44 protein-coding genes (1 of these 44 only partly in view) are annotated in these 57,671 nt (G+C 53.1%); 17 read left to right on the plus strand and 27 right to left on the minus strand.

The window, feature by feature from the left end; translation table 11 throughout:
• The 4 genes from ABD931_RS17715 to ABD931_RS17730 form a co-directional block, all read left to right on the plus strand.
• Positions 1-380 carry the end of a dioxygenase family protein gene (locus ABD931_RS17715; protein ID WP_345269184.1) on the plus strand. It extends 514 nt beyond the left edge of the window, so 380 of the gene's 894 nt are visible here — the last part of the coding sequence; its start codon lies off the left edge, out of view; its stop codon occupies positions 378-380.
• A 968-nt stretch (positions 381-1,348) separates the two neighbouring features.
• The gene (merTP, locus tag ABD931_RS17720) at positions 1,349-1,966 is read left to right on the plus strand and encodes a mercuric transport protein MerTP (RefSeq protein ID WP_345269185.1); all 618 of its coding nucleotides are present in this window, start codon (positions 1,349-1,351) and stop codon (positions 1,964-1,966) included.
• Positions 1,966-2,184: a GDCCVxC domain-containing (seleno)protein gene (locus ABD931_RS17725; protein WP_345269186.1), complete on the plus strand. Its 219-nt coding sequence runs from the start codon at positions 1,966-1,968 to the stop codon at positions 2,182-2,184. Before merTP ends, ABD931_RS17725 begins: the two co-directional genes overlap by 1 nt.
• Positions 2,185-2,421: 237 nt before the next feature.
• Positions 2,422-3,015 carry a hypothetical protein gene (locus ABD931_RS17730; RefSeq protein WP_345269187.1) on the plus strand — a complete coding sequence of 198 codons (594 nt, stop codon included), beginning with the start codon at positions 2,422-2,424 and terminating at the stop codon, positions 3,013-3,015.
• 197 nt (positions 3,016-3,212) lie between these two features.
• Here ABD931_RS17730 and ABD931_RS17735 read toward each other — a convergent pair whose 3' ends face one another.
• The 5 genes from ABD931_RS17735 to ABD931_RS17755 all read right to left on the minus strand — a co-directional run bounded on the left by ABD931_RS17735 (position 3,213) and on the right by ABD931_RS17755 (position 11,341).
• Entirely contained in the window at positions 3,213-3,437 is a 225-nt protein-coding gene (locus ABD931_RS17735) for a hypothetical protein (protein WP_345269189.1), read from the minus strand.
• A 131-nt stretch (positions 3,438-3,568) separates the two neighbouring features.
• Entirely contained in the window at positions 3,569-3,862 is a 294-nt protein-coding gene (locus ABD931_RS17740) for a hypothetical protein (protein WP_345239846.1), read from the minus strand.
• A 108-nt stretch (positions 3,863-3,970) separates the two neighbouring features.
• On the minus strand, positions 3,971-6,337 hold the full coding sequence (locus ABD931_RS17745) for an ABC transporter permease (RefSeq protein ID WP_345269190.1): 2,367 nt from the start codon (positions 6,335-6,337) through the stop codon (positions 3,971-3,973).
• 107 nt (positions 6,338-6,444) lie between these two features.
• A complete protein-coding gene (locus tag ABD931_RS17750) occupies positions 6,445-8,814 on the minus strand; it encodes an ABC transporter permease (protein ID WP_345269191.1) in 2,370 nt (789 codons plus the stop codon).
• A gap of 88 nt (positions 8,815-8,902) precedes the next feature.
• Positions 8,903-11,341: an ABC transporter permease gene (locus ABD931_RS17755; protein ID WP_345269192.1), complete on the minus strand. Its 2,439-nt coding sequence runs from the start codon at positions 11,339-11,341 to the stop codon at positions 8,903-8,905.
• 117 nt (positions 11,342-11,458) lie between these two features.
• On the opposite strand from ABD931_RS17755, the gene ABD931_RS17760 reads away from it, so the two are divergent.
• Both ABD931_RS17760 and ABD931_RS17765 read left to right on the plus strand, forming a co-directional pair.
• Positions 11,459-11,779, plus strand: a complete 321-nt coding sequence (locus tag ABD931_RS17760; protein ID WP_345269193.1) for a hypothetical protein — start codon at positions 11,459-11,461, stop codon at positions 11,777-11,779.
• A gap of 15 nt (positions 11,780-11,794) precedes the next feature.
• On the plus strand, positions 11,795-12,274 hold the full coding sequence (locus ABD931_RS17765; RefSeq protein ID WP_345269194.1) for a Uma2 family endonuclease: 480 nt from the start codon (positions 11,795-11,797) through the stop codon (positions 12,272-12,274).
• Here ABD931_RS17765 and ABD931_RS17770 read toward each other — a convergent pair whose 3' ends face one another.
• Positions 12,275-14,638 carry an ABC transporter permease gene (locus ABD931_RS17770; protein ID WP_345269195.1) on the minus strand — a complete coding sequence of 788 codons (2,364 nt, stop codon included), beginning with the start codon at positions 14,636-14,638 and terminating at the stop codon, positions 12,275-12,277.
• A 280-nt stretch (positions 14,639-14,918) separates the two neighbouring features.
• On the opposite strand from ABD931_RS17770, the gene ABD931_RS17775 reads away from it, so the two are divergent.
• Genes ABD931_RS17775 through ABD931_RS17785 form a run of 3 tightly spaced genes read left to right on the plus strand, consistent with a single transcriptional unit; the run spans position 14,919 to position 18,797 of the window.
• Positions 14,919-16,214, plus strand: coding sequence for a serine hydrolase (locus ABD931_RS17775; protein WP_345269197.1), 1,296 nt, complete (start codon positions 14,919-14,921; stop codon positions 16,212-16,214).
• A 13-nt stretch (positions 16,215-16,227) separates the two neighbouring features.
• Complete coding sequence (locus ABD931_RS17780; protein WP_345269198.1) at positions 16,228-16,668, plus strand: nuclear transport factor 2 family protein; 441 nt, start codon at positions 16,228-16,230, stop codon at positions 16,666-16,668.
• Positions 16,669-16,673: 5 nt separating this feature from the next.
• A complete protein-coding gene (locus tag ABD931_RS17785; RefSeq protein WP_345269199.1) occupies positions 16,674-18,797 on the plus strand; it encodes a S9 family peptidase in 2,124 nt (707 codons plus the stop codon).
• A gap of 338 nt (positions 18,798-19,135) precedes the next feature.
• On the opposite strand, the gene ABD931_RS17790 is transcribed toward ABD931_RS17785, so the two are convergent.
• The 9 genes from ABD931_RS17790 to ABD931_RS17830 all read right to left on the minus strand — a co-directional run bounded on the left by ABD931_RS17790 (position 19,136) and on the right by ABD931_RS17830 (position 36,929).
• Positions 19,136-21,562 carry an ABC transporter permease gene (locus tag ABD931_RS17790; RefSeq protein ID WP_345269200.1) on the minus strand — a complete coding sequence of 809 codons (2,427 nt, stop codon included), beginning with the start codon at positions 21,560-21,562 and terminating at the stop codon, positions 19,136-19,138.
• 188 nt (positions 21,563-21,750) lie between these two features.
• A complete protein-coding gene (locus tag ABD931_RS17795) occupies positions 21,751-24,408 on the minus strand; it encodes an ABC transporter permease (RefSeq protein WP_345269201.1) in 2,658 nt (885 codons plus the stop codon).
• 12 nt (positions 24,409-24,420) lie between these two features.
• Positions 24,421-24,759, minus strand: a complete 339-nt coding sequence (locus ABD931_RS17800; protein WP_345269202.1) for a PadR family transcriptional regulator — start codon at positions 24,757-24,759, stop codon at positions 24,421-24,423.
• Positions 24,760-25,003: 244 nt separating this feature from the next.
• Entirely contained in the window at positions 25,004-27,433 is a 2,430-nt protein-coding gene (locus ABD931_RS17805; protein WP_345269203.1) for an ABC transporter permease, read from the minus strand.
• 83 nt (positions 27,434-27,516) lie between these two features.
• Entirely contained in the window at positions 27,517-29,907 is a 2,391-nt protein-coding gene (locus ABD931_RS17810; protein WP_345269205.1) for an ABC transporter permease, read from the minus strand.
• Positions 29,908-29,987: 80 nt separating this feature from the next.
• On the minus strand, positions 29,988-32,399 hold the full coding sequence (locus tag ABD931_RS17815; RefSeq protein ID WP_345269206.1) for an ABC transporter permease: 2,412 nt from the start codon (positions 32,397-32,399) through the stop codon (positions 29,988-29,990).
• 106 nt (positions 32,400-32,505) lie between these two features.
• Positions 32,506-34,941, minus strand: a complete 2,436-nt coding sequence (locus tag ABD931_RS17820) for an ABC transporter permease (RefSeq protein WP_345269207.1) — start codon at positions 34,939-34,941, stop codon at positions 32,506-32,508.
• A gap of 48 nt (positions 34,942-34,989) precedes the next feature.
• Positions 34,990-35,667: an ABC transporter ATP-binding protein gene (locus tag ABD931_RS17825; RefSeq protein ID WP_345269208.1), complete on the minus strand. Its 678-nt coding sequence runs from the start codon at positions 35,665-35,667 to the stop codon at positions 34,990-34,992.
• A gap of 14 nt (positions 35,668-35,681) precedes the next feature.
• Positions 35,682-36,929, minus strand: a complete 1,248-nt coding sequence (locus tag ABD931_RS17830; RefSeq protein ID WP_345269209.1) for an efflux RND transporter periplasmic adaptor subunit — start codon at positions 36,927-36,929, stop codon at positions 35,682-35,684.
• 374 nt (positions 36,930-37,303) lie between these two features.
• Between ABD931_RS17830 and ABD931_RS17835 the strand changes: the two genes are divergently transcribed.
• Both ABD931_RS17835 and ABD931_RS17840 read left to right on the plus strand, forming a co-directional pair.
• Positions 37,304-38,647: a sigma-54-dependent transcriptional regulator gene (locus ABD931_RS17835; protein WP_345269210.1), complete on the plus strand. Its 1,344-nt coding sequence runs from the start codon at positions 37,304-37,306 to the stop codon at positions 38,645-38,647.
• Positions 38,648-38,800: 153 nt separating this feature from the next.
• Positions 38,801-40,132 carry a sensor histidine kinase gene (locus ABD931_RS17840; protein ID WP_345269211.1) on the plus strand — a complete coding sequence of 444 codons (1,332 nt, stop codon included), beginning with the start codon at positions 38,801-38,803 and terminating at the stop codon, positions 40,130-40,132.
• Between the two features lie 360 nt (positions 40,133-40,492).
• On the opposite strand, the gene ABD931_RS17845 is transcribed toward ABD931_RS17840, so the two are convergent.
• The 7 genes from ABD931_RS17845 to ABD931_RS17875 all read right to left on the minus strand — a co-directional run bounded on the left by ABD931_RS17845 (position 40,493) and on the right by ABD931_RS17875 (position 48,737).
• Positions 40,493-41,098 (minus strand): Uma2 family endonuclease, encoded by a 606-nt coding sequence (locus ABD931_RS17845; RefSeq protein ID WP_345269212.1) that lies wholly within the window; start codon positions 41,096-41,098, stop codon positions 40,493-40,495.
• Between the two features lie 47 nt (positions 41,099-41,145).
• Positions 41,146-41,610: a DinB family protein gene (locus ABD931_RS17850; protein ID WP_345269213.1), complete on the minus strand. Its 465-nt coding sequence runs from the start codon at positions 41,608-41,610 to the stop codon at positions 41,146-41,148.
• 65 nt (positions 41,611-41,675) lie between these two features.
• Positions 41,676-44,636 (minus strand): serine hydrolase domain-containing protein, encoded by a 2,961-nt coding sequence (locus ABD931_RS17855; protein ID WP_345269214.1) that lies wholly within the window; start codon positions 44,634-44,636, stop codon positions 41,676-41,678.
• A 105-nt stretch (positions 44,637-44,741) separates the two neighbouring features.
• On the minus strand, positions 44,742-45,905 hold the full coding sequence (locus ABD931_RS17860; RefSeq protein WP_345269216.1) for a trans-sulfuration enzyme family protein: 1,164 nt from the start codon (positions 45,903-45,905) through the stop codon (positions 44,742-44,744).
• A complete protein-coding gene (locus ABD931_RS17865) occupies positions 45,906-47,222 on the minus strand; it encodes an APC family permease (RefSeq protein ID WP_345269217.1) in 1,317 nt (438 codons plus the stop codon).
• A gap of 84 nt (positions 47,223-47,306) precedes the next feature.
• Positions 47,307-47,489 carry a hypothetical protein gene (locus ABD931_RS17870; RefSeq protein WP_345269218.1) on the minus strand — a complete coding sequence of 61 codons (183 nt, stop codon included), beginning with the start codon at positions 47,487-47,489 and terminating at the stop codon, positions 47,307-47,309.
• A gap of 12 nt (positions 47,490-47,501) precedes the next feature.
• On the minus strand, positions 47,502-48,737 hold the full coding sequence (locus tag ABD931_RS17875) for a nucleoside recognition domain-containing protein (protein WP_345269220.1): 1,236 nt from the start codon (positions 48,735-48,737) through the stop codon (positions 47,502-47,504).
• 112 nt (positions 48,738-48,849) lie between these two features.
• Between ABD931_RS17875 and ABD931_RS17880 the strand changes: the two genes are divergently transcribed.
• Complete coding sequence (locus ABD931_RS17880; RefSeq protein ID WP_345269221.1) at positions 48,850-49,563, plus strand: M15 family metallopeptidase; 714 nt, start codon at positions 48,850-48,852, stop codon at positions 49,561-49,563.
• 7 nt (positions 49,564-49,570) lie between these two features.
• Here ABD931_RS17880 and ABD931_RS17885 read toward each other — a convergent pair whose 3' ends face one another.
• From ABD931_RS17885 to ABD931_RS17905, 5 genes are all read right to left on the minus strand, one after another.
• Positions 49,571-50,788 carry a DUF748 domain-containing protein gene (locus ABD931_RS17885; protein WP_345269222.1) on the minus strand — a complete coding sequence of 406 codons (1,218 nt, stop codon included), beginning with the start codon at positions 50,786-50,788 and terminating at the stop codon, positions 49,571-49,573.
• 118 nt (positions 50,789-50,906) lie between these two features.
• Positions 50,907-51,680, minus strand: a complete 774-nt coding sequence (locus tag ABD931_RS17890; RefSeq protein ID WP_345269223.1) for a pentapeptide repeat-containing protein — start codon at positions 51,678-51,680, stop codon at positions 50,907-50,909.
• A gap of 113 nt (positions 51,681-51,793) precedes the next feature.
• Positions 51,794-52,141: a hypothetical protein gene (locus tag ABD931_RS17895; protein ID WP_345269224.1), complete on the minus strand. Its 348-nt coding sequence runs from the start codon at positions 52,139-52,141 to the stop codon at positions 51,794-51,796.
• Positions 52,142-52,156: 15 nt separating this feature from the next.
• Entirely contained in the window at positions 52,157-52,948 is a 792-nt protein-coding gene (locus ABD931_RS17900; RefSeq protein WP_345269225.1) for a PD-(D/E)XK nuclease-like domain-containing protein, read from the minus strand.
• Positions 52,949-53,039: 91 nt separating this feature from the next.
• On the minus strand, positions 53,040-53,681 hold the full coding sequence (locus ABD931_RS17905) for a hypothetical protein (RefSeq protein ID WP_345269227.1): 642 nt from the start codon (positions 53,679-53,681) through the stop codon (positions 53,040-53,042).
• Positions 53,682-53,856: 175 nt separating this feature from the next.
• Between ABD931_RS17905 and ABD931_RS17910 the strand changes: the two genes are divergently transcribed.
• The 5 genes from ABD931_RS17910 (at position 53,857) to ABD931_RS17930 (ending at position 57,664) form a co-directional block, all read left to right on the plus strand.
• A complete protein-coding gene (locus ABD931_RS17910; RefSeq protein WP_345269228.1) occupies positions 53,857-54,243 on the plus strand; it encodes a helix-turn-helix domain-containing protein in 387 nt (128 codons plus the stop codon).
• A gap of 83 nt (positions 54,244-54,326) precedes the next feature.
• Complete coding sequence (locus tag ABD931_RS17915) at positions 54,327-54,803, plus strand: hypothetical protein (protein ID WP_345269229.1); 477 nt, start codon at positions 54,327-54,329, stop codon at positions 54,801-54,803.
• A 130-nt stretch (positions 54,804-54,933) separates the two neighbouring features.
• Complete coding sequence (locus ABD931_RS17920; protein WP_345269230.1) at positions 54,934-55,929, plus strand: mevalonate kinase family protein; 996 nt, start codon at positions 54,934-54,936, stop codon at positions 55,927-55,929.
• A gap of 83 nt (positions 55,930-56,012) precedes the next feature.
• Complete coding sequence (gene galU, locus ABD931_RS17925; RefSeq protein ID WP_345269321.1) at positions 56,013-56,882, plus strand: UTP--glucose-1-phosphate uridylyltransferase GalU; 870 nt, start codon at positions 56,013-56,015, stop codon at positions 56,880-56,882.
• A gap of 59 nt (positions 56,883-56,941) precedes the next feature.
• Positions 56,942-57,664 carry a 3-keto-disaccharide hydrolase gene (locus ABD931_RS17930; RefSeq protein WP_345269232.1) on the plus strand — a complete coding sequence of 241 codons (723 nt, stop codon included), beginning with the start codon at positions 56,942-56,944 and terminating at the stop codon, positions 57,662-57,664.
• Positions 57,665-57,671: the final 7 nt, after the last annotated feature.

The following is a 57,671-nucleotide window of genomic DNA, read 5'->3' on the forward strand; positions in this document are numbered from 1 at the left end:
CTTCTGTGCCACAAGCTGTAAACAGGACACTCACGTTGCGTAAAAATATTGCTGGCGAAAGTGAGATTATCTTTAACGTCGTGATGAGTAAGGAAATTCCGCTTGACAAAAAAGTTTACGACAAGATCACGGGACTTTATGATGTTGGTGATAACAATTTTATTGAATTTACGAAAAGCGATGACCTGCTGTTTATGAAACAAAATGGACAGCTCTGGGCAAGTTTGAAATACATCGGCAATAACACATTTGAAGGTGGCATTGGCTATCCCAAAGCGACTTTTGTGTTACAAAAAGATGATACGGTAAAGGTGTCAGTTGTTACAGAAATACCGACATTAAGAACGTACAATGGAATTAAATATCTGAAGTACAATTAACAAAGCAATTACTATCATCAACAGATAGCCAGCACATAACAGATGCATTGGCAATATGACGGGGCGAAGAATATATTCTCAACTTTTTTCTCTGCTCAGCTTCAGTCCTAGCCGACGAATAACGCCAAGCAACAGAATAAGCAATGAGCTTTTGTATCCTTATTCAGCATCGGCACCCGGCAGACGGAACACAAAATACCGCCACTTCGCCAAGCCCTGTTCGTTGGCAGTAATGATAAAATCCTAATGGACAATTTCACAATAGATATAGAGAGGCTGAAAAATCTGATTACCATTGCTTCAACGGATTTGAAGACGAACATGAGATTGAATATTCAAAACTTCGCAAATCCTTATTGGGACTTGAAAAATTTAAGCGCTTCGCACGGCTTTGTTGCATGGCTATGTTGGAGGCTTTTTGACCACCACCGGCAGCCCTAATCGAGAAAATCGATTCAGGCAATCTGCTTTTAGACGTACCTCTACCTGTTGACGGCTCAAGGTTCGGCTCCGTAAGCGTTCCTCAAAAATCACTTTCAACCGATACATAGCCGTCTCGGCCTTACTCCGGCGGTGGTAGCCTACCTGTCGTTTCCATTCCGCTAAGCCTAAGGCTTTTATACGCAACACCATCACCGGATGAGCCATGCAACAAAGCCTATTGGAAGTAAAAAACAGACGAGAAGCGATTGAAAAGTTAAACGGAAAATGAAAAGACCGAACCGCTAACAGCGGTTTGGCGTAATGGCGGGGTGAACCAACATAGCATTAACTGTAGTAACATGGCTGGCATCAATTCCAGCGCGACGTAACGCAGATGAGCAGCATGAATAAACTTTATACCTTTATCTGGCTTTGGTTCGGGGCGTGACGGAACACAGAATGCCGTCACGCTGTTAACCGTTAGCGGCAACCCTATTGACAACCCTCTAACAATGTAGGTTTTATTTTTGTGCAACATTTTTCACATGACAACAAGAACAAAAGACAATAAAAGCTTTATGGCAGGGCTTTTAACTGCCGCAGCCGCTTCACTTTGTTGCCTCACACCTGTTTTAGCGTTCTTAGGTGGGGCAAGTGGACTTGCTTCATCTTTTGCATGGGTTGAGCCTTTTAGGCCGTACCTGATTGCACTGACCCTTTTGTTTTTTGCCTTTGCCTGGTACCAAAATCTAAAGCCTCAAAAGCAAGTTGACTGCAATTGCGACACAGACACCAAACCTACAGTTTTACAATCCAAAACCTTTTTGAGCATTGTTACTGTTGTAGCGGGACTGTTGGTTACTTTCCCTTATTACGCAAAAGCATTTTACCCGATTTATGATCAGCCTAAGGTTGTCATTAACAACCAAGCCGGCATTAAACAAGCGGAGTTTACAATAAAAGGCATGACTTGCGAAGGCTGTACCGAACACGTAAATAGTGAAATTGCGAAAGTCAAAGGTGTTGTTCAATATCAAACGTCATATGAAAAAGCATACACCATTGTAAAGTTTGACAACACCAAAACATCTATTGACAGCATTGCAAAAGCCATCAACAACACAGGCTATAAAGTGACTTCTCAAACTCTAATCAATCACTAATGGAAAAAAAAGTTCCAATACTGCAATCGGTGATTAACTGCCCTGAATGTGGACACCAGCAGGAGGAAACAATGGCCACAGACGCATGCCAATATTTCTATGAATGCAAAATTTGTGGGACACGCCTAAAGCCAAAAAAAGGTGACTGTTGCGTTTTTTGCAGTTATGGTTCTGTGAAATGTCCACCTATTCAAATGGGAACATCTTGCTGTTCGTAAAGACGTATGGCATGCAGCGAACCGTGCATTGGCGCATATGGAGAGTGACGAATAAATTTTCAGTTTTTTGTTTACTATTCGGCCTCATTTCAGCAGATGAATAATGTTGGCCAGTAGAAAAAGCAATGAGCTTTTTTACTTTAATAAGCTGCGGCACCGGGCAGACGGAACACAGAATACCGCCACAACGACAATGCTTTAACGTAAGCTGCAACTGTAAACAACGACCGCTAAACAATGAAATTTATCAAATCAATATTTATAATAATCTTAATTATAACGATAGTCGGACTCTTGTTTCGTGGGTGGTTTTACAGACATTTAGTGACATATAAGCCGGTTGGATTTCGAACTAATTATTCAGCAACAGACAAAAAACTTACTGACTACATTGATACAAATACTAACGAGCAAACTGCCCCTGACATTAAGCAACTTGTTGAACTTAGTCTTTCAATAACATCAAGACAACTTAACTTTACTGCCAACAAAAACGACATAGATCCAAATAAACTTATAACTTCCAAGACAGCCCATTGTGTTGGTTATGCTTCGTTCTTTGCGACAACTTGCAACTATCTTTTAAAAAGATACAATATGGCTGATAGATGGATTGCGAAACCACAAATTGGACAACTTTATTTCCTTAAAATAAACATTCACAAATATTTCAATTCTGCATTCTTTAAAGACCACGACTTTGTTACAATTGAAAATAAAAAAACGGGAGAAATTTTTGCAGTTGACCCAACGGTAAACGACTATTTACGCATTGACTTTATAACCTATACAAATGACAAACAAAGCAGACGAAAGAACAGCAGCAGGTAACAAGCATTTGGCAAAAAAGCGGGTTCATTGGTTAAATAAAGCTTAGGGCTTCAAAATCCGCTTCTTCGCCAAGCGCCAAACCGCGATTCGTCAGATAAGTAGGCGGGGTGTTCCTCAACATCTAGCTAATTTATAAAAGGCTCACTACGTTACGTTGGTATACTCAGCATCGGTTACCGGCTTCAGTTTCATCCAGGTTACGCGCCCGGTTGCGGTATTGGGGGTGATGGCCACCGCTCCAGGCCGGCGTTCAGGGCCGCCGGCAGTTTTTGCAGGTCTCCTTTGGTGGTAAGGGCTGACATGACGACTATGCTTTGCTGCCTGGGCATCAGGGTTGTTGATTGATGCAGCTGGTTTTGGGCATAAAGCTGGTGAACACCTAAAAACCAGCCGAGAATCAGACTGACGAAACAGATACGCATGGGTGTCGTGGTAAACATTAAGGTGTGACTACCTTTCTTTTTTCCTGTAAAGGTCTACCCAATTAGTTACCTGTATTCAGATTAGAGAATGGCAGGTAGACGTTAGAACAAGCTGGGCTTGATTTATAACATTAACTCATGGTCAGCAAGGCCCGCTGTTTTGCCATATCCTCTTTTCGCACGAACGTAATCGGCACAAAATTATCAGTGGGCGTGCCGATGTAATACAAAGTCCAGTCCTGGTCGTAGCTCGCCAGCAGTTGCCGGATACACTCCACCCGGTCGAAGGTAGGGATGGTGCAGTCGCCCCAGTAGAAAAGTTCAACGCGGTAGTGCAGGGCCTGTTTCTGGCCGTTGATGGTTACTTCGATTTCGACATCCTGCTTGCCTGGCAAGTTCGGAATCGGGATTGCGATATGTGCCATATGTTTGGGTGTTTAATTCGTGGTTGTAGAAGTAAAGGAGATAGGAGTAAAGAATAGGACGGCTTTCTGCTTCCCTCTCCTCCCTTCCTCCTTTATTTCTTTCCTCCCTCATTCCGTCCGTAAACTCTTCACCGGATTTGCCGATGCGGCCCGGTACGTTTGCCAGCCAATTGTCAGTGCGCCGATGCTTAGGAGTAGTACCGAGCAGCCGAGCAATAAACTCACACCGACGGTGATGTGATAGGCATATTGCTGCAAAAACGCCTGTCCGGCCAGAAATCCTACCGGTACGCCAACCAGGGTGGCAATCAGCAGTAACCAGACGAATTCCCCGGAAAGAGCCGCCACAATCTGCCCAAAGGTGGCACCCATTACTTTACGGATACCGACTTCTTTGATCCGCGTTTCGGTGGTGTACGTCACCATCCCAAACAGTCCCAGGCAGGCAATGGAAAGCGCCATTCCGGTTAACAGCCCGATAAACGTCTGGTCGTCGCGGTGGAGGTGCTGCTCGTAGAGTTTTTCGTCGTACCAATAGGCCTCCAGGGACTGATGCGGATTATGCCGTTTCCAGGTACGCTCCAGGGTAGCCATTACCGTCTCTTCGGCACCCGCAGCGACTTTGAGCGAAAGAATGCGGAACTCGCTGGGCCGGCTATACAGCACTACCGGCTGAATACGCCGTAGCAGCGTGGAATGGTGGAAATTCTGAACGACTCCGGCTATCTGCCTTTCGGTACTTTCATTTAACCATATCGTTTGTCCCACAGCCTCAGCCGGACTGCCCAGCCGCAATGCCTGAACCGCTTCTTCATTGATAAGGACAAAATGCGCCGTTGAGTCGCTACTCATAGCCGGTAGATTCTGTCCGGCAGCCAATGTCAACCCAAGACTGTTTACCAGAGAAGGCGTAATAGAGAAGGCTGAGGTCTGGACGGAGTCACCATTCGGACGTTTGCTTACAAACAGGACCTCTCCGCCTGAGAAGCCAAATTCGGCAGAGGTAGCAGCCACCTGCTCTACACCGGCAAAGCGGGCAGTTTCTGTGGCCAGTGCCTCGTAGGGCTGCTTGTTGAGTTGAACGTTCAAGATACGCTCCCGGGCAAAGCCGTAATCGGCCGAAGCCATAAACAACGATTGGGTATAGAATACAGCCAGGAAGATGATGGCAATCAGCGTGGCGGCAAACTGGGAGACAATAAGGGCTTTTCGTAAACCTATCCCGCTGAAGAGTTGGGTGTTCAATCGCCCCCGCAACACCTGGGCCGGTTGGTACCGGGACAATGTTCGGGCCGGAACCCAACCGGCTATCAATCCGGTCACGATAACAAAGGCCAGAAAGTACAGCCATTGCATGCCGTCCTGACTAACCTCCGCAATGAGCCGCTGCACCGTTGGCAACCCACTGATAAGTTTTAGCTGCCCATACGCCAGGACAAATGCCAGCAATGCGACCAGCGTTGATTCTGCCAGAAACTGCCCGACCAACTGGCCCCGCATTGCCCCCACAGCCTTACGAACACCCACCTCGCGGGCACGCCCTAACGACTGGGTGAGGGTTAGATTGATGTAATTGAACCCGGCAAGCAGCAGGACTACCAACGCCAGTAAACTAATCGATTGCAGGTTTGGCAGTATAGGCTCAGCCGTAATATTGTGCAGCGGTTCCCGGCCCGGAGAGATGTTCGCCAGCGATTGATACCGAAAGCCATAATGCTTTGTCGCCGACGCTACATATACGTTATTAACCCGCTTTGCCGTGGCATTTAAAGCCGTCTGCAAAGCCTCAGCGGAGCTACCCGGCTTAAGCTGTACGTAGGTATAGCAGGCGGTCTCGTCACTCCAATTGGTCAGTTGCTGCTTTTGCCGTAACAGTGGCATAGTCGCCATTGAGGCCAGCAGGTCAAACTTCAGATGCGATGGATAGGGGGGCTTTTGCAACACACCCGTAACCGTAAATTGCCCCGCCTGACCCAGGGTTAAGGTCTGCCCGATGGGATTCTGTTTGCCAAAGAAACGTTCGGCGGCTGCCTCGGTCAGTACTACTGTATTTAAAGCGTTTGCCGGGTAACCTGTTGCCAGTCGGAAACCAAAGATGTCGAAGAAACCCGAATCCACGAAAGCGCCATGGATGGACAGTGTTTTCGCTCCGGCTGTTGCTTCATCGGGTAGACCGTAATGTACCCGCGTAATCCGTTCAATAGCTTTGTAATCATGCTGGAGTAAATCGGCCAGCGGCAATGGCGAACTGGCGAAGGCCGCAGTTTCTCCATCCTGCCGGGTCACATCGGTTAGAACGCGGTAGGTACGCTCCGCATTTGGATGGAATGTATCGTAGTCGAAGGCCCCTTTAACCTGGATTAAAGCCAGCAGACATACCGTCATGCCCGAGGCTAAGCCAAAGATGTTGATAAAGGAGAACAGCCTGTGCCTCCACAGATTACGTAGCGCGATTTTCAGGTAGCTTCGGAGCATTTTTAATAGGCAGTAAGCAATAACTAAGTAAGCAGTGGGCAGTAGACAGAAAATGTAACTCGCAGTTTGCTGACTTCATATTTTGCCTACTGCAAACTGCCCACTATCTACTCCGTTCGTAAACTCTGCACCGGGTTCGCCGAAGCCGCCCGGTAGGTGCGCCAGCCAATGGTTAACCCGCCGAGCAGGAGCATGACCAGGAAGCAGAGACCCAGCGTTTCGATACCGATGCTGACGTGATAGGCAAAATTGATCAGGAACGCCATACCGGCCAGCGCACCAAGCGGCAATGCAATAGCACTGGCGATCAGGAGCAGCTTGACAAAATCCCACGACAGCAAGGCTATAATTTGAGCTACATTGGCCCCCATCACCTTCCGGATACCCACCTCTTTGGTGCGGGTTTCGGTTGTGTAGGTAACCATCCCCAGCAGCCCCAGGCAGGCAATGGATAAGGCCAAACCCGTTAGCAGTGACAGGAAATCCAGGTCTTCGCGGTGATTGTGGCGCTGGTACAGGAAGTCATCGTACCACTGCCCGGTAAACGGCTCGTAGGGGGTCAGCTTCTTCATCACCGTCATCGCATCAGCCAGTACCGCATCCTCGACCCCTTTAGCCACGCCGATGTTCAGGTAACGGAACTGCGACGGCTGATACCGCAGCACCAGCGGCTTAATGGACCAGGCAAACGACGTAAACCGAAAATCTTTCAGCACGCCGGCAATTTGCAGTTCCGTGCTGTCGTTCAGCCACAACGACTTTCCAACAGCTTCCCCGACCGAACCCAGCCGGAACGCCTTTACAGCTTCTTCGTTAATCAGAATAAATCGCCCGGCCGTATCCGACGCTGACGCAGGGAGGTTTTGCCCTGCCAGCACACTGAGATTTATGTTGGGCACAAATTGATGGTCGACGGCAAACGTAAAGGCCATCATTGAGTCGGAGGCTGTCTGCTTCATGCGAAAGACCTGCGTATCGCCAAAAGAACCAAACAACCCGGAGGTTGCCGACACCCGTTCGACACCCGACAACTGGTTGAACTCATGAGCCAGCCGCTGGTACGGAATTCCATTGATTGGCATCGTTAAGATGCCTTCCCGCCGGAAACCGTAGTCGGCGGTAGCCATATAGTGCTGCTGCCGTCCCATAGTGAGCAAAAAGATCAGCGCAATCATCGATATGGTGAACTGAGCAACAATCAACGATTTTCGCAGGGAGATGCCCCGCAGTACCCGCAATCCCATTGTACTACGCAGTACCTGCGCCGGCTGAAAGCCCGAGAGTACCCGCGCCGGTACAAGGCCGGCCAGCAACCCGGTTACTATGCTGAACAGGATAAATACCACCCACAGCGTCTCATCCCACTGCACCCCGCCAATGAGCCACTGCTGCACAAACGGCATAGGCTTAACGAACTGTAACATGACATACGCCAGGCCCAGGGCCAGCAGAGACAACACTACCGACTCGGCCATAAACTGCCCCATCAGTTGCCAGCGCAGGGCACCCGCTACTTTACGGATACCTACCTCCCGGGCCCGGCTCAGCGACCGGGCCAGCGTCAGGTTAATGTAGTTGAAAGCCGCCAGCAGCAGCGTCAGCAGCCCTACCCCAATTTCGACCAGTAAGCCACCAATCTCACGCTCGTAGGTCGACATCGCCAGCTCCTCCAGGCCGGGAGAGACTTTTGTAAGTGCCTGTGGCCGGAAGCTATACCCGGTCTCTCTCGTGAACACCAATCCCTGAAGTGCTCGTTTATTGATAGCATTCAGCGCATCCGACAGCGTTTTTTCCGTTGTGCCCGGCTTTAGCAGGACGTATGTATACCCCACAGCATACTGCCGCCAGTCTTCGAAGAGGTTCCGGTATTTAGGATTACCCGGCGTTTTTAGCGACAGCAGCAAATCGAATTTCAGGTGAGAATGCGTCGGGTTATCCGCCAATACACCCGTAACGGTTAGCGGACCTAACTCATCATGTTGCAGCACCCGGCCAATCGGGTTAGCCGTTCCGAAAAACTTTTCCGCCGTTTCGCGGGTCAATACGACCGTATGCGGTTCGGTAGCTGCCTTGCCTTGCGCCAATCGGTATCCGCTGAAGATAGTGAAGAAACGTGGGTCCACCGCCCATGACAGAAGATTAAACCGCTTATGATTTTCTGAAAAATCTCCATATACGCGTACCACGCGGGCAGCCTCCTCCACAAAGCCATAATCCTGTTGCAGTACACCCGCCAGTGGCATGGGCGATGTAGCGTGCGCGACTACCCCATGCTCATTGGTGGCTACATCCGTCAGCACCCGGTAGATACGCTGGCGGTTCGGGTGAAAGTTGTCGTAGTCGAAGGCCCCTTTGATGTGGACAATCGCCAGCAGGCACACCATCATCCCGGATGCCAGGCCAAAAATATTGATTGCCGAAAACAGCTTGTGCTTCCAGAGGTTGCGCAGGGCGATGGTGAGGTAGTTGCGTAGCATAAATAGTTATGAGTTATGAGTGAAGAGTTATGAGTTAGCTGACGCACATTTTTAATTCTTAACCGCCGGGCGGCCCCGTCTTAATTCTTCACTCCGAGCGTAGCGAGGTAACCGGGTTCATCAAAGCTGCCTTAATACTTTGGTAACTTACCGTGAGCAGGGCGATGCCGACGGCCAGAAGGCCAGCCAGGACGAAGGCCCACCAGGGTACATCGATGCGGTAGGCGAAATCTTCCAGCCAGCTATTCATGGCATACCAGGCAATCGGCGAGGCAATGATAAGGGCAATGAAAACCAGTTTCAGGAAGTCGCGGGAGAGCAACGCCACGATACTGGTAACACTGGCTCCGAGTACTTTGCGAATGCCAATCTCTTTGGTCCGCTGCTGAATGATGTAAATGGCCAGACCCAGCAGACCCATACAGGCAATGAATATAGCCAGCAGGGAAAACACGCCGAAGATGCGCTGCGATACCTGTTCAGCCTGGTACAGAGCCTCCCAGTCTGAATCCAGGAATGAGTAGTGAAATGACTGGTCGGGCAGGTATCGCTTCCAGATACGTTCGATGCGGGCGACAACGGGTTGCAGATTATCGGTCTGTACCCGGACCACGATCTGATTATCGGTCCGACCAAACCAGCGGTTATGCAGGATAAACAAAGGGGCTATCCGCTGGTGGAGTGACTGGTAGTGAAAGTCTTTCACCACCCCTACTACGGTCAACGGTACGTCGGCACCGTTGGCGCGGCCGAAGAGATCCGGGCTGAACACCTTCTTTCCTATCGGATCAGTAAGACCGAGTTGCCGGACAGCCTCCTCGTTCAATATGACCGATAGCGAATCATTAAAGGCTTTGGAGAACGTACGGCCCGCCGTCATAGCCATCTTCATCGTCGGCAGGTAGGCGTCATCTACCACCGTACCCCGGCCGGTTACCGTTTCGCTTTCAGCTTCTCTATGGAAAATAATGCCGAAAAAGCCATTCTGATTGCCCGGTGCCGAATTGGTACCTCCCACCCCGGCCACCCCGGCTATGCGGGAAATCTCCTGCTTGAACGCTTCAGTGTTAGAACCCAGAAATCCGGCTCCCTGTAAGTTAATCACGGCCTCTTTGGCAAAACCAAGTTCTTTGTTTTCAATAAACCGGAGTTGCGTAAACACCACCAGCGTACTGATGATGAGGATAATGGAAATGGCAAACTGAAACACCACCAGACCATTGCGCAGGAGATGTCCCTGCCGGGTGGAGAAGAACTTGCCCTTCAGCACCTTAATGGGCTCAAACGACGACAGCACCCCAGCCGGATAACTGCCCGCCAGCAGGCCGATACACAGCGCTACCAGCAACATCAGGGGAAGCGTATCAGGCTGTAACAGCAACCAGGCTGACAGTTGTTTTCTGGCCAGGTCGTTAAACGACGGCAGCAGTACGATTACCACTATCAACGCCAGCACAAAGCTGAATACACTCAATAACACAGATTCCGTCAGAAACTGAGCCGCCAGTTGCCCTTTGGTAGACCCAAGACTTTTGCGGATACCGACCTCCTTCGCCCGCTCCGACGACCGGGCCGTAGCCAGGTTCATGAAGTTGACGCAGGCAATCAGCAGCACAAATACGGCTATTACGGAGAAAATATAGACCAGCGTACGGCTGCCGTTCGGTTTTAGCTCAGCTTCCAGATGGGAGTCCAGATGGATGTTCCTGAGGGGTTGGAGGAAATAGAAATAGCCATTGCCGGCTTTCAGATACTCCTTGAACGACACCCCGAAATTGCGCTGCACTTCGCCGGCTGCATACTTTTCAACAATAGCCGGAAATTTGTCCTGCACAGCCGCTGGGTTGGTGTTCGGGCGCAGCAGCAGATACGTATGCGCCGAGAAGCTGACGTGGTTAGGCTGTTCCGCAAACGGGGCACCCGGTGTAGATACCAGTATACTATAGGCAAAATGAGCGTTCTCCGGCACATCATCACTGATGCCCGTTACCTCCACTTTGGGTCCCTGCACAAGCTCCAGCGTCTTACCGATGGGGTTCGTGTTGCCGAAGATCCGTTTTACAGTGCGTTGGGTCAGCACGGCGGTATTCGGCCGGCTCAGTACCCGGTCGGGTTGCCCCTGCAGCAGCGGCACCTGAAAGACCCGGAAAAAGCTGGAATCGGCCGCCATGACGTCGCGCTCCTCGAATGTCTGATTCTGGTATTTGACCAGCGTGGTGCCGTTCCCAAAATCAAACAGTCTTACGCTTTCCTCCACCTCCGGAATTTCCTGTTTTGTATCACGGGCATAGGACGCCGGAATCATGGCGTATTTCGATACCCGGTCGGTATACTTTCGCTCCAGCGCCAAGCGATAGATGCGGTCGCCGTTGGCCCAGAAGCGGTCGTAGCTCAGTTCATCCACCACATACATCACGATGAGCATGCAGCATACCATGCCAATGGACAGGCCAATGATGTTGATAGCGGTGTTCAGCTTGTTTTTCAACAAGTTCCGCCAGGCGGTTTTGAGGTAGTTGCGGAGCATAGTTTTGACGTCTATAGTTTGCAGTGAGCAGTAAGCAGACTGGAGCGCAGCGTGGTAGGCCCTCTTCGGCCTACTGCTCACTGCAAACTGCCTACTCTGTTCTCAGGCTCTTCACCCATGCTCGACGAGGAAAAAGCAAGTCAAGTCCCCGACATATCGCTCCGCGATAATGAAAATGCCCAAACGCCGGTCATTATCGAAATCTGTCATACCAATGGCCTGAAAAGCGATTTGCATAAGGTAATCCAGTTAACTGATGAAGACTTCTACGGCATCCGCGAGGGCTTCCTCTACGACTACAAAACTGGTCAGTGGCTCCGTTACCGCTTCGGCGATGGCGGCATTGCCACCCCTACCTCCTACCCCGAGCTGCTTGGGCTAGACCTGAGTCAGTTTTTATCCTTTTCTCCTCCATTTGCGTTATCTTTAAGTTCCTGAAAAACTCGTTGCGCTATGGAAGCAGTAATTGACCAGGCCTTATCTGCCTACGAACTCGAACGTAGTAAACCAATGCCAAACCTCACTCATGGTTCCATACAGGCTAATCTTGTATTTGAACTTAAAACTGCCTACCGTAACCAATTCCGCATTGCCAGCGAAGTCACGTTAGCGACTCAGCCTGATGGCTCTACGCCCGATGTCGTCGCTTATCCGTTGATACCCCTGGGTTTTGGGGATGAACCAGCCCGGCGTACCGATGCCCCTCTTCTCTGTATTGAAATTCAATCCCCTTCTCAGAGTTTAGAGCAGATGGTTGAAAAAACAACTATTTATTTCTCCTTCGGCGTACGGTCCTGCTGGATTGTCGTTCCAGCCGTGAAAGGCGTATTTGTGTACGACCAGCCCGGCCACTACCAATTCTTCCACGAACCCGGCATGCTTCACGACGCTATCCTTGATATAAAGCTTGACCTGCCTGCCGTTTTCGCCTGATTACTCCGCCCGTAAACTCTTCACCGGATTTGTCAACGCGGCCTTTACGCTCTGGAACGAGATGGTTAGGAGCGCAATGACAATTGCCAGCACACCCGCCAGCACAAACATCCACCACTCCAGGGCAACCCGGTACGGGAAGTCCGCCAGCCACTGTTCCATGCCGTACCAGGCGATGGGGGTGGCAATCAGAATGGCAATGAACACCAGCTTCAGAAAATCTTTGGACAGCAGAGCAACCACACTAAGTACCGAAGCGCCTAATACCTTCCGAACGCCAATCTCTTTGGTACGCTGCTGCGCCGTGAAGGTGGCCAGCCCGATCAGGCCCAGGCAGGAGATAAGGATAGTCAGTATGGCAAACAGGCCGGAGAGCGTAGCGATGCGTTGCTCACTGGCAAATTTTTTGGCGTACTCCTCATCCACAAACCTGTACTCAAATGGATATTCAGGATTGTACTTCCTGAAAATAGCTTCGGCTTTTCGCAGATTATCGGCGGTAGCATACGCTCCGTTCAGCTTGATGTGCATGACGTTGAAAAACCCTTTCGCCCCCGCAATGATCATTGGCTTGGTCGGATAATAAGGCGATTGCAGAATGAAGTCCTTGATGACCCCGATCACATGCCAGTCGATACCGTTGTCTTTGACGATTTGCCCGATGGGGTCTTTGAAACCCATTGTTTTGGCGGCCGATTCGTTCAGCAGCATCCCGGTAGAATCGGTCGGGTACTGGGTCAGGTCGAAGTCGCGGCCGGCAACCAGTTGCAGGCCGGCGGTAGTCGTCATTTTATCGTCGACAACATACCGGTCAAAATCCGTTTTGTCGTTGGGGTCTTTACCCGCCCATTGAATACCCCAGCCATCACTCCAGCCCTGCGTGAGCGGAGAACTCGTTTTGGTTACCGAGAGCGCTATGTTGCTGTTGAGCAGTTCGCTTTTTATCAACTTGTAGTTTTTGCCGATATCGCCGGTCAGGTAATGATAGATGAGGTTGTCTTTGGCATAGCCCGTTTCGCGGTCGCGGGCGTGTTTGATCTGCTCCCGGATAATGATGGTACTGATGATGAGCAGCACGGCAAACGTAAACTGGAGCACCACCAGAACCTTGCGCGGGGTCACCACCGCATTCACTCTCCGGAATGTCCCCTTCAGCACATTCACCGGCTTGAACGACGACAGGAAAAAAGCCGGATAACTGCCCGCCAGCAGACCCGCCAGCAGAATAAACCCGACCAATGCCAGCCAGAAATACGGCTGGTTGTATTCAATAAACAGGATTTTATCCGTCAGCTTGTTAAACGCCGGCAAGCTGATTTGCACAATCAGCAAGGCCAATACCCCCGCAATGCAGGCAATCAGAATCGACTCCCCAAGAAACTGACCAACCAATGAACTCTTTTCGGCACCGGCCACTTTCCGGATACCTACCTCCTTTGCCCGCTTCTCGCTACGTGCCGTACTCAGGTTCATGAAGTTGATGCAGGCAATCAGCAGGATAAACGCAGCGATAATACCAAACAACCGGACAAAGTCGATGAGCCCGCCCGTTTCCACCCCTTCGTCAAATCGGGAGTAAAGCCGCCAGCGGCTCATCGGATAGACAAACATCTCCCACTTCCCGTCTTCGTCCTTATCATAGCGTGGTTTGAAGCCCTTCATTTTGGCATTCATCGAAGCCTCGCTCGCGTTCGGCTTCAGCAATACATAGGTGCGGGTGGAGTTGTTGCCCCAATTTTCGTCATCTCCGCCAAGCTGGCGCAGGTAGGACCAGGGGAGCAGGTACTCAAACTTGAAACGGGTATTGCCGGGTAAGTCGTTGAGCACACCCGTTACGGTGAAATTGTCTTTGTTATCCAGCTTTACAACGCGGCCCATCGGGTCGGCGTCGCCAAACAGCTTCCGGGCAAAGGTTTCGGTAACGACAATGGAATTTACCTCGCGCAGCACCTGCTGCGGATTGCCCTGTAGCAACGGAAACGTGAATACGTTCAGGAAAGTTGAGTCGACGATATGTCCCTGGGCGGTAATCCGCTTGTCGCCGACGCTGAACAGGTAATTGCGTGGCCAGTCTACCCGGACCGCCTGCTCCACTTCCGGCAGGTCGCGTTCCATGGTTCGGGCCAGAATCTTAGGCGTTGTGTTCCAGCAATTAAGTTCACCGCTGAACTCCGCCCGGTTCCAGGCTTCGTAGATGCGGTCTTTCTTTTCGTGAAACTGGTCGTAGCTCAGTTCATGCTGTATCCACAGCAAAATCAGAATCGAACTGGCCATACCAATCGCCAGCCCGGCAATGTTGATAAACGAAAAGCCCTTGCTACGCAGCAGGTTGCGGAAAGCAATTTTGACGTAGTTCTGCAACATACCTTTTTTAAGTCTTCAGTAAGTAGTACTCAGTAGGCAGTTTTTCACGTAGCTTGCCGGCTTCTTTTCTGCCTATTGCAAACTGCCCACTGCCTGCTTAATAGAACGCCCAAATGCTATACCAAACAGAAAAACAGCCGATAATTAATCCCTTGCGGTAACCTATGAATTAAAACTGTCCGTTTGCGGACAGCGTCCGTACATTTGCGGACATCACGTCTGGAGTTGACGGCCCGCGTCTTATTTCATTTCTTCCGTATCAAATCGTAATTTGTTGGCTATGCAGCGACTGACCATCCTTGTTACCAGTATTCTAATCCTCTATACGTCTATCGTCTTTGGACAGGCCCGAACGGATGATTTCCTGAGGAAGCTCTTCGCGACTAACCAGAATGTCGTTTTTCAGGAGGTACTGCGGCATCCCGAAACCTACCGGCTCCAGATCATCTACACGCAGATTAACCGGGATAAACAGAACAATCCAACGTTCACCAACTACTACTTCCGCGTCGATAGTACCGAATACTTCAACCCGGCATCTACCGTCAAACTGCCGCTGGCGTTACTGTCTTTGGAAAAGCTTAACAACCTGGACATACCGCAGGTGACGAAGTATACGCCTATGCAGTTCGACAGTGCGTATAGTAAGCAGACAAAACATTGGAAAGATACAACCGCGCAGAACGGCTTCCCGTCACTGGCACATCTGATAAAAAAAGCCTTTCTGGTTAGCGAGAATGACCCGTACAGCCGCATGTATGAATTTGTGGGGCAGCAGGCCATCAACCGGGCATTGCACGACAGGGGCTATCTGGATACGCGCATTACGCACCGCTTTGTGCGCATGACACCGGACGAAAACCGCCATACCAATCCTGTGCGGTTTATCAGCGAAGACGGCAGGGTACTCTACACCCAACCCGCAGCGTACAACCCCGACCCGTTCGATTTTCGCCGTACCGATAAACTCGGCAAAGGCTTCTATCGCAACGACAGCCTGATTCACGAGCCGTTCGACTTCACCGGCCGGAACAAACTGCCCCTGGAGTCTCTGCATCAGATTCTTAAATCGGTGATGTTCCCCGCGTCGGTTCCGGCAAAGCAGCGGTTTAATCTGACCGCCGACGATTACCGGTTTCTGTACCAATACCTCTCCCAGTACCCCGGCGAAACCAACTACCCCAAGTACGACGCCAGGCAGTACTACGACAGCTACGTCAAATTCTTCTTTCTCGATAGCCTGCACCACCAGATGCCCGCCGGCGTTCGGGTGTTCAACAAAGTGGGCTGGGCCTACGGCTTCCTGACCGATGCGTCGTACGTGGCAGACTTTACCAGCAAGGTCGAGTTCATGCTGAGCGCTACTATTTACGTCAACCGCGACGGTATTCTGAACGATAACAAGTACGAATTTGAGGAAGTAGGCCAGCCGTTTCTGTACCAGCTTGGTCAAACCATTTATCAGTATGAGTTAAAGCGAAAGCGGCCGTACAAACCAGACCTGAGCCGGTTTCAGGTACAATACGAGAAAAGGGTAGATGATAATCGACCCGTTGTTAAAGATGTCGACAATTAAAAAACAGAACCCAATGAGAGCCCTTCTATTGTTAATCCTGCTGTTAAGTAGTGGTTTATCAGCTTATAGCCAATCTACCGGTGAGAAATCGGCCGAAAGCGGCAATCGCGCTTCCCTGTCACCTTCTCCCGAAGACCTGGCGCAGCGGCAACTCAATGCCTACAACGCCCGCAACATCGACGCGTTTCTGGATCCCTACGCCGACGATGTAGAAATTTATGATTTCCCTGACCAGCTTCGGTACAAAGGCAAAGACACCATGCGCAAGCAGTACGGCAGCATGTTTGAACGCACCAAAGCGCTGCACTGCGAACTCGTGAACCGGATTATCCTCGGCAACACCGTCATTGACCACGAACGAGTCACCTTCGACCCCAATCAAGCTCCCGTACAGGCAATAGCCATTTACAGGATTGTAAACGGAAAAATTAAAAAGGTATATTTCACCCGATAAAGAGCATGAGAAAAACGTACTATTCCTGCCTTACACTACTACTGATACTGGCTACGTGCCTCGGGATAAAGGCCCAATCGTTCTCCCTGGAATCCGTAAAGAGTTATCCGTTTCCTTCTGATTTGACCAGTTCAGCCCAGGGTTCACGCATCGCCTGGGCGTTTAATGAGCAGGGCAAACGCAATGTGTACGTTGCGCAGGGTCCCGACTTCAAACCCCGGAAGCTGACCAATTACAACGAAGACGACGGGCAGGAGATTACCAGTTTATCCATTTCAGCCGACGGAAAATGGGTCGTTTACGTGCGCGGAGGAGACCACGGCTCCAACTGGGACGAAGAACTGCCCGTTAACACGACCTCATCACCCGTACCCCCGAAGGTTCAGATCTGGACGGTACCGTTTGCGGGTGGCGAGCCAAAAGCCATTGCCGAGGGCGACGAACCCATTGTTTCGCCCAACAGCGACCGGATAGCGTTTGTCAAAAGTGGTCAGGTCTGGAGTGCGCCGGTGGATGGTTCATCGGCGGCCAAAACGCTGTTTACGGCCCGTGGCACCAACGGCTCCCTGGCGTGGTCGCCGGATGGCTCGAAACTGGCGTTCGTCTGCGACCGGAAAGACCACGCATTTGTGGGCATTTACGCCAACGAAACAACGCCCATTACCTGGATTGCTCCTTCGTTCTCGAAAGATGCTTCCCCGCGCTGGTCGCCCGACGGGAAAAAGCTGGTCTTTGTCCGGATGCCCGGAACCGGCGGTGCCCCGGATTCGCTGCTGACGCGGAAACACCGCCCCTGGGCTATCTGGACCGCCGATGTGTCGACGGGTGCAGCCGCCCCCCTCTGGCAGGCCCCTAAAACGCTGGCCGGATCGGTACCGACCACGCATGGCCAATTTAATCTGCACTGGGCCGCCAATGACCGAATCGTGTATCTGTCGTACGAAGACGGATGGCCGCATCTGTATTCGATTGCGTCGACGGGCGGAACGCCTTTGCTGCTCACACCGGGCCGGTTTATGGCTGAGCATATTTCACTGAGTCCCGACCGCAAATGGCTGCTGTTTAGCGGCAATACCGGCCCCGATAAACTGGATATTGACCGCCGGCATATCGTCCGGGTGCCGGTCGACAAAGCCGCCATGGACGTACTGACACCGGGCAATGGCGTAGAATGGACACCTGTGGTCACCGGCGACGGCGCTACCATTGCCCTTATCAGCGCCACCGCTCAGCGACCACCGTTGCCAGCTGTGATGCCGTTTACCAACGGCACCCCAACCGTGCTGGCCCAGGACCTGATTCCGGCGGGTTTCCCACAAAAGCCCCTGGTGACGCCTAAACAGGTGACCTTTAAAGCGCCGGACGGTGTAACGGTACATGGTCAGCTTTTTGAGCCAATGGGTGGTCCAGCTAAAAAACCGGCTATTATTTATGTGCACGGTGGTCCTCCGCGCCAGATGCTGTTAGGCTGGCATTATTCAGACTATTATACCAATGCCTACGCCATGAACCAGTATCTGGCCGGCCAGGGATTTATGGTACTGTCGGTCAATTACCGGCTGGGCATTGGCTACGGGTATGAGTTCCACCAGCCGGCCGACGGCGGAGCAAACGGAGCATCGGAATACCAGGATGTTCGGGCGGCCGCCGTCTGGCTGGCCGGGCAACCGCAGGTCGATGCCGCCCGTATCGGCATTTACGGCGGCTCCTACGGCGGTTATCTGACCGCGCTGGCCCTGGCCCGCGACTCCAAACTCTTTGCTGCGGGTGTTGATATTCACGGGGTACACGACTGGAGTGTAATGCGCTACCTGAATGCACAGACCGACCGCTTCGAAAAAGCACCCGATGCCGGGCAAACCGTCAAAGTAGCCTATGAGGCATCGCCCGTTTCAGCAATTACTACCTGGACCTCGCCGGTGCTGATTATCCACGGCGACGATGACCGCAACGTCCGGTTTGCCCAAAGTGCCGACCTGGTCCGGCGGCTCGAAGCGAAAGGCGTACCGATGGAAACCATGGTAATAGTAGACGATACGCACCACTGGATGAAGCACAGCAATGCCCTGAAAATGGGCAATGCCACCGCTGATTATTTTAAACGGAAGCTGCTGAAGCCGGGACAGTAACCACTCTGTGACAAAGCCTGTTGTCGTACTTTTTAGTCCTATTTAGGAAAACTCCTGCTATGGAAGCAGTTGCCGAACAGGTATCGGATGTCGAGTAATATAGCCTCTTCTATCCCATGTTGTTATATTTGGAAAAATTCACTGCGGTATGGAAACGCCTTCGTTTGACTTAATCGGAGAGTTTCACTTCGAAGACATCCGGTCGGTCGATCATTCCAAAGTCATTCAGCGTTTGGGCGTAGTGTTTGATCGAAAAACGACGTTTCCAGAAGGAGTCGGTCACGATCCCAATTACGCATGTGGAAGTGCTATTAGGGGCTATATTCCGATAAAAAGTCCTACTCCGTTCGTAAACTCCTGACGGGGTTCATCAGCGCGGCTTTAATGCTCTGAAAGCTAACCGTCAATAGCGCAATAACTATCGCTACGACACCTGCCAGGGCAAACACCCACCACTCCAGGTCAATCTTATAGGCAAAGTCCTGCAGCCAGCGGTTCATGACGTACCAGGCAATAGGCGAAGCCAGCAGAATAGCGACCAGAACAGGCTTGAGAAAATCCCGGCTGAGCATTGATACAATACCCGTAACACTGGCACCTAATACCTTCCGTACGCCGATTTCTTTCGTGCGCTGCTCAGCCGTAAACGTAGCTAAACCGAACAGGCCCAGACAGGCGACAAAAATGGTCAGTCCGGCAAAAATGCCCAGAATACTACCCATTTTCTGCTCAGCCCGGTACGCATTAAGAAAACGCTTGTCCAGAAAGGAGTATTCAAGCGGGGCATCCACGGCAAAGCCGGCCCATTTTTCCTCGATGGAAGCCAGCAGGCTGCCGACATCTTTCGTCTTCACTTTCGCAATCACCAGACCATTGTTATTACCCAGCGTCATGGCCAGCGGAGCAATCCGTTCGTGCAGCGATCGGAAGTGAAAATCTTTCACCACCCCGATTACCCGGTAGGTACTCTTACGCCCATCGTTTTCGGGGTGGGTTATGGTGTGCCCCAGCACGTTACCGCCAAGCCCGTAGGCTTTCACGGCTGTTTCGTTGAGAATAATGCCGGTAGAGTCGGTGCCGAACGCCGGTGAGAAGTTCCGGCCGGCAACCATCTGCATACCGAGGGTGGGAATATATTGGTCATCGACATCGTACCGCAATGCCTTCACGTATTGCGCCGAATTGTTGTCGGCGTAGGTGATAAAGTTGTTGTTATAAGAGGGGCCGGCCGGCAAAAAGCCCGAAATGGTGGCATTCACCACGCGGGAGTCCGCCAAAAGCTGCTGCCGGAATACGGCTTCGTTCTTTCCTAACCGCCAGGTCTCCTGCACAATCAGCACCTGGTCTTTGTCGTATCCCAGTTTCCGGTTCTGAATGTAAGATAGCTGCCGGTACACCACCGTAGTGCCGATGATTAGACTAACGGAAATAAAGAACTGAAACACGACCAGTGCACTGCGCAAACTCGTGCTGCGGCTCCGCCCACTAAAGGACAACCGGCCTTTCAGCACCGACACGGGCTTGAATGACGACAGAAAAAATGCCGGATAACTACCCGCCAGCACACCCACCACCAGGCCAAACAGTAACAAACCGGGAAGCAGCCAGGAACTAGTGGTAAATGATAAGGAAAGCGTTTTGCCGGAAAGCGCATTAAAAGCGGGTAAAGCCGTATAGACCAACCCGACGGCCAGCACCAGCGCAATAGCCGTCAGCACGATAGACTCGGTCAGAAACTGCCCGACCAGCGCTGTTTTAACGGAACCCAGCACCTTGCGGATGCCCACCTCCTTTGAACGCTTTGACGCTCCGGCCGTACTCAGGTTCATGAAGTTGATGCATGCAATCAGCAGCATAAAGAGTGCAACGGTACCAAATATAGAGACATACCGGATATCACCGGAGGGCTCCAGATCATACGCCAGGTCCGAATGCAGGTGAATATTTGTCAGCGGTTGCAGATACAGGCCAACGTTATTGCCTTTTTTCCGAAACGCTGCCAGACTCATCCCAAATGCCTGCTGCAACTGCGGCCCCATGTACTTGTCGACCACCTGGGGCAGCTTTGCTTCCAGCTTTTTGTAATCATACCCCTCCGGGAGCACCAGGTACGTGTAAAACTCGGATACCATCCAGGATGTCGACTTAGCCTCCGGAAAGGAAGCCATGGATACGAAGAAGTCGAAATGGAAGTGTGAGTTGGCAGGAACCTGATCAATTACCCCCGTAACGGTACAGGCAGCATTACCGCTTTTGATGGTGAGTACCTTGCCGAGTGGTTCGTCGTTGCCGAAGTATTTTTTAGCGACAGCCTTAGTAATAACCACCGTATTGGGGTTCGCCAGAGCCGTTTTCGGGTCGCCTTTCATAAAGGGAAGGGTAAATACCTGGAAGAAGTTCGAATCGGCAAACGTAATGGCGGTCTCCTTGAATGTCTTGTCAGCATAAGCAATAATGGGCGCACCGGCCGTCCGAAGCCGGGTAGCCTCCAGCACTTCAGGGTATTCAGCCATCAGCGTGTGTGCGGTCGGCGGCATCACCGAGGGTTCTTTCATACTGCCGCCGTTGACAGACCCTTTAAAAATTACCCGCACAATCCGGTCGGCCTTCGCGTGGTAACGGTCGTAGCTCAGTTCATCGATGACGAACAGCATAATGAGCAGACACGTAGCCAGCCCAATGGCCAGTCCCACAATGTTGATGGCAGAAAAGGCGCGGTTGCGGACAAGGTTACGCCAGGCAATTTTAAGGTAGTTGCGTATCATACCTGAGTTTAATGCAATAGTGTGGCTGTTTACTGTTTGGGCAGTTGTATGGTATCGCACAAATGCAGTGCCAGTGGCCAAATCTGCCCTATATGCGCCTTTCATAACAAGCAATGTCCGGTTTTGGACAGCGGGCGTACTGAAATGGACAGCTCCCTGTACGGGTCCGCGTCCCGCTGACCCGTACATTACTCCGACCGCAAGCTACTAATTGGGTTCATCAATGCGGCTTTGATGCTCTGGAAACTAACCGTCATCAAAGCGATGACGATGGACATAACCGCTGCGGACACAAACGTCCAGACGCTGATGTCGATGCGATACGGATAGTTTTCCAGCCATGCACTAATGGCATACCAGGCCGCCGGAAAGGCGAAGACAAACGAGAAGCCGACCAGGTGCAGGAAGTCCGAAGACAGCAGTTGTACAATGCTCGACACCGAAGCCCCCATCACCTTACGAATACCAATTTCCTTAGTACGCCGTTCGGCCGAGAGGGTAGCGAGTCCGAACAGACCAATGCACGAAATAAAGATGGTCAGGATGGCCCCGAACAGCATAATCTGCTTCCATTTGGCCTCCGCTTCGTACCGGCTGCGGTTTTCCTCATCCAGAAATCTGTAGGCATACGGATTGATGGGAAACAGTTTCTTGAACGTTTTTTCGATATGGTTCAGGCTGGCGGTTTCCGACCCCGGCTTAATCTTGATAAAGACTTTGCCGTAGTCATTAGCCGGCTTCATCGTAAATAACTGCGGGTCAATTTCCCGGTTTAATGATTCGTAGTGGTGGTCCTTCACGACGCCAACAACTCGATACTGCTCGTTATTATACCAGAAGTTGACCACCTGTCCGAGTGGGTTCTTCCACCCCGCTTTTTTCACAAACGTTTCGTTGACCAGCACGGATTGGGTAGAGTCCGTCGGCAAGTCGGCTGAAAAGTTACGCCCTTTTACGATGGGTATCTTAAATAGGGGCAGATAAGTAGGGTCGACCGTTTCGTAGGTAAAGTTCTGCTGCGTCTCGCCGTTTATTTTGGCTACCGTACCCCAAAAGCCGCCGTTCTTAAGCGCGACTGACACAATAGTCGGATTCTTCAGCAGCTCCTCCCTGAACAGTTTCGCTTCGCTACGCGTCAGGCCCGATTTTTCGACACTAATCACGTGGGTGTCATCGTAGCCCAGGCTCTTGGTCGTGAGGTAATCGAATTGCGCGTAGATAGTGAGTGTACCGATAATTAGAAACGAAGCAATGGCGAACTGTAGCACCACCAGCGACTTCTGCAGATAATTCCGGCCCGACAAACGGAACCGGCTGTACAGCGTCTGCACCGGATTGAAGCTCGACAGCACCAGCGCCGGATAGAATCCAGCCAGCAGCCCCGTTACCAGGAATAGCCCCAGATAGCCGGCTACCAATTTGGCATCGAACAGGTACGAGAGTGCCAGTGCTTTGTTGGAAAGCTGGTTAAACGTAGGCAGCACTAACTGGACCAGAATAAGCGCGAAGGCAAACGCGAAGAAACACAGCAGGAACGACTCACCCAGGAACTGAAGCGTCAGTTGCGTTCGGCCGCCACCTACTACTTTCCGAATGCCAATTTCCTTCGCCCGTTTCAATGATCGGGCTACGGTCAGGTTGACAAAGTTGATACAGGCAATGACCAGAATAAACAGCGCAATACCAGTCAGAATGTAGGCGTATATGGGGTTGCTGCTATCCCGCAATCCGTTATCGGCGGGCAGGTCTTTGTTCAGGTGCATATCCGTGAACGGCTGGAGCGCGTACTCCACCCTGTTCTTGATGCCGTACTTATCGAACATCTGTTTGATGGTTTCGCCCGCATCAGCCACGTAAATCTGGTTTAGCTTGGATTCAACCCGGCTTATGTTGGTATTCGGCCTGAGCAGCACAAACGTGTTCAGGAAAATGTTGAACCAGTTCGTTTTGTTTTCCATTTCTTCCTTCGGTACAATGAGTGGCAGCAGCACGTCGAACTTGATGGAGGAGTTCTGCGGGCTGTTCCGGGCAACCGCCGTTACGGTATACGGCTCAAACCGGCTGTTTTCCCCTCGGGTATCTTTGAGAAAAAGGACCTTTCCTACGGCATCGGTTGTCCCAAACTGCTTCTGAGCCATATCGGCTGAGATGACCGCCGATTTGGGTTGCTGTAGTGCCGTTTTGGGGCTGCCGCTTAACAGCGGAAAAGAGAATACGGAAAAGAAATTGGTGTCGGCTAAAAACACCTCCTGACTTTTCACCTCAGTGCCCTGTTTCATATCCTGCCGACCGCTCTGATACCGCACAAACGACAGAATTTCCGGCGCACCGGCCGAGAATACAGGCCCCTGAAAATAACCGGTATTCCCTCCTACGCGCTCCAGTGTTCCTTCAGGCGTAATGTCCCTGGTCGTAATCCGGTAGATGTTCGGGTTATTGGCGTGAAACTGATCGTAGCTGACCTCATCTTTGGTGTAGAGCATAATCAGCATGGCGGCCGCCAAACCGATACTAAGACCAATGACGTTGATGAGGGTATACACCTTGTTATGGGACAGGGTCCGCCAGGCGATGGTGAGGTAATTGCGTAGCATATCAGGACTTAAGAAAAGAGGTTGTGGATACTCGGATGATTGTTTGGGTTTAGCCCAGGGTCGTAGCAGTCGTAACGCACTGAGGCAGTAGCGCCGGTTTGCCTCCCTCTCCCCTATCGTTTGTACCCAATGGTAATAAAGTTCCAGCAGATCGCCCTGTACCTCTTCCAGCGTATCAGGATGACCCCACCAGACTAGTAGTCGTTCGGCCCAGCGGGGTGGTTGGGGATGTTCCGCCTTTGCATTTTTCATAAGCGGTCCGTGTTAAATCCCCATCAGTTGCAGCGTCTGCGAAGGTAGCGCCCGCCACAGTTCCTCGCGTACCTGTTTGACTTCGAACAGGGCCTTTCGCCCAGCGGCCGTTACGGTAAAGTAGCGTTTCCGGCGACCGCCCCGCTCGGCAGTAGCCCCGCCCATCCGGGAAGATAGATACCCTTTCTCTTCCAGTCGTTGCAGCGTTGTATGCACCGTACTGAAGCCAACCGAACGACCGGTTTTCTGCTCAATCTCCTGCGTGACGGTTACGCCATAAGCTTCTTCGTCCAGAACAGCTACGGTTAGCAGAACCACTTCTTCAAACTCTCCCAAAAAGGCTCGTTTCATGCCTGTACTATTTTATACGATAATGTCGGACAAATGCAGTGCCATTTACGCAACACGCTGTTTATCAACAGACAAAAAGCTTGCGTATTCAACTATTGTCCGCTTTTGGACAGCAGGCGTACTGAAATGGACAGCGCCTATGTACGGGTCAGCCTCTGGCTGGCCCAGCCGCGTTAGCGGCTAACCCTGTGGTCGCATTTTTAGCCTGACGGCTGGGCCAGCCAGAGGCTGACCCGTACATAAACTACTCCGTCCGCAAACTCTTCACCGGATTCATCAGCGCAGCTTTTAACGTCTGGAAAGAGACGGTGAGCAGGGCAATCAACAGGACAACCGCAAACGGCAGTACGAATACGTCCCACTCCGGAGTAATGCGGAAAGCGTACCCTTGCAGCCATTGACCGGTAGCGTACCAGGCGATGGGCGTAGCCACCAAAAATGCAATCAGGACCAGCAGCGCAAATTCCTTGTAAAGCAACCGTAGGATTTCCGGCACCGATGCCCCCAGCACTTTTCGGATGCCAATCTCCTTGGTCCGCTGAACAGTAGTGAAGGACGCCAGGCCAAACAAACCCAGACAGGCCACCAAAATGGCTAAGCCGGTAAATAACCCAAATACCTGCCCAAATCGCTGATCGGCGCGGTACTGAGCATTGAAGCGGTCGTCGAGGAACGTATATTCGAAGGGATTGCCGGGAAAAAATCGGTTCCACTCCGCCCGCACCTGGTCGACGGTGCTACGAATTTCACCCGAAGCCATCTTGACCGAAAAATACCCGCGTACATCCGGAATCAGACGCAGAATCAGCGGCTCATACGCATCCCGAAGCGACTGCTGGTGGAAGTTGTCCGTTACGCCCACTATGGTGAAGATTTCGCCCCAAAAGTCGATTTCTTTACCAATGGCCTGTTCGGGCTGCGCAAAGCCCAGGTGCTGAGCGGCCATTTTATTAAAAATAACTGCTTTGGGGTCGGTGCCAAACTCCCTGGCGAAGTCTCGGCCGGCCAGCAGTTTTAGATCGTACGTCTTCAGGAAGTCATAATCGACACCAATAACGCGGTATTGTTTACCATCACTCTCGGCGGTGCCCTTCAGCCGGATACCGCCCGCATTCCAGCCCGACGGCTCACCGGGCACCACGGTCGACGCAGCGATATGCCGGATGGCCGGCCGGCGAAGCAGTTCTTCCTTAAACGCCATCATCTGCCGCAAAAATGTGGAGTCACTCTTAATAATCGGTGGATTAATGATCAGCGTCTGGTCAATATTAATGCCCAGCGACTGCTCCCGCATGAACTGAATCTGCCGGAACACCACGAACGTACCCACCAGCAGAAACAGCGAAGCCGCAAACTGGAACACTACCAGTCCCTTGCGGAGTAAGATGCCCTGCCGGGAGGCACTGACTCTGCCTTTCAGAACCGTTATGGGGTTAAAGCCGGATAACACAAACGCGGGGTACAGTCCGGAAAAGAAAACCCCGATTATATACAGGCCTGCTAACGTCAGCCAGAAGCTCCCGTTCCCAAATAGCGATAGCGCCAGTTCCTGCCCCGACAGGTTATTGAATACCGGAATGGCTATTAATACCACCAACAGCGCCAAAATTACAGCCAGCCCATTCAGCAGGGCCGATTCCATCATAAACTGCCGGATGAGCTGAGTCCGCTGCGAACCCACCGCCTTGCGAACGCCCACCTCTTTGGCCCGGTTGATGGCCCGCGCCGTGGCCAGATTGATGTAATTGACCCAGGCAATGATAACGATGAAGAATGCCACGCCCAGCAGCAGGTAAACCGTAGTGCCGTCGCCGTTGGGTTCGGCTTCCTCCATGTAGTGGGAGTAGAGGTGAATATCCCTGAGCGGTTGCAGCAGGTAAATCGCGGCCGACCGGTACTTCTTGTGGTCTTCGCCGGCCAGTTTGTCAACCACCGTCGGAAACCTGGCTTCCAGCGCGTTAGGATTGGTGCCGGGGCGGAGCAGCAGGTACGTCAGGCAGCCATCCCACTGCCAGGCAGTTTCGGGCCCGCTGCCATCTTTATTACGCGCCTTTATCTGATTGACAAAGGTTACGTAGGACCGCAGCATATCTACTTTCAGGTGCGTGTTGGCCGGCAGGTCTTTCAGCACCCCCGTTACCTTATACACCTGCTCCTCATTGAGCTGAATGGTTTTGCCTATCGGGTTCCGGTTACCGAACAGCCTCCGGGACACCGTTTCGGTAATAACCACCGTATTGGGTTCTGCCAGCGCCGTTGCGGGATTGCCCTGCACCAGCGGATACGAAAAGACCGTCAGAAACGAGGCCGTAGCCCAGTACACCTTTTCGATCTTCAGCCGCTCGTCGCCGTTGGTGGCAATCATGGCCCGCGACTTCACCAGCTTGACGTAATCCTCAATCTCCGCAAACGCGTCTTTGAACGAGTTACCGACGGCAAAAGCCCCACCCGCCCACTGCGTACTCAGCACCCCATCATTATATCGGTCCTGCCGAACCCGATAGATCCGGTCGCCTTTTATGTGAAGCTTATCAAAGCTCAGTTCGTAGCTGACGTACTGCAGAATCAGCAGGCAAGCCGCGACCCCGACCGACAGGCCGACAATGTTGATAACCGAAAAACTCTTGTGCCGCAGCAAGTTGCGGATGGCGATTTTGAGGTAGTTGCGGAGCATGGGGAGTGAAGAGTTAAGAATGAAGAGTTATGAGTTAAGAATTGCTTGCGCCAGCTAACTCATAACTCTTCATTCTTAACTCTTCACTCGTTCTTCAAAGACGTCACCGGATTCAAAAACGCTGCTTTAAGGCTCTGAAAACTTATGGTAATAAAAGCAATCAGTACTGCGCCCAGGCCGGCGACGACAAATATCCACCACGGCATATCTATGCGGTAGGCAAAGTCTTCCAGCCAGCGGTTCATGGCGTACCAGGCAATGGGGCTGGCAACCAGAATCGCGACCAGCACCAGTTTCAGGAAGTCGACGCTGAGCAGCGAGACAAGGCTCGGTACCGATGCGCCCAGCACTTTCCGGATCCCGATCTCCTTGGTACGGCGCTCGGCGGTGAAGGTGGCCAGGCCAAACAGGCCCAGACAGGCAATCAGAATGGCCAGACTGGCAAAAACACTGAAAATACGGGCCAGCCGCTGCTCGGCTCTGTACTGCCGGTCGAAATCTTCGTCGAGGAACCAGTATTCAAATGGGTAACCGGGGAAGCGGGCTTTCCAGAATCGCTCTACCTGGGCTACGGAAGCCGATAAGTTACCGGGTCCAAGACGTAAAGCCAGAAAGCGAAACGCGTACGGAGCAATGAAGGTCAGCACCGGCTTTATCTTTTCCTGCAAGCCATGCTGGTGGTAATCGGCCAGTACGCCAATCACCTGTCCGCCGTCCAGCCCGGCGGTGCTTAGTTTCTTACCGACTGCTTCTGCCGGTTTCCAGCCAAAGGCGCGGCAGGCGGTTTCGTTCAATAATACGCCACTGGTCGCATCGGTGCTGAAGGCTTGGGAGTAATCGCGGCCATGCAGGATTTTCAGCCCAACCGTTTTTACGTAATCATGGTCCACTGGTATGACTTCCAGCGTAACGGCCTGGTCCTGCGGCCGTCCTTCGACCCAGACCAACTGCCCGTCCCAGCCCGACTGGCCAGGCAGTGCAGCAACACCGGCAACGGTCTGCACGTTGGGCAAAGCCTTCGTTTGCTGCTTAATGCTCTCGTAGTTGTCGATGAACTCCCGGCGGGGTGTCTTCCGCAGTTCCACCGCCAGCACCCGCTCTTTGTTGAAGCCCAGTGCCTGGTTCTGCATGTGCGTTAGCTGCCGGCTGACTACCAGTGTGCTGATGATTAACACCAGCGACACCGTAAACTGAAACACCACCAGCCCCTGCCGCAGCCAGGCTCTTTTCGGCGTAGCAACCAGCTTCCCTTTCAGCGTGTCGACCGGCCTAAACCGCGCCAGCACCAGCGCCGGGTACCAACCGGCCAATACGCCCGTAAACAGCACAAAGCCCAAAATCACCAGCAACGGTACGGGTTGCCGCAGTAGTGCTACCGTAATCGTTTTTTCGGTGAGCTCATTCAACAACGGCAGCATCAGCCCCACAACCAGCAACGCCAGGATACCCGACAGCACCGCCAGCAACAGCGACTCACCGATAAACTGGCCAACTACCGCCTGATAAGACGCTCCGATGGTTTTACGAACCCCTACTTCTTTGGCCCGTTCGCCCTGATGGGCCGTGGTCAGATTCACAAAGTTGCTGCACGCCAGCAGCAGAATGAACAGACCGATAAGGCCCAGCATCTGAACTTGTCTGGCGCTACCGGTAGCCCGGTTGAGACCGCCCGCTCGGGAGTGCAGGTAAATGTCGGTTACCGGCTCCAGCGTATGCGTTACCTCGTAGCCATTGTTGCGGTACTCCTGCCCATTGTACCGCATTGACAGCGCGGAAATCTTCGATTCGGCAGCGGCCCGATTGGCTTTCTCCGGCAGCAGCACATAGCAGGTTTCATCCCAGGTAAACCAGGGCGTACGGTCACCGCCCAGCGCGTAGAACGTAGAAAGCGACAATAGCACCTGAAAATCCATGTGCGAGGGTTGCGGCTCAGCCAGAATGCCGGTTACTCTGAAAGGCAATGTATCGCCCAGCATCAGCACCTTTCCCAACGGGGAGCCTGCGCCAAAATACTTGCGGGCGACAGTCTTCGTCAGCACGAGCGAATACGGCTCACGTAAAGCGGTCTTCGGATCGCCTTCAATCAGCGGGAAAGAAAACGCATCTAAGAAGTGTTCGCCGGCATACAGCTCTTTTTCGTAGAAATACTGATTGTTGTGTTTAATGGCCAGGCTGGTTGTCCTCACCGGTATTACAGTTTCCACCTCGGGCACCTCGGCCTCAATTTTTTGCGCCAGCGGACGGCCTACGGTGCTGTTAATGCCAGCCTCGCCCTTGACGCGGGTATTCGTCAGCACCCGGTAAATCCGGTTGCCTTTGTCGTGAAACTGGTCGACCCGCCATTCGTCGTAGAGGTACAGGCTAATAAGGCCAAAAGCGGCCAGGCCAATGGTCAAGCCCAACATATTGGTGAAAGCGTACACCTTGTTTTTGAACAGGCTGCGGACAGCCACTTTCAGATAATTCCGTAGCATCTGGTTGACTGGTTGGTTAGATTATTGATCCTGGGTTTGCCGTTTGCAAGGGGCAGAAAAAGGAACAGATACTCCTTTTGCTATTCTGAGCGAAGCGAACGAACCGGGTTTATCAACGCTGCTTTAATACTCTGAAAGCTGACAGTAAGGAAGGCAATTGCTATCGCCATGACGCCAACCAGCCCAAACACCCACCATTCGAGCCCAATACGGTAGTTAAAATTCTGAAGCCATTGGTCCATGGCATACCAGGCAATGGGCGTGGCAATCAGAATGGCAATGAACACCAGTTTCAGAAAGTCGCGGCTAAGCAGCGAGACGAGGCTGGGTACTGAAGCGCCTAATACTTTACGGACGCCGATTTCCTTGGTGCGCCGTTCGATAACGAAGGTAGCCAGGCCCCAAAGACCGAGGCAGCAGATAATCAGAGCTAAGCCGGCAAAGATGCGTAATAGGGTAAACTGCCGCATTTCTTCTTCGTACTGCTCCTGCAGGCTTTGATCCAGAAACTCAGCATCGAAATAATCGTCCGGATAGAACTTGCGCCAGACGCGCTCAATGGCTGCCATGGCGGCTGTGTAGTTACTGGTGTGCAGCTTTATCCCTATGCTCCGGTAGAAATACGGGAAGTTCAGCATCACCATCGGCTGAATCGGGTCGCGGAGTGAGCTGGTATGAAAGTCTTTGACCACACCGACGATCTCGGCTTCAATGTTATTCAGGCCCACGCTGATTTTACGACCCAGGGCCTGCTCGGGTCGCGAATACCCCAGCGCCTTTACGGCGTTCTCGTTCACCACAAACACATACCGCCGTTGCTCTTCCGGAACACGTTGGGCAATGGCCAGGGTATCTCTGTGGTCAAGGAAACGGCCCGCCAGCAGTTTGAGTCCGTAAGTCTCCAGGTAATCAGCATCGGCAATTTTGAGCGCAATGCTTATCTTTTTCTCCTGATTAGCGGGGTCAGGCCGCATGTCGGTGCCAAAGTTATTGCCGGAGGTAGGAGCCCCAAGCGCAAACGAGACATGGTCAACGCCCGGAATCTGCCGTAGTTCCTGCGCGATAGGTGCCAGGTTTTTCGTCTGCGGGATGCCTACCGTTACAAGGGCGTCGCGGTTAAAGCCGAGGTCTTTCTGCCGGAAGTAATTCATTTGCCGGTAGACAATCAGCACCCCTACGGCCAGCACCAGCGAAATCGTAAACTGAAACACCACCAGGCCCTGCCGCAGCCAGCCCTGTCCACTCCGACCCGGTTCAGCCAGGGATTTCAGCACCCGCACCGGTTTGAAGCGCGACAGGAAAAACGCCGGATACCCCCCCGCCGACACGGTGGTCAGCAGCGCCAGGATCACCAGCAGGCCTATAACTTCCGCCCACCGGAAGGCAATCTGCTTTTGCAGAAAATCATTTACCTGCGGCAGCAGGCTATAACTAAGCACCAGCGCCAGTAAAGCCGAAAATGCCGCCAGCCAGAACGCTTCGCTCAGGAACTGCCGCACCAGCTGGCTCTGAGTTGCCCCCACTACCTTACGCACCCCTACCTCACGGGCGCGGGTCATGGCGCGGGCGGTAGACATATTGATAAAGTTGACGCAGGCAATCAGCAGCACAAACAGTCCCACAATTCCAAAGACGTACATATACGTAGGTGCAATGGGCGGTGAGAATTCGCTACCCTGGTAATCGGGATTAAAATGAATGTCGTGCAAAGGCTGAAGCACTAGCTCGTTTTTCTCCCCTTTGCGATCGGCAAAGTATTTGCGGCTATTAGCCGCTAACCGGGCGGTATAATGCTCCGGCGTCTTGCCTTCGGGCAGCAGCACAAACACGCTACCCCCGGAGCGTACGCCCCACTGGTCAATACCGAGCTGGAAATAATCTTTCATGGTGGCAAACGACACCAGCATACGTGCGTTCAGGTTCGATTGCGACGGCATGTCGCGCATGATACCGGTTACCTGCACGGTCACCCGGTTGTCCAGGCGAAACGTTTTGCCAACCGCCGGGGTCGTGCCGAAATACTTCCGGGCCGTGCTCTCCGTGAGTATAACCTGATTAGGCTGACCCAGCGTTGCCCGGCCGTTGCCGGTCACCATCTCAAAGTCAAACATATCGAGGAGTTCCGGCTCCGCAAACAACACCTTGTCTTCCAGCAGAATCTTCTCCCGCGAAATCACGACGGACACATCCCGGTCTGCGTGAATGCGGGTGATTGTCTGCCAGTCGGAAAAGTCAAGGCGCATGGCCGGTGCCAGCGGATACGGTGTTGTACCCGACCGCTCCACCTCCTCACCCGTCGTCTGGATTTGGTTGACCCGATAAATACGGTTACCGAGCTGGTGATGCCGGTCGTAGCTCCACTCATTCTGGATAAACAGCAGAATCAGCAGACAAGTCGTCAGCCCCAGGGTAAGCCCCAGCAGGTGAATGCTGGTCGTAGTCGGATGCCTCAGCAGATTCCGCCAGGCGATTTTCAGGTAGTTCTTTAGCATTGCAGTTAAGAGTTAAGACGGGGCCGCCCGGCGGTTATGAGTTAAGAATCACCAGTTGTCCAACAATTCTAGACTCTTAACCGCCGGGCGGTCCCGTCTTAATTCATCACTCCGAACGGAGTGAGGTCACCGGATTCTTCAACGCAGCCTTAATACTCTGGAAGCTCACCGTTACGAAGGCAATCAGCACGGCCAGCAGGCCCGCCAGGGCGAATACCCACCACTGAATATCAACTTTGTAGGCAAACTCCTGAAGCCATTGGCTCATGCCCCACCAGGCCAGCGGGGAGGCAATGATGATACCCACCAGCACCAGTTTCAGGAAATCGCGGGAGAGCAGGGCAACAATGCTGAACACACTGGCCCCTAGCACTTTGCGCACACCAATTTCTTTGGTGCGCTGTGTCATTACCATAATTGCAATGGCAAACAGCCCCATGCACGACAGGATGATGGCCAGCACGGCGGCACTCATGAATATCTGCGACATCCGCTCCTCTGAACGGTACTGCCGGTTGGTGTTTTCGTCTAAAAAGGTGCCCAGGAACGTTGCTTTCGGGGCTACTTCGGCCCAGGTTTTCTTCAGGAGGTCCATCGTAGCCGGCGCATTGTCCGGCGCAATCTTGACAAAGATGTAGTTGACCGCCCAGTCCTTGTCGATAAAGAAACTGATTGGACTGATGCTTTGCTTCAGCGACTCAAAATGATAGTTTTTCACTACCCCCACTACCTGCTTTGGCGGTTCACCATCATTAATGTTCAGCAGCGTTCCAATTGGATTCTTCTCTCCCAGTTGCTTGGCCATCGCTTCGTTGATGACCACGGCAGTAACGGTATCGGTCGCAAACTCGCGGGAGAAATCCCGGCCACGCAGCAGTTTCAGATCCAGGGTTTTCACATAGTCATAGTCGACGCGGAGCCAGTGCGAACGCACGCCCCGGTTCTTGTAATCGAAACCAATGATAGAGGTATAGGTAGACCCGTCGGTACCCCGGCCCAGATTTCGGCTGGTGCCGGTAATGCTCAGGATACGCGGCTGCTGAGCCAGCTTATCGCGCATCAGATCCAACGCTTTCTGGCCATTTACCCCACTACCCACCGGAATACTGACCACCTGGTTCTGGTTGTAACCCAACGGCATGCTGCGCAGAAACGAAATCTGCTGCCAGACCACCAGTGTACAGACAATCAGGAGCGTAGCAATGGCAAATTGAACGACCACCAGCGTATTACGTAACCCACCCGCACTGGAAGCAGACCTCCGGGCGGCCGAAATTTTACCTTTCAGTACCTCTATGGTGTTGAACCGTGCCATGAAAAGCGCTGGATAGCCGCCGGCCAGTATGGTTACCAGCAGAAAGATACCGAGTATCGACAGCAGGACCACCGGGTCCTTATAAGAAGCCAGTGACAGCGAATTATTGAACAGTTTTTTGTACTCAGATAACAAACCAAACGCCATTAGCCCACCCAGCACCAGCGAGAATAGACAGATAATGAGTGCTTCGCCCCAGAACTGAAACGCCAGTTGCATTTTGAGCGCACCCAGCACTTTCCGCATTCCCACCTCTTTGGAGCGGGTTAGCGAGTGGGCCGTCGACAGGTTAATGAAGTTAATGCAGGCAATCAGCAGTATCAGTCCCCCAATCACCAGCAGCAGATACAAATAAACCGGCTTGATTGCTGAAATGGTGTCACCACCAACCTCGGCGTTAAAATGCATGTCGCGCATGGGCAGCAGCCGGAAGCTTTCAAGATCACCATTTTCGTCGGGTTGTGAACCGTCCCGTTTTAAGTTGCGCAGATTCTGGGCCAGATACTTGCTGGTAAATGGCCGCAGCCGCTGTTCAAAAGCGGTTTCCGTCACCTTTTCGTTCAATTGCAGAAAAACCGAATGATACTGGTTATCCCACTGATTTTTGCTTGCCTGATAATTTGGGGTTAGCTCAAAGCGCCCCAGCACATCGAACTGGATACTGGAGTTGTCCGGCAGATTGGCTAACACACCAGATACAATAAACGGCTGCCATTTATCCGACAGCAGCAGCGAAACCGTTTTTCCGACGGGGTCTGCACTGCCGAACAAATCGGTAGCTACCCTCTCGGTCAGTACCACACTGCTCAGGCTGTTCAGTGCCGTAGCAGCATCGCCCTTCACCAGCGGAAAGGTGAACATTTGCAGAAAATCCGGATCTACCAGCCGGATGTTTTTTCCTACTTCCTTATCGCCTACGCGAACCAGTCCACCGGCATCCACAATCCGTGAGATTCGGCGTACCTCGCCGGGAAACTCCTTCTGAACAGCCGGCGTAAACGGAGCCATCAGGACCGTCCCTTTCTGGTCGGGCCCGATCTGGTTATATACCCGGTACAGCGTATTTCCGTTCGCGTGGAAGGTGTCGTAGGAAAACTCGTGGTAGACCGTTAGGAACAGCAGCAGGCAAACGCCGAAGGCGACGGATAGACCGACAATATTCACTGCTGCATAAACCTTATGCTTCAGCAGGTTACGAAACGCAATTTTGAGGTAGTTAAGGAACATGATGGTGTGGATATGTCGTTGTGTGGGGCGCCCCACACAACGACAATATTATACGTGGAAATTCTCGGTTACAACTTTACCGTCGAACAGGTTGACGATGCGATGCGCAAAGCCGGCATCATAGGGCGAGTGCGTTACCATGATGATGGTGGTACCCTCTTCGTTGAGTTGCAACAGGAGCTTCATCACCTCCTCGCCGTTGGCCGAATCGAGGTTACCCGTCGGTTCATCGGCCAGGATCAGCTTGGGCTTGGCCACTACAGCGCGGGCAATGGCGGTACGCTGCTGCTGACCGCCGGACAGCTGCTGCGGGAAGTGGTTACGCCGGTGCATGATGTTCATGCGCGTGAGGGCTTCTTCCACGCGGGCTTTCCGCTCGGCGGCATCTACCTTTAGGTACAGCAGCGGCAGTTCAACGTTTTCATACACCGTCAGCTCGTCAATCAGGTTGAAGCTCTGGAATACGAAACCGATTGAGCCTTTGCGGAGCTGCGCCCGCTGCCGCTCCGACATTTTGGAAACCTCGGTGCCGTAGAAATGATACTCGCCCTCGCTGGGGTTATCGAGCAGGCCTAAGATGTTCAGCAGGGTTGACTTGCCGCAACCGGACGGGCCCATGATGGCCACGAACTCACCGTCCTGAACATCCATGTTAATGCCGTGCAGCGCGGTAGTTTCTACTTCTTCGGTCGTAAAGATTTTCTGTAGGTTATTGGTACGTATCATTGGTGTATGAATGATTAAAACTCTAATACTTCATTATTGCCAAAGTTCTCATACGAAGAGGTAATCACCTGATCGCCCGACTCCAGGCCTTCCAGCACTTCAAAGTATTCAGGATTCTTGCGGCCCAGGGTAATGTTCCGCTTCACGGCCCGCTTGCCCGACCGGTCAACCACGTAGACCCAATTGCCACCCGTGTCGGAGAAGAAACCACCTACCGGCAGCAGCGTCGCCTTTGAGGCTTTGCCTAATTCAAGCCGGATGGGTGATGACTGCCCGCGCTTGATGCCGTTCGGTGCCCCTTTGGCGAAGATCATATCTACCTCAAAGCGGCCGTTCCGTACCTCGGGATACACCCGGCTGATTTCCAGTTCATGCGTACCACCGCCGAACTCAAACGACCCTTTCAGGCCGGGGAAGATGCGGGAGATGTAGTGTTCATCGATACCGACGCGCATTTTAAAGCCATCCATATCGTCGATCTGCCCGATGTTCTGCCCCTGATTGATGTTCGAGCCTACTTCAACATCCATCGTCGACAGCAGACCCGATACCGGAGCGCGTACCACCAGGTTTTCCAGCGTTTGCTGCCACAGCGCTACATTTCGTTGGGTGCGGGCCAGGGTGCCTTCCAGTTGTTTGATTTGAAGCTTGGCGTTTTCTTCCTGATACTGCTGCGATTCCACTTCGATCTCACGCTGCTTCTGCAGCCGCTCGTAGGTACGTTTGGCGGTCAGATAGTCCTGCTCGGGTATGGCTTTATCCTTAAAGAGTTTGGCCTGACGCTCGTAGGTATCTTTGGCCTGGTCCAGGTTGTAATCTAATTCTGAGAGGCTCCGACGCAGCGTAAACCGCTCAACGCGCAACCGCTGCCGGGTATTCTGTAAATCGTTCACCAGTCGGTTGGCTTCCGTCTCCGATTGCAGGAAGTTCAGCTTCAGCGTCTGATTTTCCAGGCGAAGCAGAATTTGTCCTTTCTCGACCATGCTGCCCCCTTCAACCAGTTTCTGGGTCACATACCCACCCACTACCGCATCAAGCCGGATGGTCTTCAGCGGCTGAACAACGCCGGTAACGGCAATGAATTCTTCAAATGGGCCTTCAGAAACGGTGGAGACGGTGATTTTATCTTTTTCAACATTGAGTTTAGAACGGTGGTCGGCCAGCAAAAAGCTATACACCAGTAAAGACGCCAGCAGCAACCCGCCGATGGTGAAAGCGATGCGTTGTGACGTCCAGAATCGTTTTGGTAAGACGCGGTCCATTATGAAAGTATTACTTAATTGATGAGTTGTCGGATTACAGTTGAGCAGCTCAGAAATACTAAATTACCATTTCTTCGCTGAACCAATAAATGCCAATTGCCGTGCCAGCCTAAAAACATATTGATTATCAATAGCTTGCAAGCACAACAACGAATAATTCTGTCCAGATGCGGACAAAAATGCGTCCGAAAACGGACACCGCCGAAAATGTCTTATCTTGCAATTTATTGAGAATGAACACTCCTGCTAAATAGGTACACCTTTTGTACCGGGTATGGCACACTACGTTGTATTTTGCCGATTACCCGGAGCAAACCAAGAACTTCCACCACATTGCCAACGCACAGTCTGATAGCTGTGTACAATTTAAAGATATGTCTAAAATACTGGTTATAGATGATGATGTTGATGTATTGAGTGCAGCCCGTCTGTTATTGAAACGTCATTTCGGACAGGTCGATATTGAGAAGAACCCCGAAAAAATTCCGTTCCTGATCAATAACACCCAGTACGATGTGGTGCTGCTGGACATGAATTTTGAGCGGGATAACAGCAGCGGCCGCGAGGGCTTTCTGTGGCTCGACCGGATTCTGGATATTAATCCGCAGATTGCCGTTGTGCTGATTACCGCCTACGGGGATGTAGAGATGGCGGTTCGGGCGATCAAGTCCGGCGCTACCGATTTTATTCTCAAACCCTGGGAAAACGACAAACTGCTCGGCACCCTGAAATCGGTGCTGGAGGCTCGTCAGCAACGGCTCGATAAGGCCGATGGCAAAGCGACTAAATCCGGTAACCTGCCGAACATCATCGGCAATAGCCCGGCCATGCGCCAGGTGTTCGACACCATCGAACGGATCGCCGAAACCGACGCCAACGTGCTGATCCTCGGCGAAAACGGCACCGGTAAAGACCTCATTGCGCGGGCCATTCACCAGCGCTCGCACCGGCGCGACAAGCCGTTCGTGAGCGTTGACCTCGGTGCGTTAAGCGAGACGCTGTTCGAAAGTGAACTCTTCGGGCACGTACGCGGAGCCTTCACCGACGCCCGCGACGACCGCGCCGGCCGCTTTGAAGAAGCCAACGGCGGTACTATCTTCCTGGACGAGATTGGCAACATTACCCAACCACAGCAGGCCCGGCTGCTAACCGTGCTGCAGCAGCGGATGGTGACGCGGGTCGGGGCCAACAAGCCGAAAGCGGTTGATGTGCGGCTTATCTGTGCCACCAACTCACCCATCTACCAGCGGGTGGCCGAGAAAACCTTCCGCCAGGATTTGCTGTACCGGATTAACACCATTGAGCTGGACCTGCCGCCCCTGCGCGAGCGTGTCGAAGATATTGTGCCTCTGGCTGAACACTTCCTGAAGCAGTACCGCAAGCAGTACAACCGGCCGGTGAATTCTCTGAGCCCGGCGCTGGTGAAGCAGATGCAGCAGTATCCCTGGCCCGGTAACGTGCGCGAACTGCAACACGCCATCGAGCGGGCCATTATTCTGGCGCGGGGCAATACGCTACAGCCGGAAGACTTCTTCTTCAGCGCCACCCCGGCCGCTACCGAAGCGCCATTCCGCGAAAACCTGCAACTGGAGGATCTGGAGAAACGTGCCATTCAGAAGGCGCTGGCGAAGTTCAACGGCAACATCACCGAGGTTGCCCGCGAACTGGGTCTGTCGCGGCAGGCGCTGTACCGGCGGATGGAGAAGTATGGAATGTGAGGGGAGTTAAGAGTGATGAGTTAAAAATGATGAGTTATGGTGGGGCTACCGGGGTGGGGTTGCCCGGTGGTTTCGAGTTTGTAAACGCCTTGACGCACAGTGGAGTATATCTAAAGTCCAAAGTCCAATATCCAGCGTCTATTTCTGATAACAATGAGGAGCTTTAGTGTAGGTATAATCTGGCGGCTGGCATTAATCAGCATCGTTATCGGCGGCATTATGTATGGCTGGATTCAGCAATACAGTACGCTGCTGATCGTAGTCCTGTTTATTATTTTTTGTTCCTTGTTCCTTAGCCTTTACAACTACGTCACCAGCACCAACCGCAAACTGACCCGGTTTCTGGAGTCGGTCCGGTATTCAGACTTTGCCGTAGCGTTTAAAGCCGATGATAAGCTGGGCGGCAGCTTCCGGGATCTGAACCAGCAGTTCAACGAAGTATTGGAAGCTTTCCGGCAGGCCCGCGCCGAGAAAGAAGCCAACCTGCACTACCTGAATACGTTTGTTCAGAACGTAAGTGTGGGGCTGCTGTCGTTTGATGCATCGGGCAATGTGGAGCTGATAAATCAGGCTGCGTTACGTCTGTTGGGAATTTACCGCTTGCGAAACCTAAGCGAACTGCACGCCGTTCACCCGCGATTAGAAGAAATACTGCGTACCGGCAAGGCGGGCGAACCCACCATCTATCAGACCAGTCAGGAGCAGGAACTCTCCATCCGGTGCGCAACGGTCCGGCTGCGGGGCCGGCCCATTACGGTATCGTCCATCCAGAACATCCGGACAGAGCTACAGGAAAAAGAACTGGAAGCCTGGCAGAACCTGACGAAGGTACTCCGCCACGAAATCATGAACTCGGTCACGCCCATTGTGTCGCTGGTAGGCACCATGCAGGATATTGTTGACATGGAGTTATCGGATGGGGTAGCGCCGGCGGAATCGGTCGGCGACTTGCGCGAAGCCCTGAGCACAATTGAACACCGGGGCCGGGGCATCATGCGCTTTGTCGAGGCTTACCGGAATTTTACGGCCATTCCGCAGCCGCGCTTCAGGGAGGTATCGGTGGATGAACTGCTGAAAAACGTCATTCACCTGGTGCAACCCGATTTACAAAAAGCGCAGATTATTCTGAAGTCTGAACCGCTACCCGCCCCCATCACCATCTATGCCGATGGTGAACAAATCGAAATGGTGCTGCTCAATCTGGTGAAGAACGCCGTAGAGAGCTTCAACGGCCACGCCAAAGGCAAAGAAATTCATATCAACGCCAATAGCACAGATGGCCGGACTACCATCCGGATTACCGATAACGGACCCGGTATTGAGCCGGAAGCGCTGGAGAAGATTTTCATTCCCTTCTTCACTACCAAAAAGACCGGCTCCGGCATTGGTCTCAGTTTATCACGCCAGATCATGCAGTTGCACGGCGGGCAGCTCAAAGCCATCTCCACCCCCGGCCAAGGCAGTACGTTTTCGCTGATTTTTTGAATTAATTACGGCACTTTGCAGAAGTTATGCTCTATGCTTGTTTAATGCTTTGTTGCATTGCTCCTTGGGCTGGTTGGCTTGTCGCGTAGCGACACTATATTTATAGCATTTAGGTGCCGGGCCGTGTCTGGCGTGCCGTAGGTACGCTACTTAAACAGGCTAGCTTGTGGCGTACCTACGGCACGCTGGGACCTACCTGGTTGTTGGATGCTACAAACATGGAGTTGCTACGCGACAAGCCAACCAGCCCAAGGAGCAATGCAACAAAGCCTCAACTCAAGCGAAATAAAAATATTATAATACGATATTTTTTTGGAGAAGAGAGTACTCCCTTAAAATATAACAAAGTTCACCCTAAGACTACCGAAGCACCCCCAAATAGAATGTAAAGCCAGGCAGAACGCCCTCACCAGCTAACCGATTTTCAAAACCCTGCACTACCTGCACGGAGCCATCGGGGCGGTAAATACGGGCTTGCTCGGTTTTGGGATTAATGAGCCAGGCTAAGCGGCAGCCGTTATCCAGGTATTCCTGCATTTTGTCGGTAGCGTCCTTCAAATTGTCGGATTCGCTCATGAGCTCCACCACAAAGTCCGGGCAGACGGGTGGAAACTTGTCCTGCTGCTCAGCCGTCAGGGCATTCCAGCGGGCCATACTAACCCAGGCAGCATCCGGCGAGCGGGTGGCTCCATTGGGCAGCTTAAAACCAGTGGATGAGTCAAATACTACGCCATTACGTGCAGAACGATTCCAGAGGTTTAAATCGGTAAGCAATTCTGTATTGCGCTTGCCAGTATTGGCGCCAGTCAGCGCCATAATTAAGATGTTCCCCTGCGGGTCGCGTTCAAATTTGAAGTCCGGATTTTCCTGACAAAAGAAGAAAAACTCTTCATCCGTCATGCGCATCACCCGGTCTGGTAACTTCAGCCAACCCGGCCCCTCAAACGTACGCGAACTTAGTATCATAACACCCGACCATTTACCTCAAATATACAAACAAGTCCGGCTAAACCTCAGGAAACCTGATCCCGTCTGGCCCAGACAATATAGTCGGTAGCGGGCACTTCCTGAACCAGCGGGCGAATAAGCTGGATTACCTGCCCCCGGTGGTAAGCAGCATGGTGGCTGAGGTGGGTCAGAATTTCCTGGAGTGTGCTGGTAAACGCCTGCCCCCGTGTGTTGGTATACGCGATCGGTTTGAGGTGGGCGTCTTCCGGCTGATGCTCCACGTAAGTTCGTAATCGGTTGTAGTTGCGCTCGGCTGTTTCGGTCATCCAGACCACTGGAATCTCTTCCCAGATCGCCACATAGGCATGTTCACCCGTGAAACGTCCCATCCAGACCTGCTGCGACGACAGGATGTGGCCCATGAGCTGCACCGCCCGGGCCGGTGGGCTCTCAACCATCTCTAATGCGTCAATCACCGACCGGTTCGCCCAATGTTCATACTCCAGCAGTTGTATCAGGTAGTTTTTCATATCAGAACCTAAATACCGGAATAACCGAAAGCCGGGCTCGTGGTTCGGTCCAGCTTTCTTTTTGTTTATAAGGCCAGGGTATTCCCCCGGCGAATGGCCTGGTAGAGGGCTTCGCCTACCTCTGTCCGAATGTTCAACTGGCTGATCTTGTTGTTGAGCCGCGTCGGATACACCCGGTTCGACAGAAAAACGTATGTCAGGTTATATGTGGGATCGATCCAGGTGTAGGTGCCCGTAAAGCCGGAATGGCCGAAGCTGGTTGCACTGGCACTGCGGGGGGCGTTCCCCGAATATTTGAACGACGGCTTCTCGAAGCCCAGTCCCCGGCGGCTGCCCAGTTCAGGAAACTGGTAGCGGGAAAACTCTGCCAGCGTAGCGGGTGAGATGAACTGCTCACCCCCGTAGTAGCCTTTTTGCAGATACATCTGCGTTAGCTTCATCAGGTCGTTGGCCGTACCGAAGAGGCCCGCGTGCCCCGACAGACCGTTGAGCATAGCCGCGCCCTCGTCGTGTACGCGGCCCTGAATCAGGGTTTTGCGGAACAGCGAATCGCGCTCGGTCGGCACAATGCGCTCCAGCGGATAGAGCCGGCGCGGGTTGAATGTCAGTGTGGCAGCCCCCAGCGGTCGGTAGAAGGTCTTCTTCAGGTAGTCTTCAAAATCCATTTTGGTCAGCCGCTTCACAATCTTCGGGTACAGGTAAAACGACAGGTCGCTGTAGACATATTCCTTCTTGCCGCTCACCGGCGAATTCTTAATCTGTTCGTAGATGTAGTCCGGATAACCACGGTATAAGAACAGACTGTCGGTTACTTCAATCGGGTACCGGTTCGACCGGGTTGCCTGAAACGTTCTGGGTTTAAAGGTCCCATCCGGATTTTTCGTTTCCATCCAGAACGGAATCCAGGCTTTCAGGCCGGCCTGATGCGTCAGCACATCGCGCCAGACCAGATTGGCCTTGTTCGATTTCCTGTAGCCCGGCAGGTAGTCGGCCATGGTTTTGTCCACGTCAAATTTGCCTTCATCTACCAGCTTCATCAGCGCCGGGGTTGAGGTGCTGATCTTGGTGACGGAGGCCATGTCGAACAGGTCATCGATCCGGGTGGACTCGTTGCCTTCGTAGGTGTGGGAGCCGTAGGCTTTCCGGAAAATCACCTTGCCGTCTTTGGCCATCTGCACCACACAACCGGGGAAGGCTTTCTGGGTTAATCCCACATTGACCACCGAATCCACCTTCTGCGTCAGGTATTGCGAGTCGATGCCTACTTCTTCCGGAATGGTGTACTTCAGCCGGCCGATGGCGGGCGTCTGAATACCAGCGCCCCGGCGGTAGCGGTCGTTTACCGTCACCGGCAGTTTACCTTCCGCGCCGATGGCCCCAAAGATCAGTTGTGCCGACAAGTCTTCGCCGTAGGCCCACGGCTGGTAGCTGGTTACAATTGCGCGGGCCTGCTCCAGTCCCGGTAGTTTGTCCAGCGCGTAGGCATTGCCGAATACGGCCACCACGGCTTTACCGGTCGCAGCCAGCCGCTGCACCAGTTCGGCGGTGCGGGTCTGCATGCCGTAGCGCGCACCCGGCCGGATGTTGTTCAGGTGAACGCCAACCAGCACCAGGTTGTAATTCTGTAAAGCACTCTCCACCTGCGCGATGGTTGAGTCGGCGCTGCGCGACGATACCGTAAACTGGTCGATACTGGTGTAGTTGCCGGCCATCTGCTGAAACACCGTCGGGCGGTCGGCTTCAACGGATACGGAAGCAATGCGCAGGGTATCCAGTTCCCGCAGCGGCAGCAGGCTCTGGTCGTTTTTCAGTACCGTCAGGCTGGCTTCGGTCATCCGGCGGTTTAGCAATTCAGAAGCCGGCCGGTTCAGCTCCGCTACCAGGTTCGTCAGGTTAACAGGCCGGTACTGGTTAAGGCCCGCCCAGGCTTTAGCCTTCAGCACTTTCAGGCAGCGGGCGTTGATGGAGGCCTGCGTCAGCCGGCCATCCTCAATGGCCTTTTTCACCTCAGCAATTGCCCGGCCGACGTCTTCCGTAAATTCCAGCACGTCCATGCCGGCTTCCAGACCGAGCCGGTCGGCCAGTCCGGCCGGATAGAACTTGGTCAGGCCTTTCATGTTCATGGCGTCCGAGAAAATCAGTCCCTGGAAGCCAAGCTCATTTTTCAGAATGCCGGTGACAATGGCGGGCGACAGGGTCGAGGGCCGGTTACGCGTAGTATCCAGTGCGGGAATACTCAGGTGAGCCACCATCACCCCGGTAGCGCCCGCTTCCACCAGTTTTTTAAACGGATAGATCTCCAGGCTATCGAGCCGGGTCCGGTTGTGAGCGATTACCGGCAGGTCGTAATGGGAGTCGGTGCCGGTATCGCCGTGGCCGGGAAAGTGTTTGATCGACGTCAGGATAAAGTTGTTCTGCATCCCTTTCATATACGCCAGCGACTTCCGCACCACGGCTTCTTTATCCTCGCCGAACGACCGGAAATTGATAACCGGATTGTTCGGATTGTTGTTGACATCAGCCACCGGCGCAAAGTTGATGTGAACACCCAGCCGGTGTGCCTGCCGGGCCAGATCGGCCCCCATGCCATAGATCAGGTCGTCGTGGCCCTGCATCGCGCCCAGGGTCATCTGGTAGGGGTAGCGCACGGTGCTGTCGAGCCGCATGGCCAGTCCCCACTCGGCATCCATTGCAATGAACAGGGGCACCGACGAGACCGCCTGTAACCGGTTTGTCAGCCGGGCCTGCCGCACCGGGCCACCCTGAAAGAAAACGACACCCCCCAGTTTGTACTGTTTTACCAGATTCACCAGCGAGTCTTCGTACACCGGTGTCCGGTTCGAGTACCCGGCAACCATAATAAGCTGCGCGATGCGTTCGTCGGGCGTCATGGCTAAAAACACCGAGTCGGCCCACTGCGACGGCGACCGGAGAAAGGAAGGCGTGGTATATACCGTTTGCGCATAGCCCGGCAGTACAGCCACAAAACTGAACAAGAGCGTCAGAAAGCGCCGATCAAATGTCATTATTGGGTTCTATTTGAATGGAATCTGTAAAATTACGAAAAGTAACGGGTTGGTTGAGCAGTTGATTGGTTCATTAGTAGGCTGGTTAACCAATGAACCAATCAACTAATGAAGCCCGTCCAGTGCTTGTTTCAAATCGGCCAGCAGCACAGATGGCTCCTCCAACCCGATATATAAACGAACTAAGGTAAAGTTAGTATCACCGGCCTCTGCCTGACCCGTCGGGTACGTCACGCTGGCCGGAAAGACCAGCGACTCGTGCCCACCCCAGGATACCCCCAGCAGAAACCGCTTCAACGCGTTGGCAAAGGTATCAACTACGTCCATCCCGTCTGTATTCAGGGCAATGGTCAGCAGCCCCCCGCAGCCGGTCATCTGCCGCTGAGCCAGCTCATACTGCGGATGCGAGGGCGAAAACGGATAATACACCCGCCGAACCGCCGGGTGCTGCTCCAGAAACGCCACAATGGTTTTCGCGCTCTGGCTGGAATGCGCCAACCTCAGGGGCAACGTCCGCAGGCCGCGCAGCATCAGCCAGGCATTCATGGGCGAGATGATGCCGCCCAACGTCATAAATTCAGAATAAAAGATCTTCTGAATCATTGCCTCTGTGCCGCAGATAACACCCGCCACCAGGTCGGAGTGGCCGCCGATGTACTTAGACGCCGAATGCATCGTCAGGTCAATACCCAGTTTGATCGGCTGCTGATACAGCGGGGTGCTGTAACTATTGTCGATCATGGTAATAATTCCCCTCGCTTTGGCCAGTTTTGCTACGGCGGCTATATCCTGCAACTCGAACGTAAACGAGTTCGGCGACTCCAGGTAAATAACTTTGGTATTCGGCTGAATCGCCCGCTCAAAATTGGCCACGTCGGTACCGTCGACAAATGTAGTGGTCACGCCAAACCGGGGCAGCAGGTCGCGCATGAGCCGCAGCGTCCAGCTATAGGGTTTAGCGACGGATACGATATGGTCACCCTGGGCTACATTGGCCAGCACTGCCGAAGCAATGGCGGCACTACCGCTCGCCAGTACCAGGGCCTCTTCGGCCCCTTCCAGGGCCGCCAGTTTCCTGCGGAGTATCTGCACCGTCGGGTTGTTGCCCCGGGTGTAAAACGGTACGGCATGCTCCTGCTCCAGGTCCCGGCGCATGGTAGCCACGTCCGGAAAGGTGAAATTGCTGGTCTGGATGATGGGGGGCGCAATGGCGTTGAAGTAGTTATCGCGCGTTTCGCCGAGTTCGTTCAGGATATACGACAGGTCCATTTAAAACACTTTTTTCAGCAGGTAATACAAGGGCCAGCCGCTCAGAAACAGCCCCCAGCCGATGGCGGCCGGCACCGGGTCGCTGATGATGACGTTGACCGACACAATGAGCAAAAAGCCCACAAAAATAATGGGCAGCAGCGGGTAAGGCTTCACCCGGTAACCTGTATGCGTATCCTGGCCCTTTGCCCGGCGCCGGAAGATAAACAGCGTAGCGGCTGCACTGGCTAAGGCGAGGCTGTCAATCGACATGACATAGCTGACAATCTTCTCGAAGGTGCCCAGGAAGAACAGCGACAGCAGCATGATGGCCACCAGAAACGTAAGGGCAAACTCCTGCGTCTGCGTCCGGCTGTTGACCCGCTTGAAAATGGGCGGCAGAATACCGTCTTCGGCCATGGCGTAATACACCCTCGGCAAGGACAGCAGACTGGCATTGAGATACCCCAGCACCGAGATAAAGATGGCCAGCGAGAAGAACGTAAAGCCCCCCTCTCCGAACAAGGCCCGCGCCAGATCGGCCGCAATCAGTTTAGAGCCGGCCAGTCCCTCAAAACCGAGCTGCCGGTAGTAGGCATAGTTCAGCCCCAGATACAGCGCCATAATAAGCAGTATGCCCGCAATGATGCCCTTCGGTGCGTTACGCGCCGGGTTCCTGATATCTGCCCCGAAGTTCAGCACCTGCTGGTAGCCACCGTACGTGTAAAACACCGCAATCAGGCTGACCCCAAACGTACCCACCACCGTTAGGTCGCTTTTCCCTGCTCCCACAGCAGCCGCCGAGGCTGGCATAAATGCCGGGGGTACCACTATGCCCAGGCAAAGCACCCCCATCAGCACCACCTTCAGGCCGCTCAGCAGGTTTTGCGTGCGGGCACCCGAACGAATACCCAGCAGGTTGATGACGTAAAACAGCAGCACCGTACCGATGGCTGTGGCTTGTACGCCCACGGGGCCGCGCAATGCATCCGGTAAGAAAGGATTGATGTATTCCGCGCCAATCAGCGCGACGCCGACATTACCGGCTCCATAGGTCAGCACAATCACCCAGTTGAGCATAAAAGCAAACACCGGATGAAAGGCATCGGAAATGAGCTTGTAAAAACCACCAGCTACATGGTAGCGCGAGCCAATTTCGGCAAACGTCAGCGCCCCGCACAGACTCACCAGCCCTCCCGCAATCCAGGCGGCAAAGAACACGGCCGGCGACCCCGCCGATTGTGCCACAATAGCGGGCGTCCGGAAAATACCAATGCCAATGACCAGACTGACCACAATCATGGTCAGGTCAAACGCGGAGAGTTTAGGCTGAATCATGGGGAGGGTTTTAGACGCTGGACGTTAGACACTGCACTTGTTCCGGGTAAAGATATCTGGGGGCTAACGTCCAGCACCCAGGCATTAATTGCCGCGTTTCGTTCGTCTGGTAGTTGATTTGGCATTTTTCTCCGCCTGTTCTTTGTCGTACTCCGCCTTATGCCGCTTTTCGGCCGCCAGGTTCCGGTACAGGCCATTCAGCACATATAAATCATCTATTTCGTCAATGAGTTTATGCAACTCTTCTCGAACCTGATTAATATTCATAATTAACGTTGCCTAATGAAAGAAAAAGTACCCCAGCGCGATACCGGCCAGCACCCCGGCGAAATCGGCGATGAGGCCCGCCAGAATGGCGTAACGCGTTTTCTTGATGCCGACAGAGCCAAAATACAGCGCGACAATGTAAAACGTGGTATCGGCAGAACCCTGAAAGATACATACCAGCCGCCCGATAAACGAGTCCGGGCCAAACTGCTTCATGGCATCAATCATCAGCGCCCGGGCACCGCTGCCGCTGAGTGGCTTCATCAGGGCCACCGGCAAGGCATCCGTAAAGTCGGTATTGACGCCCGTCAGGCCAATCAGGTATTTCAGGCCGCCCACCAGATAATCCATCGCTCCCGCATTGCGAAAGGCCCCAATCGCGACCAGCATCCCGACCAGATACGGAATAATGCGCACTGATGTTTCAAAACCACCCTTGGCGCCCTCGATAAACGTGCTGAAAATATCCACCTTTCGCCGAAGGGCTCCCAGCAGAAAGGCTACAATGATGGAGAAAAGCAGCACATTACCGACCACCCTCGACACTTCTTCAATCTGCTCTTTCGGCAGCGACGATAAGTACCACAACGCCAGCGCCAGAAAGGCCGTAATGCCGCCCAGCCAGCCGATCACCACCCGGTTCAACAGGTTCAGCCGCTGAATACCCGCCACAATGGCCACACTGACTACCGTTGTCACATAGGTACCAATCAGACAGGGAATAAAAATGTCGGAGGGGTCTCTGGCCCCCAGAATTGCCCGCTGCGCCATAATGCTGAGCGGGATGATGGTCAGGCCGGAGGTGTGCAGCACCAGAAACATGATCTGGGCGTTGGAGGCTGTGTCTTTGTCAGGGTTCAGTTCCTGAAGACTCTGCATGGCCCGCAGGCCAAAGGGCGTAGCGGCATTGTCGAGGCCGAGCATATTGGCCGAAAAGTTCATAATCATCTCCCCGTTGGCGGGGTGATTCCGGGGTACTTCGGGAAAGAGCTTGTGGAAAAAGGGGCCAATAATGCGGGCGATGAAGTTGATGGCCCCGGCTTTTTCGCCGATATTGAGCAGGCCCAGAAAAAAAGCCATAACCCCGGCCAGCGGCAATGCAATGTCCATGATGGCCACTTTGGCTGAATCGAATAAGCCCTCAACAATGACCTGGAAGATGGCGGTGTCGCCGAGAAAAATCAGTTTAAACAGGGCAATGACAAACGCTACGATAAAAAAAGCAACCCAGATGTAATTTAAAGCCATGTTCTGCCGGGAAAATATCGTAGCAAAGTAGACCGTTTTTTGTTAAATCGCAATCCATGTCCGCACCAGCCTACCCGTTAGTGCCGCCCAAACACCAAACAAGCCTTCATCAATGCCGATCCGCAACCACCCCATTCGCTCCCAATTCCCCCCATTCCTCCTTTTCCCCTTACTCCTCTCCTCCCTCCTCCTTTCCCCCATCTCCCTCACCGCCCAATCCAAACTCGAACAAACCATGATCCGGCAGGGACTGGTAGACATTCAGAAAATTGACCCCACCATTCTGGTAGACCTGAAGTACTCCACCACCGACAACTTCGTAGGCGTTGATGTATACGGCGACCTCACGCGGGCCTACCTGCAACCCATGGCGGCCCGCAAACTCGCCCAGGCCAGCGCCTACCTCCGGCAGCAGCTCCCCGACCTGCGGCTGCTGGTGTATGATGCCGCCCGCCCCCTGAGCGTTCAGCAAATTTTGTGGGACACGCTGAACGTGCCGCTGAAAGAAAAGGCCAAGTACGTGGCAGACCCAAAAGAAGGCTCTATCCACAACTATGGCTGCGCCGTAGACCTAACCATCGCCACCGCAGCCGGCAAGCCGCTGGATATGGGCACCCAATACGACTATTTTGGGGTGCTGGCTTACCCACCAAAAGAAGACGAGATGCTGAAAAGGGGAAAACTAACCCGGCAACAGGTTACTAATCGGCGACTTTTACGGTCCGTGATGAACCGGGCCGGCTTCAGCGTCAGCACCACCGAGTGGTGGCACTTCAACGCCCTCTCCCGCGCCCGTGCCCGGCAGACCTACGCTATTATCCGGTAGTCTGTTTTTAGTTAAACAGGCCCTTACCTTCTTTCCGGCGTTTCTCCCGTTCTTTCTTGCGCTCTTCCCAGCGTTTCTGGCGAGCTTCTTTCCGCTCCGCCCGCCGGTCTTTGCGTTCGGCCTTGCGTTCCTCCCGTTTTTCCTTGCGGGCTTCGCGATAGTTCTGAATTGTTTCCTTGACCGAAAGGGTATAGTCAAATTCTTTCCGGAACGCTTCTACGTAGGCGTTTTGCAGCACGCCGATCAGAATCGGCCAGGTTTCGGTACCGGCGCTCTTGACGGTGCCGCTGATCGGAATCCGGGTGGCAATCTGGTCTTTCTTCTGATTTTCGAGCACTTCGGAGGCTCCTTCGGCCAGCAGTTCGGTAAAAAAACGCCCTACCGTTCGGTTTTCACCCGGCTCCTTCAACTTGAAAATCTTCATGTTTTTGGTCAGCGGCTTGAAGTAGCCCTGCATCTTGCCGTCGTACATCGCCATCTCGCTGAGTACACTGACCGTACCTGCCTCAAAATCCAGATTCGCGTAGGAGCGAACGATTTTATTAAGCTTGATGAGCTGAAGATTGTCCAGTTTCAGATTATACTTAAAATCCGGGAGCGGCTTCAGCAGATTCATATCGGCATTGACGCTTAGGGTACCGCCCCAGCCCGGCACGTCGGCGGTAGCCGTTACCGGTGAGGGTAATCTGGCATTGTTATCGTCAACATTGCGGATGTTGCGAATTTCCATATCCAGGTTTTTTAACGTCAGGCCGGTATTGGTGGCGCTGAAGAGGTTAACCAGTTCAATATTGCCGTTATAAGCCGCAAACCGGTTGATCTCGATAGGCATCAGATCCCGCACCACGTCGGTCCAGTCTACTTCTTTACCCGTTTGACTGGCGTTTTCGTCTTCGCTGAAGGAGAAATTGAGTTCGGGGGCATAGGCTTCAACCTCACCCACCAGCTTCCCCTTGAACAGTGCGTTCCACTGCACAGAAAGTTCTGTTTTGGGAATAGACAGAAAAGGCTCTTTTACCTTGCCGTTGATTTTCCGGATGTTGAGGTTGTCAATCTGGTAAGCACCCCGAATCAGCCATATGTCTACATCCTCGATATGGCCGGTATAATCGCCCATATCGGCCAAAACCTTATTCACGTAACGCAGTACAATATAGGGCAGCAGCAGCCGGGCAATAACCAGCAGCACAACTACGCCAATTATAATTTTAACAGAGCGTTTCACAGTTTTTCGTCAGTAGTTGAGTAAATCTTTTATAAAACCAGAAAATTAGCCTGTGGTTGAAAAGCTACGAAAAAAGCCTCCCGAATGGGGAGGCCTGGTTATTAGGTGCTGATGAAACCTAACGGGAGCGGCTCACCGGCGAAAATCGCCGGCCGTCCAGGGTCGTGTATTTAAAATCGGCCACTCCGTCGAATTGAGCTGCCTCAAAATTGCTGCCTCGCGGGAGATGCGTGTACTTAAAATCGGCTAACTGCTCAAACACAGCGTTGCTGAAAGATACCCCCTCGTCGAACTTGGTGTATTTGAAATCGGCCGTTCCGGCAAACGTAGCCTGCCGGAACGTGGTGGCTTCGTTGAATTGGGTATATTTGAAATGGGTGAATTCTTTAAACAGACAGCCGCTGAAATCGGACGCCTGCTCAAACCGGGCGTATTTAAACTGCGCTTCCTTCCCAAACGTACTGCCGGCAAACAAAGCCCGCTGCCGAAAAGTAGAGTATTTAAAGGCGGCATCGGCTTTGAACGTACAGTTTTCGAAGGTAACGGCCTCGTCAAAGTTAGCCGTGTATACTACACCTTCTTCCCAGAACCGGCCATCCTGCCGGAGGTTTTTGTAGGCCAGAAACTTGCCCGTAAAGGTGCAGTTCCGGAAAGAGATCGGTGCCTGAACCGTGCTCAGGTAGGCTTCCCCGCCCCAACGGTCTTCGTTCCGGCGCTTCTTGTTCGACAGCTCGGTCAGGTCCAGGTCCCCCTGAACGGTTACATCCTCGTAGCTGATTGCTTGGTTGCGGTTAATTCGATCAACAATTTCGCCGGCATCAATGGTGCGCTGCGCCATAGCGATCGGTAAGGCAGCCAGTGTGAGCAGAATGGTGTAGATAAGGCTTTTCATGCGATAGATGTTCGAGTGATTTCCCGTTAGATGCATTTCTGATCCGGAAGGTTGCATAGTAGGGCTAATCCTTGCGTTCACTTATCAGGTTGGGCGAAAAAAGACTGGACTTGTTAGTCCAGCCACATCACTTTTTCGTAGGCAATTTCGTAGTCGAGTTCCTGTAGCGGCACCAGTCCGGCAAAGCGCCCGGCTTCATCGACGCGCACGGCATGCCAGACCCCGGTGGCGTCGCGCATCAGCAGCCGGTAGCCGTAAATCGGATGGTAGGTATCTCCGTCGGTACGGTGGTCCCAGCCGGTTTGCAGCTCAATGGCGAAGGCAATGCGGCTTAGGGCGTCGTCCATCCGGCAGACCAGACTGCTGTCGCTGCTCAGGTCTTCAATCCAGAGAACGAGCCCGTCGCTGCCCCAGTCGAACTGGAGCGTAGAAGGCGTTAACGTCATTACAAAAGCGTTCATACGGTTGAGTTTACATTAGGAAGCCAGGCCGCTGCTGACCGGCCACAGATCCGGTTGTGCGGGTTGCTCTTCTTTCCACTTCCGCAGCCAGAACTGGTACTTCTTCCGGCCGTACTCCACAAAATTGGGAATCGAGGTGGCGTCTACCGCAAACAGCCGGTGCGGCTTCTGCTTCTGTACGCCAATGAAAACAAACCGGAACCGGCGGGTGTCGGCCCACTCCGGCAAATCGGCGTAGCGGAGGCTGTCCAGGTAAAAAGCGGCCTGCCGGTCGTAGTCGTAATCGTAGCAGGTTTGCAGAAACTGCGCCTGCGTCCGGGCCGAGGTCGTCTTAAAATCAAGGATAAGCGCATTCCGGCGCTTGGGGCTGGTATAGACCACATCGAGCCGGGCTTTACAGGCCAAACCGCTCAGGGGGTCGGTAAACAGCACCACCCGCTCCCGCTCCGACTTCCGCAGGTAGCGCCGGCAAAAGGCATCCTCCCGGATTGTCTGTGTCAACTGCTGGAGTTTGGCCGTATCGTTATTGTCCAGCGTTGCCTTGCCCACCAGCCTCGATTCGGTCAGGTCGGGCAGCAGTTGCTCCAGCACGGTCCCAATGGTTTCGGGTTCCAGCAGGTGGCGGTGAAAGGCCCGGCCAAAGGTCTTAGCCTTCTCCGGAACGAACCGCGCCGACGGCATCGACCAATACCCCAGGTGTTCTTCTTTCAGCCGGGTGAGGTCGGAGTTGGATACACGAACAATCGACCGATAATCGGTCAGGCCGGGGGCCAGTTCAGGGGTGTCAATTGTGAGTTGGCTAATCATAACGTACGAAAAATCGGGAGGAAGGGCGATAGGAGAAAAGGAGAAACAGGACTAAGCCATTTCTCTTTTCCTCCCCATCGTCCCTCCTCCGTTACTCTCCCGCCGTCAGCAGTTCCGGCTCTTCGGCTGCGTTGGCGAAGGGATTATAATAGTTGAAAGCAGTTTTGATGTTGGCAATATCGGTTAGCGTTTCCTGGCGGAAGATCTTGTGGTCCTGCGCAAACTGCTTCAGTTCGGCGGTACGGTCGGCATCACCCAGTTTGTACGAGAATGTAGCGATATAGTACACGCCCTTCGGCTGAATCTTGGTGTTCTCTTTCTTCTCGGCAACAGCCGTAATAACCACATCGGCCAGGGTGAGGTCGTCGTAGTACAGCGGCTCAATCAGCCGGAAAATATTATCGACCGAATAGCCGTGGAACAGGATCGCCGACACGCAGTTCTTCTCGTCCAGAAAGAAAATCTCGGCCCAGTTTTTGGTACCCATGTTCAGGATGTTGTCCGTGAAGATCCGCCAGGCCAGCGGCTGGAAGGTCAGCGTCCGCCCAATCTTGTCGGTACCGTTAATATTGAACACGCCTTCCTTGGCATCAAAGCGGTACTGGCGGGGGTGACCTTCCAGATATTTATACCGGTTAACTACCTCACCCGTGACTTCGTGAATTTTTTGGTACGGTTTCACGATCAAACCGCTTTGATTTGTCTCGGTTGTGTTATTCTTTTGCATGTTCATTAGTATTTGTTGTTTACTGTTCGAGCAGGGGGCCCATATTGCGGTCCCTTTTGCCTTTTACAGGGGTTCATTTAACAGGTAAATATACATAAAACCGTGTAAATTTCTGGCCATTTTTGCTAAAAATTTCGGCCGTTTTTTACATAATATTATGTAAACGATAAGCCATTCGCCCATGACCATCGAAGACCGCCTGCAGCAGCTTATAGAGGCTCTGGATATTAGCGTTCTGGAGTTTGCCCGGAAGCTGGGCGAGCGCCGGGGTGAAAAAATTTACCATATTCTTCACGGCCGGATGAAACCCCGGTTCGATACCCTCCAAAAAATTCTGATGGTCTTTCCGCAGGTCAACGGCGATTGGCTGCTGCGGGGCGAAGGGCTGATGTTCCGGACACTGAACCCCTCCCCCACGGCCGCCATTACCACCGAGGAGCGCCTGCGCAATATGGAGTTCCTGCTGTTTCAGTTGAACGAGCGCATGGCCCTGCTGCAACAGACCAACGATCAACTGCGGGATGAAGTGGCAGAACTGAAAGAGCGGGTGACTACCAAAGCTGGATAAGTTACTTATCGGCCGGCGGCTCTGGTTACCGGCTGAAACAACACCCGGTGGTTTCGGGTTATATTGAAAACTCTCAACACGTTATGGACAACAAACGATCAGCGTTCGATCCCGAAGAGGTCGATCCTAAATTTTATTCCAATAATCCCCATCAGCACGGCACATCCGACTATGGCCGGGTATCGGAAGGGACCAACCTGGAAACGTTCAACTCGGTGTCTGGTATGGACCAGGATACAGAAAATACAGAAATGATAGCCGGTATGCGGGAGCGGAACCTGGGCGAAGGCCATCCGGCAACGCCCAAGGGTGAAAGCCTCGACACCGATCAGGAGTGGGAGGTAAACCCGGATGCCGTTAACCAGGGTAGCCACGAAAAGCCTAAAATGATGAGTGACGAAGCGAACCGCAAGCTGGAGCAGATACCCGACAACCCGTCGGACGAAGCTCTGTTCCATCGCAACGATGCTACATATCTGGAGCAGGACGATAATCCGAACACAGACTATGACCCACACAATATGGGGTATGATAATCAGCCCGGAAAGCGAACCAGGTAAAGTATTTCAGTAACGGCGGCCGGAATCAGATATTCCGGCCGCTTCTTTTTTGGGCTGGTCGATAATAGAGTGCCTACAAAACCTATTTTCTTTGTAAACTTGTCGGTTCGTACACCAACCTTGCTGTCTCTTGATTATCGAATCCCGTGCCTACGCCAGGGCGGGCCTGATGGGCAATCCGTCCGACGGCTTCTTCGGCAAAACCATATCGATCTCTGTTCGCAATTTCGGCGCGTCTGTTAAGCTCTACCCTTCGCCCGAGCTGATTATTGAACCCCAGCCGCAGGACACCAATGAGTTTCGGAGCATTTACCACCTGCGCGACGCCGTTAGCACGCTGGGCTACCACGGGGGCGTACCCCTGCTGAAAGCGGCCATCAAAAAGTTTCTGGAGTACTGCGAGCGCGAGCAGATCAAGCTGCCCAACCGAAATTTTTCGATCCGCTACGCTACGTCCATTCCCCGGCAGGTTGGCTTATCGGGTTCCAGCGCCATTATTGTTGCCGCTTTCCGGGCGCTGATGCGCTTTTATGATGTGGAGATTCCGCTGCCCATATTGCCAAACCTCGTCCTGGCGACCGAAACCGAAGAACTGGGCATAGCGGCCGGTTTGCAGGACCGGGTAATTCAGTGCTTTGAGGGCTGCGTGTACATGGACTTTGACCGATCGCTGATGGAGCGTCAGGGCCACGGCTACTATGAACCGCTCGACCCGCGGCTGCTGCCCAAACTGTATATCGCTTACAAAACGGAGCTCGGCAAACAGTCGGGCAAGGTGCATAACGACGTACGGTCGCGGTGGCTGCAGGGCGAAGAACTGGTTGTACACACGCTGAACAGCATTGCCGATGTAGCCGGTCAGGGCCGGGAAGCGCTGCTGCAGCAGGATACCGATGCCCTGAACAGCCTCGTCAACCGCAACTTCGATCTGCGTTGCCAGATCTATCCCATCAGCGACAGCAATATGGCGCTGATTCGGACCGCCCGCGCCTGTGGAGCCTCGGCTTCATTTACCGGGTCCGGCGGCTCCATCATCGGCATCTACCGCGACGACGCCATGCTGAACCGACTCTTTATCGAACTTAAGAAACTGAATGCCCGCGTGATTAAGCCATATGTTATTTAGTTGACTAGTTCATTGGTTCATTGGTTGACTGGAGAATGTTGTTGCCAGTCAACCAATGAACCAATGAGCCAATGAACCAATCCATGATAAAAAAAGCCATCATCCCCGCTGCCGGATTGGGTACGCGGTTTTTGCCCGCCACCAAGGCGCAGCCCAAAGAGATGCTGCCGATTATTGATATGCCCACCATTCAGTATGTGGTGCAGGAGGCTGTTGATTCGGGCATCGAAGACATCCTGATTATCTCCGGAAAAGGCAAACGGGCCATTGAAGACCACTTCGACCGGAACTACGAACTGGAAGCCAAACTGGTAGAAAAAGAAGATCGGGCGCTTTATGATGAAATGCGCCGGCTGTCGGATCTGGCCAACATTCATTTTGTGCGCCAGAAAGAACTCAACGGCCTGGGCGATGCCATCAGCTATGCCCGCCACCATGTGGGCAACGAACCGTTTGCAGTATTGCTGGGCGACACCATCATGGACTCGGTGATTCCGGTGACGCAGCAGCTCATCGATACCTACCAACAATATGGTGGGTCGGTGATTGCGGTAGAAGAGGTGCCCGCCGATAAGGTAAACCGCTACGGCATTGTGGGCGGCAAATCGCTGAGCGACCGAATTCTGGAACTGGACACGCTGGTGGAGAAACCCACTATCGGCGAGGCTCCGTCGAATCTGGCCATTGCCGGGCGGTATGTGCTGTCGCCGGAGATTTTTTCGGCCATCGAGCAGACGGGCATGGGCAAGAACAACGAAATTCAGTTGACCGACGCCCTGCGGCTGCTGCTGAAGCGAGAGTGCATTTACGCTCACCACATCGAAGGTAAGCGGCACGACATCGGCAACAAACTCGACTTTCTGAAAACAACCGTTGAGTTCGCGCTGAAGCGTCCGGAGTTTGCCGAACCGTTCCGGAAGTTCCTGAAAGACATCTTACAGGATAAAAGTTAGATTTTTTGTTGCTATTTTTGACTAAACGTTTTTACTGAATTCTTAACTAACTCATACGTATGCGTCTTTTTCGATTGACAGCCGTTGGACTGCTTGCCTTATCCATCACCCTGCACCTGGCCTCCGCCAATGCCGCGGTAAAACCCGGTAAGCCTAAAAAAGGCAAGTGGGAGAAAATTTTCGACGGCAAAACCCTGAACGGCTGGCACAACTACCTGAAACAGGGGCAGCCGGTTTCCGATAAATGGAAAGTGGAAGATGGTGCCATTACCCTGACGCAGGGCCGGGCCGGTGACCTTGTCACCGACAAGGAGTACGGCGACTTTGAGCTGGAGCTGGAGTGGAAGATCGCTGAGAAGGGCAACAGCGGCATTATCTACCACGTGAAGGAAGATCCGAAATATAAAGCGACATATGAGACCGGCCCCGAAATGCAGGTACTCGACAATGAACGTCACCCGGATGCGAAAATGGGCCGCAACAACAACCGGACCGCCGGCTCGCTCTACGACATGCTGCCTCCGACCGATCCGTCGGCCTACAAACCCGCCGGCGAGTGGAACAAAGCCAAACTGATTGTAAAAGACGGCAAAGCCGAACATTACCTGAACGGTAAAAAAATTGTGGAGTACCCCACCAGCGGCCCCGAATGGGACAAAATGATAAGCGAAAGCAAGTTCAAAGGCTGGGAAGGCTTCAACAAATACAGCACCGGTCGCATTGCCCTCCAGGACCACGGCGACCGCGTCTGGTACCGCAACATCCGCATCCGAGAACTGTAATTTAGTT

Origin of the sequence: Nibrella viscosa, assembly GCF_039541875.1 — a bacterium.
GTDB lineage: Bacteria > Bacteroidota > Bacteroidia > Cytophagales > Spirosomataceae > Nibrella > Nibrella viscosa.

Excerpts from the sequence above, each read along its gene's own strand:
- ABD931_RS17805 (WP_345269203.1), bottom strand. The coding sequence starts at position 27,433 with ATGCTCCGCAACTACCTCAAAATCGCCATCCGCAACTTGCTGCGGCAC.
- ABD931_RS17795 (WP_345269201.1), bottom strand. The coding sequence starts at position 24,408 with ATGAAAAATGCAAAGGCGGAACATCCCCAACCACCCCGCTGGGCCGAA.
- ABD931_RS17755 (WP_345269192.1), bottom strand. The coding sequence starts at position 11,341 with ATGCTCCGCAACTACCTCAAAACCGCCTGGCGGAACTTGTTGAAAAAC.
- ABD931_RS17835 (WP_345269210.1), top strand. The coding sequence starts at position 37,304 with ATGTCTAAAATACTGGTTATAGATGATGATGTTGATGTATTGAGTGCA.
- ABD931_RS17735 (WP_345269189.1), bottom strand. The coding sequence starts at position 3,437 with ATGCGTATCTGTTTCGTCAGTCTGATTCTCGGCTGGTTTTTAGGTGTT.
- ABD931_RS17790 (WP_345269200.1), bottom strand. The coding sequence starts at position 21,562 with ATGATACGCAACTACCTTAAAATTGCCTGGCGTAACCTTGTCCGCAAC.
- ABD931_RS17860 (WP_345269216.1), bottom strand. The coding sequence starts at position 45,905 with ATGGACCTGTCGTATATCCTGAACGAACTCGGCGAAACGCGCGATAAC.
- ABD931_RS17785 (WP_345269199.1), top strand. The coding sequence starts at position 16,674 with ATGAGAAAAACGTACTATTCCTGCCTTACACTACTACTGATACTGGCT.
- ABD931_RS17725 (WP_345269186.1), top strand. The coding sequence starts at position 1,966 with ATGGAAAAAAAAGTTCCAATACTGCAATCGGTGATTAACTGCCCTGAA.
- ABD931_RS17770 (WP_345269195.1), bottom strand. The coding sequence starts at position 14,638 with ATGTTGCAGAACTACGTCAAAATTGCTTTCCGCAACCTGCTGCGTAGC.
- ABD931_RS17890 (WP_345269223.1), bottom strand. The coding sequence starts at position 51,680 with ATGAAAAGCCTTATCTACACCATTCTGCTCACACTGGCTGCCTTACCG.
- ABD931_RS17915 (WP_345269229.1), top strand. The coding sequence starts at position 54,327 with ATGGACAACAAACGATCAGCGTTCGATCCCGAAGAGGTCGATCCTAAA.
- ABD931_RS17775 (WP_345269197.1), top strand. The coding sequence starts at position 14,919 with ATGCAGCGACTGACCATCCTTGTTACCAGTATTCTAATCCTCTATACG.
- ABD931_RS17930 (WP_345269232.1), top strand. The coding sequence starts at position 56,942 with ATGCGTCTTTTTCGATTGACAGCCGTTGGACTGCTTGCCTTATCCATC.
- merTP (WP_345269185.1), top strand. The coding sequence starts at position 1,349 with ATGACAACAAGAACAAAAGACAATAAAAGCTTTATGGCAGGGCTTTTA.
- ABD931_RS17780 (WP_345269198.1), top strand. The coding sequence starts at position 16,228 with ATGAGAGCCCTTCTATTGTTAATCCTGCTGTTAAGTAGTGGTTTATCA.
- ABD931_RS17855 (WP_345269214.1), bottom strand. The coding sequence starts at position 44,636 with ATGACATTTGATCGGCGCTTTCTGACGCTCTTGTTCAGTTTTGTGGCT.
- ABD931_RS17875 (WP_345269220.1), bottom strand. The coding sequence starts at position 48,737 with ATGGCTTTAAATTACATCTGGGTTGCTTTTTTTATCGTAGCGTTTGTC.
- ABD931_RS17815 (WP_345269206.1), bottom strand. The coding sequence starts at position 32,399 with ATGCTAAAGAACTACCTGAAAATCGCCTGGCGGAATCTGCTGAGGCAT.
- ABD931_RS17825 (WP_345269208.1), bottom strand. The coding sequence starts at position 35,667 with ATGATACGTACCAATAACCTACAGAAAATCTTTACGACCGAAGAAGTA.
- ABD931_RS17810 (WP_345269205.1), bottom strand. The coding sequence starts at position 29,907 with ATGCTACGGAATTATCTGAAAGTGGCTGTCCGCAGCCTGTTCAAAAAC.
- ABD931_RS17750 (WP_345269191.1), bottom strand. The coding sequence starts at position 8,814 with ATGCTACGCAACTACCTCACCATCGCCCTGCGCAACCTCTGGAAGCAC.
- ABD931_RS17800 (WP_345269202.1), bottom strand. The coding sequence starts at position 24,759 with ATGAAACGAGCCTTTTTGGGAGAGTTTGAAGAAGTGGTTCTGCTAACC.
- ABD931_RS17880 (WP_345269221.1), top strand. The coding sequence starts at position 48,850 with ATGCCGATCCGCAACCACCCCATTCGCTCCCAATTCCCCCCATTCCTC.
- ABD931_RS17870 (WP_345269218.1), bottom strand. The coding sequence starts at position 47,489 with ATGAATATTAATCAGGTTCGAGAAGAGTTGCATAAACTCATTGACGAA.
- ABD931_RS17910 (WP_345269228.1), top strand. The coding sequence starts at position 53,857 with ATGACCATCGAAGACCGCCTGCAGCAGCTTATAGAGGCTCTGGATATT.
- ABD931_RS17745 (WP_345269190.1), bottom strand. The coding sequence starts at position 6,337 with ATGCTCCGAAGCTACCTGAAAATCGCGCTACGTAATCTGTGGAGGCAC.
- ABD931_RS17765 (WP_345269194.1), top strand. The coding sequence starts at position 11,795 with ATGGAAGCAGTAATTGACCAGGCCTTATCTGCCTACGAACTCGAACGT.
- ABD931_RS17895 (WP_345269224.1), bottom strand. The coding sequence starts at position 52,141 with ATGAACGCTTTTGTAATGACGTTAACGCCTTCTACGCTCCAGTTCGAC.
- ABD931_RS17740 (WP_345239846.1), bottom strand. The coding sequence starts at position 3,862 with ATGGCACATATCGCAATCCCGATTCCGAACTTGCCAGGCAAGCAGGAT.
- galU (WP_345269321.1), top strand. The coding sequence starts at position 56,013 with ATGATAAAAAAAGCCATCATCCCCGCTGCCGGATTGGGTACGCGGTTT.
- ABD931_RS17820 (WP_345269207.1), bottom strand. The coding sequence starts at position 34,941 with ATGTTCCTTAACTACCTCAAAATTGCGTTTCGTAACCTGCTGAAGCAT.
- ABD931_RS17865 (WP_345269217.1), bottom strand. The coding sequence starts at position 47,222 with ATGATTCAGCCTAAACTCTCCGCGTTTGACCTGACCATGATTGTGGTC.
- ABD931_RS17760 (WP_345269193.1), top strand. The coding sequence starts at position 11,459 with ATGCTCGACGAGGAAAAAGCAAGTCAAGTCCCCGACATATCGCTCCGC.
- ABD931_RS17900 (WP_345269225.1), bottom strand. The coding sequence starts at position 52,948 with ATGATTAGCCAACTCACAATTGACACCCCTGAACTGGCCCCCGGCCTG.
- ABD931_RS17905 (WP_345269227.1), bottom strand. The coding sequence starts at position 53,681 with ATGAACATGCAAAAGAATAACACAACCGAGACAAATCAAAGCGGTTTG.
- ABD931_RS17850 (WP_345269213.1), bottom strand. The coding sequence starts at position 41,610 with ATGAAAAACTACCTGATACAACTGCTGGAGTATGAACATTGGGCGAAC.
- ABD931_RS17845 (WP_345269212.1), bottom strand. The coding sequence starts at position 41,098 with ATGATACTAAGTTCGCGTACGTTTGAGGGGCCGGGTTGGCTGAAGTTA.
- ABD931_RS17840 (WP_345269211.1), top strand. The coding sequence starts at position 38,801 with ATGAGGAGCTTTAGTGTAGGTATAATCTGGCGGCTGGCATTAATCAGC.
- ABD931_RS17730 (WP_345269187.1), top strand. The coding sequence starts at position 2,422 with ATGAAATTTATCAAATCAATATTTATAATAATCTTAATTATAACGATA.
- ABD931_RS17830 (WP_345269209.1), bottom strand. The coding sequence starts at position 36,929 with ATGGACCGCGTCTTACCAAAACGATTCTGGACGTCACAACGCATCGCT.